Raw genomic sequence first — 57,156 nt, 5'->3', positions numbered from 1 at the left:
ATGAAGCTCTCGAAGAACTTGAAGGAGGAGGCCGCTTCCATCTGGGCCTTGCCCATGATCTCCGCCACTCCCAGGGTAAACGCCAGAGAGGTGCTCTTGATCATGTCGATGAAGTAGTTCATCAGCGATGGTGTCGCGATGCGGGCCGCCTGGGGCAGGATGATCCGCTGCATCGCCTGCAGCCGGCTCATGCCGATGCTGAGGGCGGCTTCCATCTGGCTCTTGTGGATGCCGAGAATGGCTGCCCGGATCGACTCGGCCATGTAGGCGGCAAAGTGCAGGGTCAGGCCGATGATGGCGGCGGTAAAGGCATCCATCCCCACGAAGATGGGGAAGAGCTGCGGCAGCCCGTAATAGAGCAGAAACAGCTGGACGAGCAGCGGTGTACCCCGGAAGAACGAGATATACAGCATCGCCAGCCAGTGAAGTGCGGGAACGCGAAACACCCGTACTATCGCCAGGATCAGCGACAGTACGAGTGCCAATACGAATCCCCACAGGGCCATTTCCATCGTGGTGCCCAGGTATTTGAGCAGGATGGGAAACAGCCCTAGCGTGTACTCGAGGTCAAATTCCATCATTTATTTGCTGGTGATGTCCGCTGCGAACCATTTTTCGGAGATTTTGGTCAGGGTGCCGTCTTTGCGCATGGCGGTGAGGGCATCGTCAACCTTTTTCAGCACTGCCTGCTTTTCCGGGGTCTTCAGGAAGGGCAGGGCGTTCTCGATGGTTTCGAACGGTGCACCGGCCTGTTGCAGCGGCAGCTTGGATTCCTTGATCAGCTGGGCGGTGGAGACGCGGTCCATCACGAAGGCGTCGATGCGGCCCAGGGCGACATCCTGCTCGAAGGCGGAGTCATAGGTACGGATATCGATCTTCTTGTTGGGGTCGTTCTTGCGCAGCAGCTCTTCGAAGTTGGAGCCCAGGTTGACGGCGACCTTCTTGCCTTCCAGGTCCTTGATGCCGTGGATGGTGTTGTTGCCCTTGCGGACCACGATCTGGGCACCGTCATAGACATAGGGCTGGGAGAAGGCGTACTTGGCCTTGCGCTCGTCGGTGATGGTGATCTGGTTGGAGATGGTGTCGACGCGGCCGGTTTCCAGCATGCCGAACAGGCCGGAGAAGCTGGCGGTCACGAACTCGACCTTGTAGCCGGTGCGCTCACCGATCTGGTTCCACATGTCCACCTCGAAGCCCTGCAGCTTGTCCTGCTTGACGAAGGTGAACGGGAAATATTTGCCGGACATGCCGACCTTGATGGTTTCCTGGGCGATGGCCTGGCCGGACAGGCTGGCCAGCAGAATGGCGGCGCCGGAAATCAGTTTGATGGTGGATTTCATGGGGATTCCTCTCTCTGTAGTGCTGTATTTTTAGTTGTATTCACGGGTTGGCGCTGATGTTATTGGAATAAAATATAAAAAAATAAATGATATTTGGTTATATAAAATAACTATGGTTGCAGCACGCCATTCTGTCCACATTGCCGATATCCGGCTGTGGGTAACTTTGGGGATGAAATGGGATCCTGGGGCGTTGGATCCTTGAAAGTCAAGGATCTTATTTGCTGGATCCGTGCGGCAGCAACTGGAGATCCGGCCACTAAAAACGTAGAATAGCCGGTCTTTACTTAATCAATTGACGGGAGTCTAGAGTGACTGCTTCGCTATGGCAGCAGTGCCTTAACCGGCTGCAAGATGAGTTGCCCTCGGCAGAATTCAGCATGTGGATCCGGCCGCTTCAAGCGGAGTTGAGTGACAATACTCTGACCCTGTATGCACCGAACCGCTTTGTTCTGGACTGGGTACGCGACAAGTACCTGCTCCGGGTCAACGGCATCATCAACGAGCTGTGCGGAGCCGACGCTCCCACCCTGCGTTTTGATATCGGCAATCGCCCTCATCCCGTCGCGGTCGCCAGGGTGCCGGCCCGTGGTGTCGATCCTGTGAATAACTCTCCCAAGAGCTGGGAGAACAAGGCCGAAGCCAAGCCCGAGCCGAATCACAAGAGCAACACCAACGTGAACTACACCTTCGAGAATTTCGTCGAGGGTAAGTCCAACCAGCTGGCCCGTGCGGCTGCCCGTCAGGTAGCAGACAATCCGGGTGGCGCCTACAACCCGCTGTTCCTCTACGGTGGCACCGGTCTGGGCAAGACCCACCTGCTGCACGCCGTTGGCAATGCCATCAAGGATCGCAAGAAAGACGCCAAGGTCATCTACATGCACTCCGAGCGGTTCGTGCAGGACATGGTGAAGGCGCTGCAGAATAACGCCATTGAAGAGTTCAAGCGTTATTACCGTAGCGTCGATGCCCTGCTCATCGATGACATCCAGTTCTTCGCGAACAAGGAGCGCTCCCAGGAGGAGTTCTTCCACACCTTCAACGCCCTGCTCGAAGGTAACCAGCAGATCATCCTGACCTCGGATCGCTATCCGAAGGAGATCAACGGGGTGGAGGATCGTCTCAAGTCCCGCTTCGGCTGGGGTCTGACGGTGGCGATCGAGCCGCCCGAGCTGGAGACCCGGGTTGCGATCCTGATGCGCAAGGCGGACGAGAACCAGATCCACCTGCCAGACGAAGTGGCCTTCTTCATCGCCAAGCGGCTTCGCTCCAACGTCCGTGAACTGGAAGGCGCCCTCAACCGGGTGATCGCCAACGCCAACTTCACCGGCCGCGCCATCAACATCGACTTCGTGCGCGAGGCGCTGCGCGATCTGCTGGCCTTGCAGGAGAAGCTGGTCACCATCGACAACATCCAGAAGACGGTGGCGGAGTACTACAAGATCAAGCTGGCGGATCTGCTCTCCAAGCGTCGCTCCCGTTCCGTTGCCCGCCCGCGCCAGCTGGCGATGGCGCTGGCCAAGGAGCTGACCAACCACAGCTTGCCTGAGATAGGGGATGCCTTTGGTGGCCGTGACCACACCACAGTTCTTCATGCCTGCCGCAAGATCGAGCAGCTGAAGGAAGAGAGTCACGACATCAAGGAAGACTATTCCAACCTGATCCGTACCCTTTCTTCCTGATAACGGAACGGAGTGCACAGATGCAGATTGCATGTTCCAGCCTGATCCGAACCCTTTCCTCCCAATAACAACGGAGAGCACAGATGCAGCTCGAAATTAGCCGTGAGGCCCTGTTACGTCCCCTGCAACTGGTGTCCGGTGCCCTGGGTGGCCGGCCGACCCTGCCCATCCTCGGCAACGTCCTGCTCGATGTCAGCAATGGCCTGCTGTCGCTGACCGGGACCGATCTCGAGGTGGAGATGATCGGACAGGTCTATCTCAACAGCGACAGCCAGGATGGCCGCACCACAGTGCCGGCGCGCAAGCTGCTGGACATCTGTCGCGGTCTGCCGGAGGGGGCGGAGATCCGCCTTAGCACTGAGGGAGAGCGCCTCATCATCCGTTCCGGCCGCTCCCGCTTCAACCTGTCGACCCTGCCGGCGACCGAATACCCGAACATCGAGGATTGGGAATCCGTGCTCGAGTTCGACATCAGCCAGCTGGAGCTGAAAAAACTCATCGACGCGACCCAGTTCTCCATGGCGAGCCAGGACGTGCGCTATTACCTGAACGGCATGCTGTTCGAGAGCGAAGGCCACGGCTTGCGTACCGTGGCGACGGACGGTCACCGGCTGGCCACCTGCCGCCGCGAGGTGGTGGAAGAATCGCTGCCCGATCATCAGGTCATCCTGCCCCGCAAGGGGGTGCTGGAGCTGGTGCGCCTGCTGGAAGCGGAAGACAAGCCGGTGCGGCTGCAAGTGGGCCGCAGCAACCTGCGCGCCGCCCTGGATGGCTTCATCTTCACCTCCAAGCTGGTGGATGGCCGTTTCCCGGACTGGCGCCGCGTCATCCCGAGAGGGAGCGACAAGGCCCTGATCGCCGGCCGCGAGGATCTGCGCCAGGCCTTTGCCCGTGCCGCCATCCTCTCCAACGAGAAATTCCGTGGGGTGCGTCTCAATCTGCAGGAAAACCTGCTGCGCATCACCGCCAACAACCCGGAACAGGAAGAAGCCGAAGAGCTGCTTGACGTACAATACGCCGCTGGCGAGATGGAGATCGGCTTCAACGTCTCCTATGTGCTGGACGTGTTGAATACGTTAAAATGTGACCAAATCCGGATCAGCCTGAGCGATTCCATCAGCAGCGCCATTATTGAGGATTTTGAGAACCAAGATGCCCAGTACGTGGTGATGCCGATGCGGATCTAGTCGTGTCCCTGGTCAAACTCCAGCTCAGCGACTTTCGCAACATCCAGCACGCCAGTCTCGCGCTGTCTCCCGGCCTCAATATCCTGGTCGGGAGCAACGGCAGCGGCAAGACCAGCGTGCTGGAAGCCATTCATTATCTTGGTCTCGGCCGCTCGTTTCGTACCCATTTGACCGGGCGGGTCATCCGCCAGGGCGAGCGGGCCTTTACCCTGTTTGCCCAGTGCGAGCTGGAGGGGCGTCAGGTGCCCATCGGGCTTGCCAAGGACAAGGGAGGCGAAACCCAGCTCAAGATCGCCGGTGCCCAGGCCCAGCGTCTGGCCGATCTGGCGGAGCTGTTGCCGGTACAGTTGATCCACCCCGATGGTTTCAGCCTGCTGACCGGTGGGCCCCAGGCTCGCCGGGCCTGGCTCGACTGGGGTGTTTTCCATCAGGAGCCGACCTTCTTCTCCCTCTGGGGGCGGGTGCGTCGGCTGTTGAAGCAGCGCAATGCCTTGCTGCGCCAGAGCACCCAGTATCGTCAACTGGCGTTCTGGGATCAGGAACTGGTGCGACTGGGTGGCGAGCTGGCGGGGTTTCGCGCCAGTTATTGTCAGGCCATTACGCCCCTGATCAAGGAGATGACGGCGGATTTTCTGCCGGAGTTCGACATCAGCCTTGGATTCTATCGAGGCTGGGAAAAAGACACCCCCCTCGATGTATTGCTGGAGGCGGGGTTCGAACGGGATCGTTCGCTGGGGTACACTGGGGTCGGTCCGCAGAAGGCGGACGTGCGGCTCAAGGCGAACGGCGTGCCCGCGCAGGATATTTTGTCCAGGGGTCAGCTGAAGTTGCTGGTCTGTGCCATGCGGCTGGCCCAAGGGCTCTATTTGAATCAACATAGCAGCCGTGGCTGTATTTTTTTAATTGATGATTTTGCCTCTGAACTGGATGTCGACAAACGTCGTCTGCTGGCCGCAAGGCTGAAGCAGTGCGCGTCCCAGGTGTTCATCACCGCCATCGATACCGGTCAGCTCGCAGACATGATGGATGCGAGTGACTGCAAGCTGTTCCACGTGGAACAAGGCAAGATCTCCGAAACGTTAGAGAAGGCAGAGAGTAAGCTATGAGTGAAAATACTTACGACTCCTCGAATATCAAGGTGCTGAAGGGCCTGGATGCGGTCCGCAAGCGCCCGGGGATGTATATCGGCGATACGGACGATGGATCGGGCCTGCACCACATGGTGTTCGAGGTCGTCGACAACTCCATCGACGAGGCTCTGGCTGGCTACTGCTCCGATATCCAGGTCAAGATCCACTCCGACGGCTCCGTCTCCGTGCGCGACAACGGTCGCGGCATTCCGGTGGACATCCACCCGGAAGAGGGCCGCTCCGCCGCCGAAGTCATCATGACTGTGCTGCACGCCGGCGGCAAATTCGATGACAACTCCTACAAGGTGTCCGGCGGTCTGCACGGTGTGGGCGTCTCCGTGGTAAACGCGCTTTCCGACAAGCTGCTGCTGACCATCCGCCGCAACGGTCATGTCTACGAGCAGACCTATCACCTGGGCGAGCCGCAGGCACCCCTCAAGCAGATTGGTGACAGCACCGGCACCGGGACCGAAGTCCGCTTCTGGCCGAGCCCGACCATCTTCAGCGACACCCTGTTCCACTACGAGATCCTGGCCAAGCGTCTGCGCGAGCTATCCTTCCTCAACTCCGGCGTCTCCATCCGTCTGATGGACGAGCGTGACGGCCGCGAGGCGCACTTCTGCTACGAAGGGGGCATCAAGGCCTTCGTCGAGTACCTGAACCAGAACAAGACCCCGATCCACCCCAAGGTGTTCCACTTCACCACTGAGCAGGACGGCATCGGTGTCGAAGTCGCCATGCAGTGGAACGACGCCTATCAGGAAGGGGTCTACTGCTTCACCAACAACATTCCGCAGCGGGATGGTGGTACCCACCTGGTGGGCTTCCGTACCGCGTTGACCCGGACGCTGAACAACTACATGGACAAGGAGGACTACAGCAAGAAGGCCAAGTCCGCCGCCAGTGGTGACGACGTCCGTGAAGGTCTGATTGCCGTTATCTCCGTCAAGGTGCCTGATCCCAAGTTCTCCTCCCAGACCAAGGACAAGCTGGTCTCGTCCGAGGTGAAGACCGCCGTGGAACAGGCGATGGGCGAGAAGCTGGCAGACTTCCTGCTGGAGAACCCGGGCGACGCCAAGATCGTGGTCAACAAGATCATCGATGCGGCCCGTGCCCGCGAAGCGGCCCGCAAGGCCCGCGAACTGACTCGCCGCAAGGGCGCGCTGGATATCGCCGGTCTGCCCGGCAAGCTGGCGGACTGTCAGGAGAAAGACCCGGCGCTCTCCGAACTCTACATCGTGGAAGGGGACTCTGCTGGCGGCTCCGCCAAGCAGGGTCGCAACCGGAAGAACCAGGCCATCCTGCCCCTCAAGGGTAAAATCCTGAACGTGGAGAAGGCCCGTTTCGACAAGATGATCTCCTCCCAGGAGGTGGGCACCCTGATCACCGCCCTGGGCTGCGGCATCGGTCGCGACGAGTACAACCCGGACAAGCTGCGCTATCACAACATCATCATCATGACGGATGCGGACGTCGATGGTGCGCACATCCGTACCCTGCTGCTGACCTTCTTCTATCGTCAGATGCCGGAAATCATCGAGCGTGGCTATGTCTTCATCGCCCAGCCGCCGCTCTACAAGGTGAAGAAGGGCAAGCAGGAGCAGTACCTGAAAGACGAAGACGCATTGTTGCAGTACCAGACCGCCATGGCGCTGGACGGTGCGACCCTGCACGTCAACGAGTCCGCCCCGGCCATCGGTGGCGAGGCACTGGAACGTCTGGTCAACCAGCATCGCGCCGTGACTCACCTCATCACCCGCATGTCCCGCCGCGCGCCGGAAGCCGTGCTGACCCAGCTGATCTATCAGCCTGAGTTGAACGAAACCCTGCTGGCCAGCGAGAGCGATCTGCAGACCTGGTGCCAGAGCATGGAAGCCGTGCTCAACGAGAGCAACCACGGTATCCAGTACCAGATGCAGGTACGCCGCGACGAGGAGCGCAGCCTGTTCGTGCCCCACGCCGTGGTACGCCAGCACGGGGTCGACCGTGAATATCCGCTGAGCTATGACTTCCTGCAATCCTCCGAGTACCGTCAGCTGGTCTCCCTGGGCAAGGAGATCGCCAACCTGATCGAGGAAGGCGGTTACATCAAGCGTGGCGAGAAGGTGAAGCCGGTCGCCAGCTTCGTTGAAGCGGTCGAGTGGCTGATGGGCGAAGGAAAGCGTGGCATCTACATCCAGCGCTATAAAGGGCTGGGGGAGATGAACCCGGAGCAGCTGTGGGAAACCACCATGGATCCGGAAGCCCGTCGCATGCTGCGTGTCACCATCGACGACGCGGTCGGTGCCGACCAGCTCTTCTCCACCCTGATGGGTGACGCCGTAGAGCCCCGTCGCGACTTCATCGAGACCAACGCCCTGCGGGTTGCCAACCTCGACGTCTAATAGACGGCCCGACAACCATCAAAAGCCGCTCCTCGTGAGCGGCTTTTTGTTTTCTGGGGCAAGGAAGAGGGCGCGTTCCACGTGAAACATGAGGGACCTAGACTCTGTCACCGCGAAAGGTGCGGCGCCACTCCCGCGGCGACACCCCGAAGCGGGCGCGAAAGTGCTTGCTCAATATGGTGGCAGACCCGAGCCCCACCAGTTCGGCGATGCGTTCCACGGTGTGGGAGCAGGACTCCAGCAGCGTCTGGCTGCGGCGCAGGCGCTCCGCCATCAGCCACTCCCCGAGGGAGAGACCGGTGGCGAGCTGGAAGCGGCGGCTAAAGGTGCGTCGGCTCATCATGCAATGTTCCGCCAGGCTATCCAGGGTGTGGGGCGCGGCCAGGTGCAGGCGCAGGTGATCGAACAGCTGGTTGATCCTGGCATCCCGGGTGGTGGCGGGCACCGGCTGCTCGATGAACTGGGCCTGGCCACCCTCCCGGTGGGGAGGCACCACCAGCCGCCTGGCCAGCTTGTTGGCAATCTGGCTGCCGTGATGCTGGCGAACCAGATAGAGGCAGCAGTCCAGGCTGGCGGCGGTGCCAGCCGAGGTGATGAGCCCTTCGTCGTCGACGTAGAGGGCATTGGTATCGAGCCGCACCCGGGGGAAGCGCTGGACGAACTCCTGTTCAAATTCCCAGTGGGTGGCGGCACCGCGCCCGTCCAGCAGGCCGGCATAGGCCAGCACATAGGTACCGAGACAGAGCCCCACGATCTGGGCTCCCCTGATCCGGGCGGCAACCAGGGCATCGAGCAAGGCTTGGGCGGGGCGCTCGGCCGGATCGCGCCAGAAGGGGATGATGATGATATCCGCCTCCAGCAGCCCCTCCAGGCCATAGTCGGCCTCCATGCGAAAGCCCTGGGAGGAGGCGGGTTGCCGCGTGTCATCCCCGGCGCAGAGTCTCAGCTCGAACAACGGCTGGCCCGGCATCATCTTGTCGCCAAAGATGAGGCAGGGCACCGAGCAGTGAAAGGGGCTGAAGCGATCGAAGGTTATGACGGCGACGATGAGAGGACGGGGCATGGTGGCAGACTCCTTTGCACTCGGATCCCCATCATACGGGGCAGCAACAGAAAGCCGAAGGGCCATGTGGTGCCCGGCCTCTCGCTCAGAGCACCATGGTGTCGCCATCCTCGGGCACCCGTACCCGGGCGGCCATCCCCTGGCTGTCCAGGTAGTCACGCAGCTCCCGCCGGGACAGCAGGGCATGATTGACCGCCTCCATGTGGCTGGCGATCAGGGTGGCCTGCGGGGCGGCCTGATAGACGGCGGCCACATCCTCCTTGCCCATGATGATGGCGCCCAGACCCGTCACCTGGGCATCGCCGCAGTTGAGGACAACGACCTCGGGTTGGTGCCGGTGCAGCGCTTGTTCAACCTGGGCATTCCAGACGGTGTCGCCGGCCAGATAGAGGGTCTTTTCGGCGGGATGGGAGAAGACCACTCCGCTGACCTCGCCAAGGCGATCCCCCAGCAGGGCCATGATGGTATCGCTGCCGTGTCGGCCTTCCGTCTGTTGCAGGCGGATGCCGGCGAACTCGCCGACCTCGCCCAGCAGGCGCACATCCTCGAAGCCGCATCCCCTCATGGTGTCGGCATCTTTCTGATGCTGCACGAACAGGGGAAGGTGCTTGGGGATCTTCGTTTTCGCGACATCGTCCCAGTGATCCAGATGGTCATGGGTGACGATCACCGCATCCACCTCCAGCAGGGTCGCCATGGGCAGCGGCAGCTCGACCAGGGGGTTGCGAAGATGGCTGTTGGCCATGCCTTCGAAGCCGGGGTAGCTCCCCTTGGGGGCCAGCATGGGGTCGATGAGGAAGCGGGTTCCTGCGTAGTGGATGAGCAGGGTGGCGTTGCGAACCTGGGTAATCTTCATGGCGTGCTCCGGTTTCTCGTTGGGGACACGGCCAGTATGGAGGGATGAGGGACGGATCATGAGTGGCCCGCAGGCCTATTATCGATCCAATCGGGCCATTCTTGATGGCCTGCATTTCTTTTGTTTTTACCCCTTGAAAGCCAAATGCTGGCCCCTATATAGATAACAAGGCCGGAACGCTCGACAGAGGTTTCGACCAGGCGCCCGTCCATCAGGAGGGCAAACAATCCGTTATCGCTCACAAGAGGGTAATACTATGCGTTCTATCGACTTTTCTCCGCTCTATCGTTCTGCCATCGGTTTCGATCGTCTGGCCACTCTCATCGAATCTGCCGCCAGCAATGGCAATGCCGGCTATCCCCCCTACAACATCGAGCAGCTGGGTGACAGCGACTACCGCATCAGCATGGCGGTGGCGGGCTTTACCCAGGAAGAGCTGGAGCTGAGCTTCCAGGAAAATCTGCTGACGGTGAAGGGCAGCAAGCAGGCCGACACCGAGCGCAACTACCTCTACCAAGGCATTGCCGAACGCGGCTTCGAACGTCGCTTCCAGCTGGCCGACTATGTGCGGGTGAAGGGGGCCGACCTGAAGAACGGTCTGCTGCACATCGACCTGGTGCGCGAAGTGCCCGAGGCGATGAAGCCCCGCAAGATCGAGATCAACGGCTGACAGCCTGACCTCGTCGCATTGCTGATGTTTCCCGGGTGCCGATGGCGGGCCCGTGGAGAGTAAACCCTGTTGCTTTATAGAAGGATAGGATCATGCGTAACCTCGATTTTTCTCATCTCTATTCCAATGCCGTCGGCTTCGAGCGGATGGCCCGCGAGCTGGAAGGCCTGTTCGATCAGAAGACCTCGGCCTACCCCCCGTACAACATCGAGAAGCGGGATCACGACAGCTACCTCATCACGGTTGCCGTGGCCGGTTTCGATCGCAATGAGCTGGAGCTGGAGACCGAAAACGGTACCCTCAAGGTGAAGGGGCGCAAGGTCGCCACCATGGGCGAGCGCCAGTTCCTCCATCAGGGGATCGCCGAGCGGGACTTCGAGCTCGCCTTCAAGCTGAGCCAGCACGTGGAAGTGCAGGGGGCCAGGCTGGAGCACGGCCTGCTGACCATAGAGCTGGCCCGGGAGCTGCCGGAAGCGCTCAAGCCCCGCGCCATCCCCATCGGCAAACCCGATCAGCTGGCACTGCCCGGTTAAACAACATCGCTGACCACCTGATAGAAAAGAGGCCTGCATCTGCAGGCCTCTTTTTTCATGCCGAAGGGGGAATCAACCGGCGTAGAGGGCGTTGATCTCGTCGGCCAGGATGGCGATGCCACGACGCACCAGATCTTCGCTCTGGGCATAGTTGAGGCGGATGCACTCCTGGCTGTGGCGCCACTCGGGGTCGTCGATGCCGGGGAAGAAGTAGTGGCCGGGCACGATCAGCAGGTTCTTCGCCTTCAGTCGCTCATACAGCTCCTGGCAGTGGATCGGCAGGTCTTCGAACCAGAGCCAGAGGAAGAGGGCACCCTCCGGCTTGTGGATGTGGAAGCGCGGATCCGGAATGGCCTCGCGCAGCAGCTGGACCGCGAAGGTGGCTTTGTGCTGGTAGAAGGGTTTCACCACCTGTTCGCTCAGGGTGATGATGTCTCCGCTCTCGATCATCGGAATGGTGATGGCCGGACCCAGGCTGCCCGGTGCCAGATTGATGATGCCGCTCAGGTTGGTGATGGCCCGGATGATCTTCTCGTCGGCGATGACGATGCCGCAACGGGTGCCAGGCAGGCCGAGCTTGGAGAGGCTCATGCAGAGGATGGTGTTGGCGTTCCAGAACGGCTTGGCGTCGCTGAAGATGATGCCGGGGAAGGGCACGCCGTAGGCATTGTCGATGAGCAGCGGGATCCCCTTGTCACGGGCGATCTGATCGAGGTGCTCGATCTCCTCGTCGGTGAGCACGTTGCCGGTGGGGTTGGTCGGCCGGGAGACACAGATCACCCCGATGTCGTCGCCCACCTGCAGGCTTTCGAAATCCACGTGGTATTTGAACTGGCCGTCGGGCAGCTTCTCGATGGTGGGCTTGTAGGCGACGAAATGATCGTCCGAGAGGGCCGAGTCGGCATAGCCGATGTATTCGGGGGCCAGGGGGAACAGCACCTTCTTCTTGCGACCGTCGGCGAACTCGCCGGCCAGCAGGTTGAACAGATAGAAGAAGGCGTTCTGGCTGCCGTTGGTCAGGGCGATGTTGCGGGCGGAGATCTCCCAGCCCAGCTCCTTGCTGAGCAGGGCGGCCAGCGCCCTGGTGAACCTGTCCTTGCCCTGGGGGCCATCGTAGTTGGCCATGGCCTTGATCAGTTCGCCGTTGTCGAGCAGGGTATTGGCCTCGGCCTGAAAGCGTTCCAGCATGGCGGGGATGGGGGCCGGATTGCCGCCTCCCAGCATGATGGCGTCGGGATTCAGCAGCCCTTGATTGAGGTCGTCCATGAGTTGGGTAATACCGGCGTGGCGAGTGAACTTCTCGCCGAACAAGGAGAATTCCATTCGGTGGCAAATCCAGAGTCAGTTAAGGGGGGAGCTAGCACCATAGCTCACTTCAAAAGCGGGTGTCGATCAAAAAAACGGGGCGTTTCACGTGGAACAGGGTTGCCATGATGGAGGTGGTAAAAAAAACCATTTATAGGTTTTAAAATAACCAATATTCGATTCAGGAAGGGGGGTGGCAGCATCAAAAAATTATTTATATCAATAAAATCATGCTGTTATAAATCTGGCACAACTATTGGAATAGCTATCTGGTCATCTCAACCACACCGGAGCACGCCAGATGAAGATCCTGATCGCTACCCTGATTGCCAGCAGCCTGAGCCTGAATGCCATGGCCGCCGAGAACCCCAGACCCGAGCTGGACAGCGCTGCCCTGCAACAGGAGATGCTGGCCTTGCAGCAGCAGGCTTCCCATGACGTGGTGGCAGAGGCCATTCAAAACCTCAAGCCGCTGGCCCTGGAGACCCTGGTGGTGGAGGCGAGCTCGGCCGATGCGACTCATCCTGAGAGCTGAGGTAGCGCAAGGGGGTCTGCCCCGTGTGCTGCCTGAAGAAGGCGATGAAGGCGCTGTCGCTGGCGAACTCCAGGGCAGCGGCCACCCGGCTGATGGGCTCGGCTTCGGCCAGCAGTTCCATGGCCCGCAGCAGTCGCCACTGCTGGCGCCAGGCCTGGTAGCTCATGCCGGTCTCCCGCATGAAGATGCGGCCTATGGTCTTGTCACTGGCACCCACCCGCTCGGCCAGCCGGTTGAGCCGATCGGGCAGGGTGTCACCCCGCTTTATCTCCTGCAGCCAGCCGGTCAGACGTCCGTCTGACGGCAGCGGCAACTGCCAGGATTCCCGCGGCGCTTGCGCCAGCTCTTCTTTCAATAATGCCAGTGTGCAGGTTTGCTCTGCTTCCGGCTTGTCCCAGGGCCAGAGCGCCATCCGCTCGATGATCTCCCGCAGCAGCGGGTTGACCGACAGCACCGCCATCTCGTTTGGCAACGCGGGCTCCGGCTGGAAGTAGAGGGAGCGATAGGCCACTACCCCGCGCATCAATACCCGGTGGGGCAGGCCTGCTGGCAACCAGGCCGCTCGCGTCGGCGGCAGCAGGCAGACCTGATCGTCCAGCTCTATGGTCATGCAGCCTGCCTGGGCGAACAGCAGCTGGTGGCGCTGGTGCTGATGGCGGCCGGAGTCGTGCCAACCGAGGGCGGCGGCAATACCGATGGCGCTGCCATCGTGCTGGTCCGGATCAAAGGGGGTGATCGGGAAGAATAAAGGCCATGTGTCCGATTCTTGCTGTTTATAGTCCGCCTTATTGTAATCGGACATGTTATCCCTCTCTAGAATGGCGACCTCTTGTGAAGGAGGTGTGTCATGAACAACAGGTTGCCACCGCGCTGGCTGGTGGTCGGATTGATGATGTTTCCCCAGATGGTGGAGACCATCTACAGCCCGGTGCTGACCCATATCGCCACTGAGTTTCGGGTGAGCGAGGGGCAGGCGTCCCGGACGCTGTCGGTCTATTTTCTGGCGTTTGCGGCGGGCGTGGTCTGCTGGGGCCGACTGTGCGATCTCATCGGGCGGCGTCCCGCCATGCTGGCGGGGCTGCTGACCTATGGCGCCGGCACTCTGCTGGCGTTGCTGGCCGCTCAATTTGAAACCCTGCTGCTGGCCCGGGTCATCGCGGCCTTCGGTGCCGCCGTGGGTTCCGTGGTGACCCAGACCATGCTGCGCGACAGCTATCAGTACAGCGATCTGGCGCGGGTCTTTTCGGTGATGGGCATCGCGCTCTCCCTGAGTCCTGTGCTGGGGCTGGTGAGCGGTGGCCTGCTGGCTGATGGCTTGGGTTATCTCGGGGTATTCGGCGTCCTGCTGGCGCTGGCAATCGGCTTGTTGCTGATGGCTTGCTGGCAACTGCCGGAAACCCGCCCGGCCATCACCCAGAGGGTCGCACTCTGGCCGCTGGCCTGCCGGATGGTGCGTGATACCGGCTTGTGGCGCAGCGCCGCCCTGGTCGCCTTGTTCAACACCATGCTGTTCGGCTACTACAGCCTGGCGCCGTTTCTGTTTGCCAGTCTGGGGTTGAGCGCGGGCGAGTTTGGTTACTCCGGCATCGTGTTGGCGCTGGCGACCTTGGTGGGCAGCCTGCTCAACAAGCATCTGTTGGGCCGTGGCTGGACGCCTGCCTCGTTAATACGGCTCGCCGCCGTGCTGGCGTCGGGTTCGGGTTGGCTGGTGTGGGCCAGTCAGGCATCGCTCTGGTTTCTGCTGCCCATGACGGGAGTGGTGGTCGCGTTCGGGCTGGCTATCCCCAATGTGCTGAGCCAGGCACTGCTGGCCTATCGGGAGGTGGCGGGCAGTGCCGGGGCCCTGTTCGGGCTCGGTTACTACCTGTTGCTCAGCCTGGGATTGGCGGTTGCCGCCAGCTTGCAGGATCTCGGGCTGCTGCTCGGGGGATGCGGTCTGCTGGCATTTTGCTGCGGTTGGCGTCGTTCCACGTGAAACATCAGCTGCCGATAAAGCGGTAGCCGATGCCGGCTTCAGTTTCGATCAGGGTGGGTTGCTGGGGGTTATCTCCCAGCTTCTTGCGCAGGCTGGCGATGACGATGCGCAGGTAGTGGGTATCTTCCTTGTGGCTCGGTCCCCAGATGTCGATGAGCAGCTGGGTCTGTTGCACCAGCTTGCCGGGGTGGCACACCAGCGCCTGCAACAGGGCGAACTCCTTGCGGGAGAGGGGGATCTCCTCGCCCTGCAGGGTCACCTTGTGGCTGTTGCTATCCAGGGTCAGGCCACAGTGGGGGAAGTGTCGACACTCGCCGCTGGTGGCACCGACTCGCTGGCGCAGCAGCACCCGGATACGGGCCATCATCTCCCCGACGCCGAACGGCTTGCTCATGTAGTCGTTGGCCCCCGCATCCAGCAACCGCACCTTCTCCTGCTCCGAGTCCCGCGCCGAGAGCACCAGCACGGGATTGGCGTGATGTTCGCGGATGGCGTGCAGGATCTGCATGCCATCACCGTCCGGCAGGCCCAGATCCAGGATCACCAGGTCGGGGTTGAGGTGGCGATACTGCGCCATCCCCTCGGTGACGCCGACCGCCTCACTCACCTGATGTCCTTCGGCGATCAGGCTGATCCGCAAAAAACGGCGGATGGCCGCCTCGTCGTCGATGACCAGTATGTGAGCCATTCAGCCTCCCGTTTGCTGATTGAAAAGGGCGGCGACCATCAGGCCGCCGGTGCGTTGAGGGCCAGCGGCAGGGAGATGCGCATGCAGGTGCCGTTGCCGTTGGGGCCGGCGAATGCCCAGATGCGGCCGCCGTGGACCTCTATCATAGCGCGGGAAATGGCTAGGCCAAGCCCGGTGCCGCGGCTGCCGCAGTCGCCGACCGGCTGGGTGTAGAACAGATTGAAGATCTTGTCCCGATCCGACTCGGCGATGCCGACCCCGATATCGATGATGTCGATGATGAGGTCGGGGTCCGCAAGCATCACCTTGAACTCGATGGGGGTGCCGGCCGGCGAGTAGCGGGAGGCGTTGTCGAGGATGTTGACCAGCACCTGCTCGATCAGGGCACCGTGCACATAGAGCCGGGGGATCTGCTGATCGAAGTGCACCAGCAGCTTGTGCTGGCGCCAGGAGGAGTCGAGTCTGCGGCGGGCGCTCTCCACCAGGTCAGCCAGGTCAACCCAGTCCCGTTTCAACTGGAAGTCCGGTGAGCCGATGCGAGTCATGTCCAGCAGGTTCTGGACATAGCCGTGCAGGCGGCGCGCTTCGTCCTGCACCGAGTGCAGCAGTTCGATGCGGTCCTCCGCACTTATCCGGTCCCCGTATTCCAGCAGGGTGCTGCCGGCCCCCATGATGGTGGCCAGCGGCGTCTTCAGGTCGTGGGAGACCGAGGAGAGCAGGGCGGCGCGCATCCGGTCGGTCTCCGCCTGCAACTGGCTGTCCGCCAGCCGCTCGTTGAGATCGATCCGCGCCAGGGCGGCGCGGATATCGGTGAGCAGGGCCTGCAGCTGGTGCTCGGCGGCGGAGGTGAGCGGGCTGGCCAGCCGGATGCCCAGCACCAGGTCATCGCCGAGGTGATGATACTGAGCCTCGGCGGCGTTGAGGGTGGCGGTATGGGCACCGGCGCTCTGCTTCTGGGCCAGGCACCAGTCAATGGCGGCCTTGTCGGTCTGGCCCGGCCCGGTCTGGGTATCACCGGCCCGGTACTGGTAATCCCCATCGAGTGCGAACACGGGCTGCCCAAGGGCGAGGGCGATGGCCTGGGTTCCCTGTCTCAGCACGTCCACCGGGCTGCTGGCGGTGGCCAGTCCCTGGCTCAGGGAGAGCAGGGCGTTACCCAGCTGCTGGGTCTCGCGCAGACTGACCAGTTGCTGACGCTGGCGGGAGGCGAGGCGCCCGGCCGCGATGCCGACGATGAGCAGCACGAACAGGGTGAGCAGGTCGCTGTGGCTGGCCACGCTCAGGGAGAAGTAGGGGAAGGTGAACAGCAGATTGTGGCCGACGAAGCCCAGCACCGCAGCCAGGATGGCGGGGACCAGGCTGGTGGTGAGCGCGGTGGCCAGTACCCCCAGCACGAACAGCATGGGCAGGGAGGCGGGGGGCAGCCAGTGGGAGAGGGCCCAGACCGCGGCCGAGGTCCCCCCCATGATGGCCACCGCGAGCAGGCTCTGGCGAAGCTCACCCGGGCCTGCCGTTGGCAGGGTCAGGCCGGGCTTGCGCTTCTCGGTATCCACCAGCGTGATCTCGAATCCCTGCGCCTGTTTGAGCAGGTGCTGTACCAGGGATCGGCGCCAGGGCGGATTGCGGGATTTGCCGAGCAGCAATTGGGAGACCTGCTGCTGTTCGGCGGTCTCCAGCAGGGCATCGGCCACGGCCGGGCTGGAGAGGGTCAGCACTCTGGCCCCCAGCTGGGAGGCGAGGGCCAGCGCCTGCTCCAGCTCAGGGGAGCGCTGCCCCCTGCTGTCGATGTGCACCACCAGCCAGGGCAGTTGCCTGCGCTGGGCGAAACGGTGGCCGTAACGCACCAGGGCGGCGCCGTGCTCATCCCCGATGCAGACCATCAGCTTGCCCCGCAGCGGCAAGGTGGTCTTGCCGGCGGCCTGCCACTGCAACTGCAGGTCTCCCTCCACGTGGCTGGCGGCGGTCTGCATTGCCAGCTCCCGCAGAGCGGTCAGGTTGTTCAGAGAGAAAAAAGACTGCAGGGCGGCCTTGGCCTGGTGGGGCACATAGACCTTACCCTCCTTGAGGCGGCCGAGCAGCTCCTTGGGGGGGAGGTCGATCAGCACCAGGCTGTCGGCCTCCAGCAGCACCTGATCCGGCAGGGTCTCCTTGACCCTGACCCCGGTCAGCTGCCACACCAGATCGTTGAGGCTCTCCAGGTGCTGCACGTTGAGGGTGGTGTAGACGTCGATGCCGGCGCCCAGCAGCTCCTCTACATCCTGCCAGCGCTTCTCGTGGCGGCTGCCGGGGGCGTTGCTGTGGGCCAGCTCGTCCACCACGGCAATGGCGGGCTTGCGCGCCAGCAGACCGTCCAGATCCATCTCCTCCAGCCGCTGCTGGCGGTGCAGGTGCAGTGTGCGCGGCAGGATGGCGAGCTTGTCGAGCAGGGCCAGGGTCTCCTGGCGGCCGTGGGTCTCCACCACCCCGATCAGGATGTCGACTCCCTCCCTGGCCTGCTCCCGCACCGCCTGCAGCATGGCGTAGGTCTTGCCGACGCCGGGGGCCGCGCCGAGAAACACCTTCAGCTTGCCCCTGTGCTCCTGCTCCAGGCTCGCCAGCAGGGCGTCTGCCCTCACTTCATCACGCATCCCCGTGCTCCCGTTGCATCGGCCGAACTGCGGCCGTGACCTCATTGCTCATGCTTGTCCCCGTTGTCGAAAGGGAGCCTTCCCGAACGGCAAGGAGCGCCCTCAGGCGCCCTTTTGATGATCGAGTTGCAGGTTCAACTGGAGAATGTTGACCACCTGCGGGCCAAGGATACCAGCTTGTGCCGCCGACTTGACCTGCTCCGTCAACTGAACGGGATCCAGCCCCCGTTGCTCGGCGACCCTATCCACCTGGGCCAGCGCTGCATCGAGGGGCAGATGGGGATCGAGGCCGGAGGCGGAGCGGGTCAGCAGGGCGGGGACCCTGGCTTCCGGCTGCGCTCTGGCCGCAGCTGCGGCAAACTCGGCCCGTAGCGGCGAGCTCATCCCCAGGTTGCTTCCGCCGCCACCTATGGTGGCGAAATCGCTGGCGGAGGGGCGGGAGTGGAAGTAGTCGGCCCGCTCGAATTTCTGGGCCAGCAGGGCGCTGCCGACCACCTGCTGCTTGGCGTTGGTGAGCAGGCTGCCGTTGGCCTGCCAGGGGAAGAGCAGCTGGGCCAGCCCGGTGACGGCCAGCGGATATGCCACCCCCAGCAGCAGGGTCAGGGTCAGCAGGGTTCTGATTGCGATCATGATGTGTTTGCTCCAAATGTGTTGGGTGGATGCGGGCCTGCCCCGCATCCGGTGATGCCGTTACACCAGTCCCAGGCCGGTGATGACCAGGTCGATCAGCTTGATACCTATGAAAGGCACTATCAGGCCGCCGACGCCGTAGATCAGCAGGTTGCGGCGCAGCAGGCTGGCCGCCGTTCCCTTCAGGCTGACCCCGCGCAGGGCCAGCGGCACCAGCGCGACGATGATCAGGGCGTTGAAGATGATGGCCGACAGGATGGCGCTCTCCGGGCTGCCCAGCTGCATCAGGTTCAGCGCCCCCAGCTGCGGATAGGCGGCGATGAACAGGGCCGGCAGGATGGCGAAGTACTTGGCCACGTCGTTGGCGATGGAGAAGGTGGTCAGGGCGCCACGGGTCACCAGCAGCTGCTTGCCCACCAGCACCACGTCCAGCAGCTTGGTGGGGTTGGAGTCGAGATCCACCAGGTTGCCCGCCTCCTTGGCGGCCTGGGTCCCCTCGTTCATGGCCAGCCCCACGTCGGCCTGGGCCAGCGCCGGGGCGTCGTTGGCGCCGTCTCCGCACATGGCGACCAGCCGGCCGTCGGCCTGCTCCTGACGGATGTAGGCCAGCTTCTTCTCCGGCGTCGCCTCGGCGATGAAGTCGTCCACCCCGGCCTCGGCGGCGATGGCGGCGGCGGTCAGCGGGTTGTCACCGGTGATCATCACGGTGCGGATCCCCATGTGGCGCAGGATCTGGAAGCGTGCCTTGATGCCCGGCTTGATGATGTCCTTGAGGTACACCACCCCCAGCAGCTTCTCGTGGGTGCAGACCAGCAGCGGGGTACCGCCCTGGCGGGCAATGTTGTCCACCGATTTGAGAATGAGCTCGGGCACCGCCTTGCGATCGAGGGAGAGGTAGCGCAGCACAGCGTCCACCGCCCCCTTGCGATAGTGATGGCCGTTGCGATCCAGCCCGCTCAGCCGGGTCTCGGCGCTGAAGGGGATGATGATGTCGCTCTCCAGCTGGCTCGGTCTGGTGTGGCTCTTGCCCGCCAGGGTCAGGATGGATTTGCCTTCCGGCGTGTTGTCACCGAGCGAGGCCAGCATGGCGGCCTGAGCCAGCAGGGAGGGATCCACGCCGGGGGCCGGGATCAGCTCGTCCGCCATCCGGTTGCCGAAAGTGATGGTGCCGGTCTTGTCCAGCAGCAGGGTGCGCACGTCGCCGGCGGCCTCCACGGCGCGGCCCGACTTGGCGATGACGTTGAGCTTTACCAGACGATCCATGCCGGCGATGCCGATGGCGGAGAGCAGGCCGCCGATGGTGGTCGGGATCAGGGTGATGAACAGCGCCAGCAGATAGAGACGCGGGACCTGGGTGTCGTTGTAGTCGAGGAACCAGGGCAGGGTGGCCACCACCAGCAGGAAGATCAGGGTCAACCCCACCAGCAGGGCGTCCAGCGCCATCTCGTTCGGCGTCTTCTGGCGCTTGGCCCCTTCCACCAGGGCGATCATGCGATCCAGGGTGCTTTCACCCGGGTTGTTGCTGACCCGGATCCAGATTTCGTCGGAGACGACTGTGGTGTTGCCGGTCACGCCGCTGCGGTCGGTGCCCGACTCGCGGATCACGGGGGCGGATTCCCCGGTGATGGCCGCCTCGTTGACCGAGGCGATACCGGCGATGACCTCACCGTCTGCCGGGATCATCTCGCCGCTGCGTACCAGCACCAGATCGCCCTTGAGCAGGCTGGTGGCCGGCACCCATTCCCCTTGCCCATCCCTGGGGTCTGTGACACGACGAGCCTTGAGCTGGCTCATGCCCGCCTTCAGGCTGTCGGCCCGCGCCTTGCCGCGACCTTCGGCCAGGGTCTCGGCGAAGTTCGCAAACCAGAGGGTCAGCCAGAGCCAGGCGGTCAGCTGCCAGACCAGCGAAGGAGCGACGCCGGAGAGCGGCTGCCCCAGCAGCGACTCCAGGGTCGACATCACGGCCGCCAGCCAGAGAGTGAACAGGATGGGGCTGCCCAGCAGTGCCCTGGGGTTGAAGCGATAGAGGGCTTCCACCATGGCCTGCAGGATCTGTGATTTCTGTTTCTTGCCCTTCACCTTGAGGGTGTCGGTGCTCATTGAAGCGGACTTGCTCATTGGAAAGCTCCCAGCATCGAATAGTTGGTCACGCAGATCAGTCGGGTGTGCAGCATCAGAAGGCACCTCCCAGCAGGCTCAGGTGTTCCGCCACCGGGCCCAGCGCCAGCACCGGCAGGAAGGAGAGACCCCCCATCAGCAGCACTGTGACGATCAGCAGGGTGATGAAGAGCGGGCCGCTGACGGGGAAGTCCCCTTCACTTCGCTCCTGACGAGGGGCGCGGGCCAGCTGGCCGGCGATGGCCAGCACGGGGATGATGTAGCCGAAGCGACCGAGCAGCATGGCCAGCCCGATGGCGATGCACTGCCAGCTGTCGGCGGCGGCAAAGCCGGCGAAGGCGGAGCCGTTGTTGCCGGCGGCCGAGGCGTAGGCATAGATCAGCCGTGACAGACCGTGGGGGCCATCGTGACCGATGACGGTGGCGGAGTCTGGCATCAGCAGGGTAATGCCGCCGATCACCAATACCCCGACCGGCATCACCAGCATGCTGGCGACCACCCACTTCATCTCGGTGATGCCGAGCCGTTTGCCCAGATAGGTGGGGGTGCGCCCCACCATCAGGCCGCACAGGAACACGGTCAGCAGCACGAACAGCATCATGCCGTAGATGCCGGCACCGACGCCGCCGAACACCACTTCACCCAGCAGCATGTTGATCATGCCGACCATGCCGCCGAGGGGGGTGAAGCTGTCGTGCATGGCGTTGACCGAGCCGTTGGAGGCGGCGGTGGTCGCCACTTCCCAGATGCTGGACAGCACGGTGCCGAAGCGACTCTCCTTGCCTTCCCAGTTGCCGGCCAGAGTGCTTGCATCAGTGGTGAGCTGGGCGAGGGCGGGATCCGGCTGCAGCTCCTGGCCGATGGCGAGGCAGAGCCCCAGCACCAGCATGATGGTCATGGCGATGAGGATGGCGCGGCTGTGGGCCAGATCCTTCACGTAGCGCCCCAGGGTGCAGACCATGGCGGCGGCCAGCGTCAGCAGGGCGACCATCTCCAGCCAGTTGGAGAGGGCTGTGGGGTTTTCGAACGGATGGGCCGAGTTGACGCCGAAGAAGCCGCCGCCGTTGGAGCCGAGCTGCTTGATGGCGATCTGGGAGGCGGCCGGGCCGAGCGGCAGCAGCTGCTCCTGCCCTTCCAGAGCGTGGAACGGCAGGTAGGCCGACAGGCTCTGGGGCACCCCCTGCCATACCAGCAGCAGCGCCAGGATCAGCGCCATCGGCAGCAGCACGTAGAGGCAGAAGCGCACCAGATCCTGCCAGAAGTTGCCGAGGTGGGTGGTCTGCTGGCGGGCGATGCCGCGAAACAGGGCGATGGCGACGGCGGCGCCGGTGGCGGCGGAGACGAAGTTCTGGGTGGTGAGCCCCACCATCTGGCTGAAGTAGGAGAGGCTGGCTTCGCCGGAGTAGGCCTGCCAGTTGGTGTTGGTCATGAAGCTGACCGCGGTGTTGAAGGCGAGTTGCCAGTTCAGCCCGGGCAGTTGCTGCGGGTTGAGGGGCAGCAGCCCCTGCGCCATCAGGATCAGGAACAGCAGGCCGAAACCGGCGCCGTTGAAAGCCAGCAGGCTGAGGGCGTAGGACTTCCAGTCCTGCTCGCGCCCGTCCGTGCCGCAGCAGGCCAGGGTGGCGCGCTCAAGCGGGGCCAGCCAGCGACTCTTGCCTTCAAACACCCGATACAGGTAGTTGCCAAGCAGAGGCGCCGGCAGCAGCACCAGCAGCACGAACGCGACGGGATAGATGATCTCTTGCCACATATCCGGTTCCTCACTCATGAGTGCGCGCGAGGGCGCGCAGCAGATAGCCCGCGAGGGCGAGGACCAGCAGCAGATATAGCCAATTCATAACGACTCCGTTGAGGTAATTAGCGTCAGGGATCGATGCATATCCGTGTCGATCCCATAGGTCTCATTGACGCTCAAAGGGTATGTAAAACGGGCGTAAAGGCGCCATAAAGCCCAATTTGGCTGGCGTAAAATCGGCGTAAAGAAGGCGGGTTTTGTTGGCTGGTGGACGGGCAAGGCACAAAAAACCCGGCCTGGGCCGGGTTTGGTAGCAAGTGGTGGAAGCTGACCCGATGGTGATGAGGTCAGTTTCAACCCCGCTTATCGCATGGTCACAAACTCTTCCGCGCTGGTGGGATGGAGAGTGTAAACACAGTTGTAGAAGCTGGTCTGATAATGACAGGCCAGCTTCAACCCCGCTTATCGCATGGTCACAAACTCTTCCGCACTGGTCGGATGGATGGCGACACAGTTGTCGAAGTCCGCCTTGGTGGCGCCCATCTTCATGGCGACGCCGAAGCCTTGCAGGATTTCATCCATGGCGAAGCCGATGCCGTGCAGGCCGACCACCTTCTCTTCCGGCCCGACGCAGACCAGTTTCATCCGGGTGGGCTGGCGATGCTGGGTCAGGGCCGAATACATGGCGGTGAACTGGCTGCGGTAGACCTTCACCTGATCTTCACCGTATTCGGCGACGGCTTCCGGCTCGGTCAGGCCGATGGTGCCGATGGGCGGGTGGCTGAACACCACGGTCGGCACCAGATCGTAGTTGAGGTGCTCGCCCGGCTTGTTGTTGAACAGCCGCTCCGAGAGGCGGCGGCCTGCCGCGACAGCCACTGGGGTGAGCTGGATGCGGCCGGTGTTGTCACCGACGGCATAGAGGTTGGCGATGGCGGTATTCTGGAACTTGTCGGTGGGGATGAAGCCCTTCTCGTCCAGGGTGATGCCGGTGGCAGCCAGATTGAGGTTGTCGGTGGCCGGGACGCGGCCGATGGCCCAGATGAGGCAGTCCACGGTGAGGTGGCGACCATCTTCCAGTTGCAGGGTCAGGCTGTCGTCGGCGTTCTTGATGACGGCCTTGGGAATGGCGTGGGTGTGCAGCTTGGGCCCTTCCTGCGCCATGATCTCCACCAGGGTCTCGTGGATCATGGGGTCGAAGTTGCGCAGCGGCGCATGCTTGCGCACCACCAGATGGGTCTCGGAGCCAAGTGCCTGCATCACGCCTGCGATCTCCACGGCGATATAGCCGGCACCCACCACGGCAACCCGTTTGGGCTGGCTTTGCAGGTCGAAGAAACCGTCGGAGTCGATACCCAGTTCGGCGCCCGGAATGGTCGGGACCTCGGGGCGGCCGCCGGTGGCAATCAGGATGTGATCTGCGCTGTAGTGCTCGCCGTTCACCTCGACGGTATGGCTGTCGACGAAGCGGGCGAAGCCCTTGATGACAGTGATCTGGTTCTTGCCCAGCACGTTCTGGTAGGACTGGTGAATGCGCCCGATATAGGCCTGACGGGATTCGACCAGTCTGGCCCAGCTGAAGTGGTTGAGCGTGGTGTCGAAGCCGTAGTCGGCGCCATATTTCAGTGCATCGGCGATCTGGCCTGCATACCACATGGCCTTCTTCGGTACGCAGCCGACGTTGACGCAGGTGCCACCCAGCTCTTTGGCTTCGATCAGGGCGACTTTCTTGCCGTACATGGCTGCCCGGTTGGCCGAGGCGATGCCGCCGCTGCCGCCACCGATGGCGATGTAGTCAAAATGCTGTGCCATTGCGAGGTTCTCCGCTCGTTAAGAATGCAGTCACAGCATGATGGGGACAAAGCGGCCGGCCCACAAGAGCCGGTGCTCAGTTCTGCTGGATGGGCAAGCGAATGTGGAACTGGGCGCCCTGGCCCGGTTCGCTGGCGCAGTGGATGCGGCCGCGCAGCAGCTGGACCACCAGGTTGTAGATGATGTGAGTGCCGAGCCCGCTGCCACCCTGTCCCCGCTTGGAGGTGACGAAGGGATCGAAGATGCGCGGCAATATCTCCGGGGGGATGCCGCGGCCGTTGTCACTGTAGTCGATGACCAGCTCGTCTCCCTGCTGCGCCACCTGGATGGTGATCTTTCTGGGCCTGTCCCAGCCATCGAAACCGTGATGGATGGAGTTGAGGATCAGGTTGGAATAGATCTGGGTGAAGCTGCCCGGGAAGGAGTAGATGCTCAGCTTGGGATCGCACTGGATGTCCACCTCGCACTGGGCCTTCTTGAGCTTGTAGCCGAGGGAGACCACCACCTGATGCAGGTTGTCGGCGAGGCTGAAGTTGTAGCGGGCCTCGGAGGACTGATCCACTGCCACCTGCTTGAAGCTGGCGATGAGCTCGGAGGCGCGTCTCAGGTTGCCTTGCAGCAGTTGCATCGACTCGTCGAGATTCTGGGTGAATTCGTTGAGGTAGGAGCGGGAGAGCTGCTTGGCCTCGATATGCTGCTTGAAGTCGGCCACCCGCTCCTGCAGGTAGGAGGAGGCGGTGACGCTGATGCCGATGGGGGTGTTGATCTCGTGGGCCACGCCGGCAACCAGGGAACCGAGGGAGGCCATTTTCTCCGACTCCACCAGGGTCTGCTGGGCCTGCTTGAGATCGTCATAGGCCTTGCCCAGCTGGTCGTTGGCATCGCTCAGGCTGCGGGTGCGTTCCGCCACCTTGCCTTCCAGCTGCTCGTTGAACAGGGTGATCTCCCGCTCGACCTTTTTGAGGGGGGTGATGTCATAGCCAAAGCCAATCAGGTACTTGAGGTTAGGCCCCTCGTAGAAGGGAGCGAAGGTCCACTGCAGTACCAGCTCGTTGCCCTGCTGGTCGTGCATGGTGATCTCCCTGTCCTCCAGAGCGCCCTGCTCGGCCAGGGTGGCGGCCAGCTCGTCACGCTGCTCCTTGCTGACGAAGAGATCCAGCCAGTTGTGCTGCAACAGCTCCTGGTGGTGATAGCCGGTCAGCAGTATTGCAGCCGGGTTGATGCTGGCGATGTTGAGATCCGGCTCCATGCAGCAGATGACCATGTTGGCGGAGTTGATCAGGGTGGCGGAGAAGTCCCGCTCCTGTTGCAGCTGATCGGCGGCCTGGTGGCGGGCCGTGAATTCGTCGTTCAGCCGGGTGCGCATCTGGTTGAGGGTGGCGGCCAGCGCATCGAACTCGTCCGGATGCTTGCGGGGCAGGGGGCGCCCCTCCAGGATCAGCACGGACTTCTCGATGAGGCGCTGGTAGACCTGCTCCAGGGAGGCGGCGACGAACAGCTTGCCGACCACTTCCCCCTGATAGCTCAGGGTGAACTCGCGGGAGATGTCGTATTGGGGCTGCTCCACCCCCTGGGTGAGCAGGGGCACTTCCGAATTGCCCAGCATCTCCTTGACCATGACGAACTGCATGTTGGGCAGGTTCATGATGCCCTCGATCTGCACCTTCACCTGCTCTTCATCCAGGTTCCAGAGACTGGCCGAGATGGGTTGCAGGAAGGAGGCCTCGATCTGGCCGATGCTGGCCTCGATGACGGTCACATCCTTGTTGTAGTCCCAGGCGAGCTGAAGCACGGTGATGAGCAGTGCCAGCACCGTACTGCAGATCAGAATGTAGGAAAGCAGACGATAAGAGAGTCCGTTAAGGCCGACGGCCTTGGAGAAGATTCCTGACATGGCGTCCTTGCGGTCTGGATTGAGTGCGGTTTAGTTTAACTGCTTCATGGACTTATGTCGTGTGTCATCCAATGGATAAAAATAAGGCCCCTTTCGGGGCCTTTTTTGTGTGGGCTGGGATCAGTGACCGCCCTTGGCTTTTGCCGGGATGGATTCGTCGAATTCCGGCAGCGGCTTGTGTTCGGATGCCAGGAAGGTGTAGATGACCGGCAGCACGAACAGGGTGAACAGGGTGCCGATGGCCAGACCCGCTACGATGACGATGCCGATGCTGAAGCGCTGTGCCGCCCCCGCACCCGAGGCATAGAGCAGCGGGATAAGGCCTGCGATCATCGCCGCCGTGGTCATCAGGATGGGGCGCAGACGGACCTTGGCAGCTTGCATCACGGCTTGCATCCGGTTCAGACCATGGAGCAGCTGCTCCTCCTTCGCCACCTCGCAGATCAGAATACCGTGCTTGGTAATCAGACCGACGAGAGTGATGAGACCGACCTGGGAGTAGATGTTCATGGTGGCCATACCCCACGCCAGGGCGATCAGCGCGCCACTGATGGCCAGCGGCACCGACACCATGATGACCAGCGGGTCACGCACGGATTCGAACTGGATCGCCAGCACCAGGAAGATGATGGCCAGGGCCAGGGCGAAGGTGGCGTAGAGCGCATTCCCTTCGGTCACGAACTGGCGGGCTTCCCCCATGAAGTCGTAACGATAGCCTTGGGGCAGCTTCTCTTCCGCGGTCGCCTTGAACCAGTTGATCGCATCCCCCATGGCCACGCCCGGTGCCGGCACGGCGCCGATGGTGGCGGAGTTCAGCTGGTTGAAGTGGGGCAGGGCACGGGGCTCTCCCTTCACTTCAATCTTGATCAGGCTGCCCAGCGGGATCGACTTGCCGTCGGCGGCACGCACGTAGTAGCCCTTGATGGACTCGGGGTTGAGACGGAACTTGCGCTCCACCTGCGGGATCACCTCGTAGGAGCGGCCATCCAGGTCGATACGGTTGACGTAACCGTCCGCCATCATGGTGCCCATGGTGATGCCGATGTCCTGCATGGTGATGCCGTAGGCACCCGCCTTGTCCTTGTCGATGCTGATCTTCATGGTGGCCGAGTCGTAGTTCAGATCGAGATCCGAATAGACGAACTGGCCGTTGGCCTGGGTTGCCGCCAGCATCTCACCCGCGATCAGGAACAGGCTCTCGAAGCTGTTCGGGGTGGTGATAACGAACTGGATGGGCAGACCGCTCGACGCCCCCGGCAGTTCCGGGAACTGGAAGGTGGTGATGGCCATCCCGGGGATGTCCTTCACCAGACCGGCGACCCGATCCAGCACCTCTTTCTGGCTCGCTTCACGCTGGCTCCAGGGCACCATGGAGGCGATACCGAACGCCTGATTGGAGTTGAACAGCCCCGAGAAGACCTGGGAGTAAGCGATCTCCGGCTGGTCGTCCAGGACTTTGTTCACGTCCGCCATGGTGTTTTCGATGTAGTCCAGGTTGGCGTTGGAAGGGGCCGTCCCCAGCACCGCCATGACGCCTTTGTCCTCGGACGGGGCCAGCTCGCTCGGAATGAACTTGAACAGCAGCGGCAGGCTGGCGAACACGATGACGGCAAACAGGATGACCACGATGCGCTTTTGCATCACGGCATGGAGCATGGCGTCGTAGCGGGCCGTCATCCGGTCCAGCAGATCGTGCACGGTACGCTCGAACTTGCCGGGCTCCTCGTTGGCCCTGAGCATCTTGGCGCACATCATGGGCGACAGGGTCAGGGCGATGATGCCCGAGACGAACACGGCTCCTGCCAGGGTCAGCGCGAACTCCTTGAACAGGGAGCCGGTGATGCCCCCCATCAGGGCGATGGGCGCATACACCGCCGCCAGGGTGACCGTCATGGCGATGACGGGCACGGCGATCTCCCGGGTACCTATGATGGCGGCCCGGAACGGCTCTTCCCCTTCCTTGATGTGACGGTCGACGTTCTCCAGCACCACGATGGCGTCATCCACCACCAGACCGATGGCCAGCACCATCGCCAGCAGGGTCATGAGGTTTATGGAGAAGCCGAACATGTCCATCATCATCACCACGCCGATGAGGCTCAGGGGAATGGTGATGATGGGGATGATGACCGCCCGGAACGAACCGAGGAACAGGGTGATCACCACCAGTACGATGGCGGCCGCCTCCAGTATGGTCTTGATGACCTCGTGGATGGATTCGTTGATGGCGATGGTGGAGTCATACAGGATGTTCACCTGCATGGTGCTCGGCATGTTGCGCTTCAGGCTCGGCAGCAGCTCCAGCACATCGTGGGCGATGTTGATGGGGTTGGCTGTCGGGGCTGCGTTGATGGCCAGAACCACGGCTTCGCGGCCATTGGCGCTGGCGCGATAGATGTCGTGGCTCTTCTCCAGGGAGACCTTGGCGATGTCGGAGAGACGGATCACCTTGCTGTCGCGGGTGGCGACCACCAGGCGCTTGAGCTCTTCGATGTTGCCGACCTGGGTCTCGGCGTTGCCGTTGAACAGGGTGAAATAGCCGGTGGCCTGGCCGGTCGCGGACTGATAGTTGTTGCTGTTGAGCACCGTCATCACGTCGCTTGAGGTCAGGTCAAAGGCGGCCATCTTGGCCGGATCCAGCCACACCCGCAGGGCGAATTCGACCCCGCCATACAGATCCACCTTGGAGACCCCGCCCACGGTAAACAGCTGGGGCTTGATGACCCGCTCCAGGTAGTCGGTGATCTGGCTGGAGTTGAGCTCCGGGCTGGTGAAGCCCATGTAGAGCACCGCCGTGGTGGAGCCGGTGGAGGAGGTGACCGAAGGGTCTTCCGCCTCTTTGGGCAACTGGGAACGCACCGAGTTGACCTTGGCCAGGATGTCGGACAGCGCGGCGTTCGGATCGGTGTTGAGCTTCATGTACGCCGTCACCGTGGAACTGCCCAGCTGGCTCGAGGAGGTCATGAAGTCGATGTTGTCGGCCTGGGCGACCGCCTGCTCCAGGGGCTGGGTGATGAAGCCCTGGATCAGGTCCGCACTGGCGCCATAGTAGCTGGTGTTGACCGTGATGACGGTGTTGATCACCTCGGGGTATTCACGCACCTGCATCTTGAAGATGGCCTGGAAGCCCAGCAGGGCTATCAGGAAGCTGAGCGAGATCGCCAGCACAGGCCGTTTTATGAATATGTCAGTAAATCGCATCGCAGCTCTCCGCGCTTACAGCATCGGGGTTTGTGCCGGAACGGCAAGGGCATCGTTCTCGACCACGTGCACCTTGGTATCGTTGCTCAGGCGAACCTGACCCGACAGCACGATTTGATCGCCAGCCTTGATGCCGGACAGCACATGGACATCGTTGCCGCGACGCTCACCTGCCTTGACCACCACCTGCTTGGCACGTTTCACGCCGTCAGCCTCGTGAATGACATAGACGTTCTCGCCATAGAGGGTGAAGGAGATGGCGGACTGCGGGATCACTATCTGGTCTTTCACCGTGGGCAGTATGATGCTGGCGCGGGCGAACATGCCGGAACGGAGCTGGCCGTCGTTGTTCGGAATGTCTGCCTGCACCTGGATCAGGCCGCTCTGATAGTTGACAGCGGGCTCGATGGCTGTGATTTGGCCGTCAAACTGGGTCTGGGGATAGGCATCCACGTTGATCTTGATGGTCTGTCCCAGGGTGATTTTGGAGATGTCGGTCTGGGGCACGGTGAAGCGCAAGCGCATCACGCTGGTGTCTTCCAGGCGCACAATCTGGGTACCCGGTTCCAGATACTGGCCGAGGAAGACGTTGCGCAGGCCCACGGCACCGCTGAAGGGGGCACGCACCTCACGACGGGCGATGGTGGCCTTCAGACTGTCGATGTCCGCCTCCAGGGAGCGGTAGCTTGCCTCGGCATCATCCAGCTGGTCACGGGAGATGGAGTTCTTCTGATAGAGGTTCTTGTAGCGCTCGAACTTGGCCCTGGCTGCCGGCAGTCTGGCCTGGGAAGAGTTCAGGTTGGCTTTTTCCACACTGGAGTCCAGGCTCAGCAGCAGTTGATCCGCTTTGACATGTGCCCCGGATTCGAACCGGATGCTGTCGATGGTGCCTGACAGCTCGCTGGAGAGGGTGACCCCCTGGTTCGGCTCGATGAAGCCGATGGCTTCAATGGTGGGGACCCAGTCCTGCGCCTTGGTGACCATGGCGGTGACCGGGAACTCGGGCTCGGGCCGATTGGCCATGAACTCTGCAATCTTCTTCTGCTTGAACATATTGAAGCCGATGACACTGCCAAACAGGGCGAGTGCTATCAGCAACATGATGGCCATCCACTTTTTCATGAACAGGCTCCTGTGATGGAAACATTAGGGTTTAAAATGGCATTCCAGCTGGCCCGGATGACCGTCTCCAGCTGTTCCTGCGTCAATTCGAAATCGTGAACCCGGCGCTGCTGTGCCAGGTTGGCCACGCAATCCAGACTCAATGCTTGCAACACCAGAATGGGGAGATCGATGAAGAGTCCCTGTTGGCGTCCTTGCTCAAAGAAGCGCTCAAGTGGCGCCCACGTCGCCATTATGACCGGATCCCGCTCCAATTCAGCCCCCAATTGAGAACTTTCGTACTGCAATTTGCACTTGAGTGCATTGGGGTAGCTGGTGAAGATGGCATCGATGTTGAGCCAGAGGCGCCGATACTGCTCATAGGACACCTCTTCTATCTGCACACCTTCCATGACCAGGGGATGACACTTGAGGATAGTGTGCTGATAGAGCTGGCGGATCAGGTCATCCTTGTCGCTGAAATAGCGATAGATGGTGCCTGCCGCCACCTTGGCTTTCTTGGCGACCACGGCAATGGAAAGGCCGTAGAAGCCCTGCTCGCCGAGGATCTCGTGAGCTGCTTCGAAAATGCGTTCTTTCTTATCCATGGTTATCAGAGGTCAACGACTGAATGAACGTTCATTCATTCTAGGTGGGCGCAAAGGCAAGTCAAGCATTGCCCATCATCTCTGACCCTATGGGGTGAGGGATTCAAAAAGTAGTGGGGAATTGCTGGATCCAGCCTGAACAAAACAAAAATAGTTGAAAAGGGTCGGAAGTGATTGAAAAACAGGCACTTGATTCTTTATGTCAAAAAAAGAGTAGACAAGGTCGGCATCATCATCAATAATGCGCCCCGTTCGACAGCGTAGCGCCCGTAGCTCAGCTGGATAGAGCGCTGCCCTCCGGAGGCAGAGGTCACAGGTTCGAATCCTGTCGGGCGCACCATCAAAAGTGCGCCGGTTAAACGGGCGTGTTGAAGAACGAAAACAGCTGTGGTGGCTGTAGCTCAGTTGGTAGAGTCCCGGATTGTGATTCCGGTTGTCGTGGGTTCGAGCCCCATCAGCCACCCCATTTTACAGCTTGTCAGGTACGCGAAGGTGGCGGAATTGGTAGACGCGCTAGCTTCAGGTGTTAGTGCCCCCCGGGTGTGAGGGTTCGAGTCCCTCTCTTCGCACCATACTTGCTGTATGACGAGGATGACCAGATGGTCATCTTTGTGTTTTTAGAATACCCCTCGGTGATTAGCGCAGCCCGGTAGCGCATCTGGTTTGGGACCAGAGGGTCAAAGGTTCGAATCCTTTATCACCGACCACATTTGAAAACCCCGCTCAGGCGGGGTTTTTGCTTTTTGGCGTTTCTCTTCCGCTTTTTCCTGTCACGTCTTTTTACACTTCTTCAGGCGCCTGTTCGCCACGAGTTCGGTATGCTGGGCCCGGAGCCGCGAGACAGGGGACGCTCGGGCACGGACCAGATACAAGGCCTATGCATCACCATATCACTTCTCTTCAACTCTCCGTGCTGGCCATGGCCGCACTGCTGCTGGGTGGTTGCGCCCTGCAGCCGAAACCGGAAGATCTTCTGATGGGCGCCGCCCCCAAGCCAAAGGCCGAACTCGAGGCCACCTTGGTAACCAGTGGTGGCTTCTGCGTGACCCTGAGCGAGCAGGGCCGTCTGCTGACCCAGCCCTGCGATCAGCAACCGAACCAGTCATTCAGCTGGGATGTCGGCGCCCTGCAACTGGCCGGGGATTGCCTGGTCGCCAGAGGGGAAGATGGTCTGGGGATGGAGGTGTGCCGGGAGGAGAGCCATCAATGGCAGTGGCAGGGGGATCGTCTGTTTAATCGGCAGGTGTCGCTGTGCCTGGATGTGGCGGGTCGCCGTCATAAGCCGGCCGTCCCCCTGCGCCTCGCCGAATGCTATGGCGGCGCCAACCAGAGCTTTGAGTGGACGCCATCCGGCACGCTGTTGAACCGTCTGATGCACCCGGCACTGGCGTGGTGACAAGAGAGCGAGAAACAAAAAGGGTGGCCACATGGGCCACCCTTTTTCGATCCGCGATGGGGATGCCTAATCAGCGGGTCTGGGAGGCGAACAGTTTCTCCAGATAGACGGCAACGCCATCTTCATCGGAAGTGAGGGTCTGTTCGTGCTCTGGCAGGGCCAGTTTGAGGCGATCGTGGGCGTTGCCCATGACCACACCACGGCCCACCATGCTCAGCATCTCGAAGTCGTTCATGCCATCGCCGAAGGCCACGGCCTGTGACATCTCCAGGCCGTGCTGCTCCAGCACGGCGCGCACGGCATTACCCTTGTGCACACCGGCATGCATCACCTCGAGGCAGTCAGGCAGGGAGAAGGTGACGTTGAGTCGATCACCATATTGCTGGTTGAGGTGCGCCTCTATCTTCAGCAGCTTGTCGTGGTCGCCGATGTAGAACACCTTGTTGACCCTGTCCTTCGGGTGGCTGGCGAGATCAGCCAGGCGGTAGCTGAAGCCGGAGTCGTGATGGAACTTCAGCAACCAGGGCAGCTCCTCTTCCACCAGCCACTCGTCGCCGTAGTAGACGTTGATGTGGATGGATGGGTCGCGCTCCATGGCGATCAGCTCGGCCGCCACCGTGCTCGGCAGCGCCTGGTTGTAGACCAGCTGATCCTGCTTGTCGTGTACCACGGCGCCGTTGGAGGTAATGAGGTAGATATCCAGCCCCAGTGCATCGCGGATGCTGCGTACATCCACATGGTGACGGCCGGTGGCGACCACGAACTTGACGCCCTGATCGACCAGACGGTGCAGGGTATCCCGGGTGCGGGAGGAGATCTGGTGCTGCCCGTTGAGCAGGGTACCATCGAGATCGGACACAACTACCTTGAACATCATTACCTCGACTTCAATTGAACGCCGGGGGAGTGTACCCCAGCGTCTGCCGTCACCCCATTTATTTAGGGATCCAAAAAATAACCAGCCCCTTCTGGTCGCGTCAGTAGCGCGCGAAGAAGGCCAGGGTTGCATTGAGCGCGGCGTGGCGCTGGGGATCCGCCTCGATGAAGAGCTCGTGCCAGGCCCCTTCGATACGCAGCGGCTTGCTCCCTTCACATTGGGCCTTGGCGCAGAAGGCCTCCTGGGCGGCGTTGTCCACCACGCTGTCCTCGCCGGCCTGCAGCAGCAGCAGCGGCGTCTTGATGGCGCCGGCGTCGGCCACGGCCGCGTCCGATCCTGTGATGGCCTGATGGATCCAGTGGGCGGTGGCGCCCCCCAGCCTGACCTGGGGATGCTGTTCGTAGATCTGGCGGAAGGCCTGATAACGCGCCGTGCTGTGGGTCAGCTCGTTGTCGGCAAAGCCGTGATCCTCATAGGATCCCTGACCCGGGCCGTAGGGGGGCTCGCCCACCCAGCCGCCGACCGTGCCGATGGTGGCCGCCAACCCCTTGGCCAGCCACTTGGGCAGGCCGCCGAGGTTGATGCCCATCATGGGGGAGGAGAGCACCGCCGCCTGGATGTCGTTCGGCCAGCGTTCCAGATAGCGGGCCGAGATGGCCCCCCCCATGGAGTGGGCCAGCAGGAACAGCTTGGCAGGCTTGTCCGGTACAATCACTTCGTCATGAAACTGTTTGAGATCGGCGACATAGTCGTCGAACTGGTCGACATACCCCTTCTCTTTGTCGGCCAGCATGCGGTCTGACATTCCCTGGCCGCGATGATCGATGAGGTAGAGGCTGTAACCCTGGCGCCAGAGATCCCAGGCCAGCTCCTGATACTTGAGGTAGCTCTCGACCCGGCCGTTGACGATGAGGATGGCGCGATCGATCTTGGGTTGGCGCAGGGCGGCATAGCGGAGGGTGACCCCGTCCTTGCCCTTGAACTCCCCCTCGACGGCATGCTGGCGCCAGAAGTCGGGCAGGGTCTGCTGATAGAGGGCGGGGACGTCGGCTTCAGTGGTCAGCTGGTAAGGATTGCTCACGGCAAGGGCTCCGGCAGAAAACAGGGTCAGGGCCAGCAGGGGCAGGTGGTTAAGCTTCATCAGTGTACTCTTCCGAAGGATCATCCGATTGTTGGGCGGCCCATCCTTTGCGGGTCAGCTGCATCTGCTGCCACCAGCGTTCGTCCGCCAGGATCTCGCCGGCCGGACCGAGCTGGGGGTAGTGCATCTCTTTCTCCTTGCAGAGCTGGGCATAGACGGGATAGCCCCCCTCGAACAAGATGGTGTTCTGCTCTTCCAGGCTGAGTGGACAGCCGCGCTGATAACAGCCGGCCAGTTCGCGCTGGCGCTGGGCCTCGTAAAGGATGGCGGCGGCGGCCACCGAGACGTTGAGGGACTGCACCATGCCTACCATGGGGATGACGATATGGTGATCGGCCAGGGCCAGCGCCTCTTCGCCGATGCCGTGCTTCTCCTGGCCCACCAGGATGGCGGTGGGTCTGGTGTAGTCGATGGCACGAAAGTCCACGGAGCTGTCGGAGAGGTGGGTCGCCAGGATCTGCATGCCGGAGGCCTTGAGTTCGGCCACCGCGCTGCCGATGTCCGGGTGCAGCTTCACGTCCACCCAGTTCTGGCTGCCGCGGGCAGTGCCCTTGCGCTTGTGGATCCAGCTCTTGGGCCAGACCGCGTGCACCCGGTGGATGCCGATGGCATCGGCGGTGCGCACGATGGCGGCCAGGTTGTGAGGTTTATGAACCTCTTCCATGCAGACGGTCAGGTCGAGCTGGCGCATGGCCAGCATGTCGGAAATGCGTTTGAAGCGTTCAGGAGTCATGTCGGTTTCTATGTCGTGAGGCCGGTGCATGCAACAAGGCTGGTGGCCTGCGGCATGGGGCCCTGGGTATCTCTTGAAAAGCAGCAGGCGGCTTGCGCCGCCTGTGTTCAGTTTTTCTGTCGGCTCACCCTGAGCACGTTGGGCATGACCCGGATCTTGCGCATGATGTTGGCGAGGTGGATCCGGCTCTTGGTGGTGATGAGCAGGGTGACCACATAGACCCGGCCATCCTTCTCCTCGGTGCTGATGGCGTGGATGTTGGCGCCGGTGGCGGCAATCACGTTGGCCAGCTCCGCCAGGGCGCCCTGGTGGTTGACGATCTCGATGCTGATGCCGGTGCGGAATTCCTGCTCCTGCTCCTTGTCCACCTCCCACTGCACCGGCAGGTATTTGTCCGGTTCGCGGCTGTAGCCCTTGATGTTGCGGCAGGACTCCTGGTGGATCACCAGTCCCTTGCCCGGGCTGATGTGGGCAATGATGGCGTCCCCCGGGATGGGGCGGCAGCAGTTGGCGAAGGTGACCAGCATGCCGTCGGCCCCCTTGATCGGCATCTTCTTGCTGGTGGATTTGGGCTGCTCTTCCAGCGGCAGTTCATCTCCCAGCATGCGGCGTGCCACCATGACGCTCATGGCGTTGCCAAGGCCCACGTCGGCCAGCAGCCCCTGCAGGTTCTCGTGTTTGGTATCGGCCAGCACCTGCTTGACGCGGGCTTCCGGGATGTCTTCGATGTTCTTGGCGCCGAGGGCATGGTTGAGCAGGCGGCGGCCCAGCACCACGGACTCTTCGGTGCGCAGGTTCTTGAGGAACTGACGTATCTTGGAGCGCGCCTTGGTGGTCACCACGAAGTTGAGCCAGGCCGCGTTCGGGCGGGCGCCGGGGGCCGTGATGATCTCCACCGTCTGACCGGAGTGCAGCGGGCTGCTCAGCGGATAGGGGTGGCGGTCGACCCGGGAACCGACGCAGGCATGACCGATGTCTGTGTGCACCGTGTAGGCGAAGTCCACCGGGGTGGCGCCGGCGGGCAGCTCCATGATGCGGCCCTCCGGTGTGAAGACATAGATCTCGTCGGGGAAGAGGTCGGTCTTGACTCCCTCGATGAACTCGAAGGAGCTGCCGGCGCTCTGTTGCAGCTCCAGCAGGCTCTGCATCCAGCGCTGGGCGCGGATCTGGGCCGTGGTGCCCGAGCTGTCCCCATCCTGCTTGTAGGCCCAGTGGGCGGCGACGCCCTTGTCGGCCATCTGGTCCATGAACTCGGTGCGGATCTGCACCTCCACCGGTACCCCGTGGGGCCCCACCAGGGAGGTGTGCAGGGACTGGTAGCCGTTGGTCTTGGGGATGGCGATGTAATCCTTGAAGCGACCGGGGCGCGGCTTGTAGAGGCTGTGCATCTGCCCAAGCACCCGGTAGCAGGTGTCTATGTCTTTCACTCTCACTCTGAAAGCATAGATATCCATCACTTCGTGGAATTGCAGTTCTTTCTTCTCCATCTTGTTGTAGATGGAGAACAGGTTCTTCTCGCGTCCGCTCACCTGGGCATCGATACCGGCTTCCCGCAGACGCCCCTCAATCTCGCTCTGGATGGAGTCGATGATCTCGCGCCGGTTGCCACGGGCGCGGCGCACCGATTCCCGCAGTACCCGGGAGCGCATGGGGTAGAGCGCCTCGAAACCGAGCTCTTCCAGCTCGTTCTTCATGGTGTGAATACCGAGGCGGTTGGCGATGGGGGCGAAAATCTCGAGGGTTTCCCGGGCGATGCGGCGGCGCTTGTCCGGTCGCAAGGAGCCGAGGGTACGCATGTTGTGAGTGCGGTCGGCCAGCTTGATCAGGATGACCCGGATGTCCTGGGTCATGGCCATCATCATCTTGCGGAAGTTCTCGACCTGGGCTTCCTTGCGATCGCGGAATTTGAGCTTGTCGAGCTTGGAGACGCCGGACACCAGTTCGGCGACGGCGTTGCCAAACAGCTCGGCCAGGTCGTCCTTGGTGACCGGGGTATCTTCGATGACGTCGTGCAGCACGGCAGCCATCAGAGTCTCATGATCGAGGCGCATGTCGCCCAGGATGCGGGCCACGGCAACGGGGTGGGTGATGTAGGGTTCACCACTGGAACGCATCTGTCCCTGGTGAGCATCACGGGCTACCACATAGGCTTGCCTGAGCTTCTCAACCTGCTCGGGTGGCAGGTAGGAACTGGCTATTTCTTTAAGATTTTCAAATAAATACAAGACAGTCCCCGCAGCGGTTAAACGGCAATCCGTGAAATTGAGGGTATGCCCTCGAGTTTGCGAGGTTTTCGAGCGGTTGTAAATGGGGAGAACAGCCGGCACCCGGGCGGGCGCCGACTATGGGAAGCGACTGACTTAGCCGCGACCTTCTGCGATGGCAGCAACGGCAGCCAGCTCGGCGGCTTCCTGCTCTTGCTGCTCGTAGCGGTCCTGAGTATCCATCACCTGGTTGTTGACCAGACCCAGTTCGATCTCGCGCAGGGCGATCACGGTCGGCTTGTCGTTCTCTTCGTCGACCAGGGGATCCTTGCCTTGTACCGCGATTTGACGAGCGCGGCGCGCGGCGACCAGCACCAGGTCAAAACGGTTACCTACCTGTTTTACAGCATCTTCTACAGTAACGCGGGCCATGCGGGACTCCAGTGTTTGGGCTTTCTGTGATTGAAAAAGCGGTGTTTAAAAATGACGCAAAAGTTTACTTGTTTTTGGCTTACTCTGCCAGTAGCTGTTTCAGCAAGTTTTGCTGGGCCTGCTGTTGCTGACGCATTTCCAGGCGCTGGCACTCTATGACGGCCCTGAGCTGGAACAGTGCCTGATCAAAGTCTTCATTGATGATGACATAGTCATACTCGTCGTAGTGCACCATTTCGGCAATGGCTTTCTCCATCCGGCCCTTGATCACCTCGGCGCTGTCCTGGCCGCGGCCGATCAGGCGGCGCTCCAGCTCCTCGCGGCTGGGGGGCAGGATGAAGATGGACTTGGTCGGCATCAGTTCGCGGATCTGGCGGGCACCCTGCCAGTCGATGTCGAGGAAGACGTCGATGCCCTGCGCCAGACAGGCCTCGATGGCGGCGCGGGAAGTGCCGTAGTAGTTGCCGAAGACTTCTGCCCACTCCAGAAAGTCACCGCGCTCGATCAGCGCCTTGAACTCTTCCACCTTGACGAAGTGGTAGTGCACCCCGTGCTCTTCACCGGGACGGGTGGCGCGGGTGGTGTGGGAAACCGATAGCTGCATCTTGCCGGCGGCGTTGTGCTGGGTCAGCAAGGCATTGAGCAGGCTGGACTTACCGGCCCCGCTCGGGGAAGAGATGATATAGAGAGTGCCTTGTTGCGCCATGTCTGTACCTTTAAGCGATGATCCGCGCTTTGGTTGTAGCAGAGGCCGCCGTCTTGTGCCCGATAAGGGAGACGGTTGCTCGCAATGCGCGGAGGAATCAGAGTCAGGAGGATGTAAAGGCGGCGAATGTTAGCAGATGGGGGCGGATAAAAAAACGGCCGGAATCATATTCCAGCCGATCAAAATATCCGTAGCTTGCTGTGCGGGCGTTACCCGCATAGAGGGCCATTCTGCCCACGGAGCCGGGGCCGGGCCATCAGATTATCCCTGCGCCAGGGCTCGGAATTTCCGAGTTGCCCTGGGTCGGTAGAAGATGCTTGTCGGTACAGAGGCGGTCGAAGGCGGCGATGACCCGCTCGCGGCTTATCTTGGCCATGGCGTCCGGATCCTTGAGGCGGGTGCGCCAGCCGAGCTCGGCCAGCGGCTTGCCGGTCTCCTGCTCAATCAGTTCCTGATAGACGCTGACCAGATAATCCCGGCACAGATAGGGGCCGGTACGGGCGGGGTTGTGGTGGGCGTAGAGGCCGATCACGGGTGTCCCCACCAGGGTGGCCATGTGGGCCGGGCCGGTATCCGGGGCCAGCACCAGGCTCGCGTCGCCAATCAGCGCCAGCAATTGCTTGAGGCTGGTCTGCCCCACCAAATCTTCCGGCTTGCTCTGGCTGAGGCGCTGGATCTCGGCGGCGAGATCCCGCTCCAGCCTGGCCGGTCCGCCGCACAGATAGACCTGAAAGCCCTTGTCTGCGGCGTGATCCGCCAGCGCGGCGTAGCCGGCGGCAGTCCAATTCTTGAATGCCTTGCTGGCAGCGGCGCAGATGAGCAGGGTCGGCTTACCACCCACCTTCTCCCGGGCCCAGGTCTGGTGCTCGGCGCTGATGGGCAGTTGCCAGTCCGGGGTCAGATCTTTTATCCCGAGCTCTTTGGCGAAGGCGAGAAAGCCGTCCAGCACGTGGGGGGAGGCGGGTGAGGGGACCCGATGGTTGGTGAACAACCACTGACCGTCGCTGGCGCGCTCCCGATCAAACCCGAGTTTGACCTTGGCCTTGATGCCGAGGGTGGCGATGCTGGCGCGCATGGCGGCCTGCAGGTGGAGCAGGGCATCGAACCTGCGCCCCTTGAGGGTCTGCCAGAGATCGCGATAGCCGCGCCACCCCTTGCTCTTGTCGAAGGGAATGACCTCGACCCCCGGCAGATCGGCGAACAGGGTCGCCTCAATCTTGCCGGTGATCCAGGTGATGCGGGTCTGGGGCCACTCCCGCTGGATGACGCGCACCAGCGCCAGCGCGTGGCAGCAATCTCCGATGGCGGAGAGCCGCAGGATGCAGATGGAGGAGGGCGGCGTTTGGAACAGCGGCATGATGTGGCGCAACGATGGCAAAATGGATGGATGGCATTATGCAAACTCCCCTGTGGATTGTAAAATTGCGCCGGTTGCCCGACCGGCACGGCTTTCTGAATGGATGCCCTGCACCCACTATCGACCGGAATTCTCATCATGCTGACACACACCACCCACAACCAGGTCTGCTGGTATGCCGACGGAGTCTTCCGCGATCCTTCCCCTGCCTTGTTCGATCCTGTCTGGTGGCAGACCCATCGCCAGGTGGTGGGCTCTTCCATCGGCCGCGGGGTGACCTGGTTCGTGAAGGATGAGTCCCGTCACTTGGTGCTGCGTCACTACTACCGTGGCGGCATGGTGGGCAAGCTGGTGCGTGACCGGTTCTGGTTTGAAGGGGTGGAGAGCAGCCGGGCCATGGCTGAATATCGTCTGCTGGCGACCCTGAGTGAACAGGGGCTGCCGGTGCCGCGCCCCTTTGCGGCCCGCATGGTCAAGCAGGGGCCCTTCTATCGGGCCGACATCCTGATCGAGCGTATTCGCGGCGCCAAGGATCTGGTGGCCCTGCTCAAGCAGGGGCCGATCGCCGGTGAGGTGTGGCACAAGATAGGCAAAACGGTGCGCCAGTTGCACGATGCAGGGGTCTATCATGCGGATCTCAACAGCCACAACCTGCTGCTCGACAAGGAGGGCAAGGTGTGGGTGATCGACTTCGACAAAGGAGCCATCCGCTCCCCCGGCAACTGGCAGCAGGCCAACCTGGAGCGGTTGCTGCGCTCCTTCAACAAGGAGTCGCAACTGCACACCAGCTTCCACTTCGTGCCGGAGAACTGGCAAGCCCTGATGGCAGGCTATCAGGGCAAGGTGGCGTGACGTCGGGTTCCACTTCGTAGCTGGAGGCTGGCAGGCCGCTGATGGCGGACCACCGGGGGCGAGGGGTGCGAGGCCAGCGATGCTGGCGCGGTTGCTCGGCGCCAGCACCAATGTTACTTATTGAGTGTGATTGCTTGGACAGATATTCAGATCCGGTTTCGAGGCGCGTGATGGAAAGGTATGAGACTCCCGGGGTTGAGGTCACCACTCCCCTTGAGGTGACGCTGATGGCACAGGCCATGGCGATGTTGGAGGCCGGGATCTGGACCTGGTCGGCCGGGCAGGGTCTGAAGCGGGACCCTTCCTGTCTGCAACTGCTAGGTCTGGAGGGGGGCGAGCTGGGAGATCTCGGCTGGCTGGATCGGGTACATCCGGATGATGCTCCCCGTCTGGCAGAGGCCCTGGAGGCCTGTCAGCAAGGGCGCAGCAACGGGCTTCGACTCGAGTACCGCATCCTGCACCATCAGGGCCATTACATCCGGCTGGAGGAGCGGGTCCGTCGCGACGAAGGGGGTCAACTGCTGGGGGTTGTTCGCCATCTGGATGCTGCCATGGCGCCCCTGGAGGATCGCCATGACACGGATCCCCTCACCGGCCTCGAGAGCCGCAGCCACTTCGAGCTGTTGCTGGATGAACGGCTGGCCAGCGAGAGCGGCAGTTTCTGTCTGCTGCAGTTCAGCGTGGATCACCGCAGCAAGATCCTGCAGTTGTTCGGGGAGGCGGCCTGCGACGCCATGCTGGCCAAGCTGGCCCGCATCGTGCGCCGCGAGCTGCGCCGGGAAGATCCCTTCGCCCGTTGGGACGAAGACGGCTTCATCCTGATGCTCTCCCAGACCGATCGGTTGAGCGGCCTGGAGATTGCCGAGCGGCTGCGTCTCGAGATCGCCGACGCCAGCCTGCTGCCCCAGCGCCCGGTGACCGTGAGCATCGGCCTGGTGCAGAGCCAGAGTGCCGAGCAGCTCGATCACCTGCTGGCCCGGTTGGCCTCCTGCCACGGTCAGGCGAAGCGGGAACACAACGCCGTGGTCGGCTGACGGCCAGTCAGTGTCCGCGTACCCATTGACGCCGATGGACCCATCAGCGTCAATGGTTTTCAGTCAGCGCTCACTGACCTGCTGACGCTGGCAGACCCAGAGAGAAGCCAGCATCAGCAGGGCGCCCAGACCGAGCCTGAGCAGGTCGGTATCCTTTCCCCAGAGCACCAGATTGACCAGCAGACCCGCGGGGATCAAGGCGTTGTTCATGATGGCCAGCACGCCGCTGCTGACCAGGGTCGCCCCCTTGTTCCACAGGAAGTAGCCGAGCCCGGATGCCCCGACCCCCAGCCAGAAGAGGATGCCCCATTGCAGGGGGCTGGCGGGATATTGAGGTTTGCCCAGCAGCCACCAGGCGGGCAGGGCGATCACCAGGGCGCCCAGATAGAAGCAGCCGAACACCGCCAGCTGGGGCGGCTGCTCAGCCTCCCGGGCCAGCAGCACCTTGTAGCCTACCTGGCCCAGGGCGAAGCAGACGTTGGCGCCCTGCACCACCAGGAATCCCAGTACATAGTTTTCGGTCAGGCCGTCGAAACGGATGACGGCCGCCCCCAGCACCGCCAGCAGGGCCCCCCACAGATAGACAGGCTTGAAGCGCCCTTCCAGCAGGTCGTGGATCAGGGTGACATAGATGGGGGTGAAGATGGTGAACACCAGCACTTCCGGTACCGTCAAGAGCAGGAAGGAGTGGTAGTAGAAGAGATACATGATGCCGAGCTGGATGGCACCGAGGGCCATCAGCTTGGCCACCAGATCGGGGCGCAGCCAGCGACGGCGCAGGAAGGGCAGAAACACCAGGCTGGCGAGCACGATGCGGGTCAGTACCGAGAAGTAGGCATCCACCTGACCGGCAAGGTAGACCCCGATCAGGCTGAAGGAGAAGGACCAGAGCAGGGTAACCCCTATCAAGTAGTTCATGTGATTGAATTGTCGTCAGTTGTCAATTTGGAGGGCGCTATGATGGCCGAGTTGGAAGGCGCGATCCAGCGTTTATGGGAAGGGTTGTCACAGATCGGAGCATTTGCCTTCGAGGCGAGCAACGGGGCCGGATCCGCCACCGACTGGTGCGGTCGCGGGGAGGGGGCCGTGGTGGTGACCGATCACCATGGGGGGTGGCTGTATGCCGAGACGGGTCGCTACACCACGCCCCATGGCCGGGAGCTGACCATGCACAACCGCTTCTGGTGGCAGCGCACCGCACGGGGGATCATGCTCTCCCACCTGCGCTACGAGCAGCCGGTGATGCTGTTCGAGCTGTTGCCCCGGGGGGACGGGCACTGGGTCACGGCCGAGCCTCATCGGTGCGGGCAGGATCACTACAGCGCCGAGCTGACCGAAACCGGCGAGGGTTTCCTGCTCACCTGGCAGATAACGGGGCCGCGCAAGAACGAGCGGTTGAGTTATCGCTACGGACCAGAGGCGCAGAGATAAAAAAACCGGCGCAGGGCGCCGGTAGAGGGGACAAATCGGAGGTTTTGTTAAAACGGTCCCAAAAACAGGAGAGATACACTCTCGTCACACACGCAGAGAGAGTCTTCAGGCATTCAGTGCATAGTTCAGCATGGCTTGCAGCTTGCTGTCGAAGAACCAGGGCAGCAGCACCATCAGCAGACCCAGCACCCCGGCCAGCCGGTGGCGATACTGCCAGCCGGCTATCAGTACCAGACCGCCGCAGAGGGTGGTCAGGATGCCTGACATAGGGCAGCCTCCCGCTGTTGGCGGCGCTGCTGTGCCCACTGGTTGAGGGCGACCGAACCCAGGATCAGGGCCAGCGCCACGCCCGTGGTGGACTGGATCTGCTCGCCGAGGAACAGGGCACCCAGCATGACGCCGAACAGCGGCACCAGGTAGTTGCTGAAGGAGGCGAAGGTCGGGCCCGCCTTCTGGATCAGCGCCATGTAGAGGAAGTAGACCAGGCCGGTACAGAAGATCCCCAGCATGGCGACGGCGCCCATGGCCTGCTGGCTCGGCAGGATGAGGGTGCTCAGGTCGGCCACGAAGGGCGCGGCCAGCAGCAGCTGGATGGCTGAGGAGATCAGGATGTTGCGGGCCACGACCACAGGATGGTCCTTGGCGAAGCGCTTGATCATCAGCAGGCCGATGGCGAAGCAGCTGGCACCAAACAGGATGGCCATGGCACCGAGCAGGCCGGCATTCATGCCGCTGGTCAGCTTGGGCCAGAACAGTACCAGTACGCCGACGAAGCCGATGATCACGGAGACGAGGCCGCCCTTGGTGATTCTTTCACCAGAAATAAACAAGGGAGCCGCCAGAATGGTCACAAAGGGGATACAACCCATGACCACGGCCGCGATGGCGCTGTCCACGTACTGTTGTCCCCAGGCCACCATGATGAAGGGGATGGTGGCGTCGAGCAGGGCGATCAGCATATAGGTTCGCCAGGGCGTGTGTTCACTCTTGAGGCGCATGAACAGGCAGAGCAGACCCAGGGTCAGGCTGCCGCACAGGGCGCGTCCGGCGGCCACCATGATGGGGGGCAGTTCAGCCACGGCCTGGTGCATGAAAATGAACTGGGAGCCCCACAACAGGCCGATCGCCAGCAACAACAGATAGCTACGCATTTGAATCTCCGATGTAATTCGCCTGCGCATTCTATGCAATCTGCTACTATGCCAAAAATGAATTGTCGTCATTCAACTATGGCCAATATCGATGGAACTGCCCCTCTCCCGCCTCGACCTCAACCTGCTCACCGTGTTCGACATGCTGATGCAGGAGCGCAACGTCACCCGTGCCGCCGAACGGCTGCACCTCTCCCAGTCCACCGTCAGCCATGCGCTGGGGCGCTTGCGCCAGGCGCTGGATGACCCGCTGTTCGTGATGAGTCGGCGCGAGATGATGCCGACCGAACGGGCCAAGGCGCTGGCGAGCCCGGTGCGCCAGGCGCTGGCCATGCTGGAGCAGGGGCTGCGTCAGGCCAAGGGATTCGACCCGGCAAGTGCGCGGCGGATCTTTCGCATCGCCACCCCGGGCTCGGTGGAGCACGGCCTGGTGCCGGTGCTGGTGGAGTGGATGGTGCAGCAGGCTCCCCACTGCCGACTGGAAGTGTGCGAGCTGGCGGACAGCGACTACGAGCGGGAGTTGGAGAAGGGGGAACTGGATCTGGTGATCGGGTTTGCCGGTGCCAACCACCTCTCGCCCCGGTTGTGGCGCGAGGAGTGGTTCAGCAATCCGCTGGTCTGTTTGTCGCCCCTCGGCAGCGCCCTGCCCGACATGCTGGGGCCGGGAGAACTGGTCAGCCGCCCCCATATCCACACCTCCAGCTGGGGCCACAGCCAGGCCATGGTGGATCTCTGGCTGGCCCGTTTCGGGGTGGAGCGGGAGCTGGGGGTCAGGCTGCCGAGCTTTATGGCGGTACCGCCGCTGATGGCGACCGGCCGCTACCTGGTGGTGGTGCCCGAGATGATCGGGCGCCACTTCTGTCGCCACTATCCGTTGCGCTTGCACCAGCTGGAACCCGCCATCCCCATCGTCTACCTGATGGCGGGCCACCCGCTCAGTGCCCATGACGAGGCGATCGGTTGGTTCAAGGGGTTGTTGCACCGGCTGGCGAGGGAGCGCTACGGCGCGGATGCGCTCGGCCATCCCGCGCCGCAGGGGGCAGATCACGCCAATCCGGAGAAGTAGTCCAGCCCCATCGCCCCCTTCACCTCGGCCAGCACCTCGTCGGTGAGGGCCCGGGCCTGCTCGGTACCCTGCTGCAACAGGCGCAGCAGCTGGCGCCTGTCGGCGATGGCTGCCTCGCGCCGCTCCCGCATCGGAGCGAGCAGGGTCTGCAGGCAGTCGTTGAGTACCTGCTTGCAGCGCATGTCCCCCAGACCACCGCGCTGGTAGTGGGCCTTCATCTTGGCCACCAGGGCCTTGTCGGGGTGGAAGGCATCCAGATAGGCGAACACCGTATTGCCCTCCACCTGACCCGGATCGCTCACCTTGAGGTGATTGGGGTCGGTATACATGGCGAACACCGCCTGCCTGATCTCGCCGCTCGACATGCCGAGTTCGATGGTGTTGCCAAGGGACTTGGACATCTTGGCCTTGCCGTCGATGCCGGGCAGGCGGCCAGTGTCGCTCAGGATGGGCTGGCACTCGGTCAGCACCTCTTTGCCAACCAGGGTGTTGAAGCGGCGCACTATCTCGTTGGTCTGCTCCAGCATGGGCAGCTGATCCTCGCCCACCGGCACGTGAGTGGCACGAAAGGCGGTGATGTCGGCGGCCTGGCTGACCGGATAGACGAGGAAGCCGGCGGGCAGGCTGCGCTCGAACCCTTTCTGCTGGATCTCCGCCTTGACGGTGGGGTTGCGCTCCAGCCGGGCGACACTGACCAGGTTGAGGTAGTAGGTCGTGAGTTCGGCGAGGGCGGGCAGGGCGCTCTGCAGGCAGAAGGTGGTCTTGGCGGGGTCGAGGCCAGCGGCCAGGTAGTCGGCCATCACCTCCAGCACGTGATCGGTCACCTTGGCCGGGTTGTGGCCGTTGTCGGTCAGCGCCTGCAGATCGGCGATCATGACGAACTGGCGGTAATGGTGCTGGGCGGCCACGCGCTGGCGCAGGGAGCCGACGTAGTGGCCGATGTGCAGTTTGCCGGTGGGGCGGTCGCCGGTCAGGATCACGGGGTTGTGCATGTCACTCTCTCCAGTTGGGTGAGCCGGGAGGGGACATAGGGATGAAAACAATGACCGCCTCTCGGCGGTCACGGTGTTTTCTTTGGGAAATTTTACATAGAAAAGCAGTGCCGCCTGTTTAGAAGCAGCACCACCAGTAGTTGTGATTGAATGAGGTCATATTCATGGCAAATCACACTACGCCTGTTCGATCACTTCTGCAAGGGCACGACCAGCATGTCGCAGGGCACGGTATTCATCAGCTGGCGTGCGCTCGAGGTGAGCAGGCTCCAGAAGCTCTGGCGATGGCCGCACACCAGCAGGTCGATCTGGTAGTCCTTGACCGCCTGGTTGACCCGCTCGCTCAGATCGCCGCAGATCACCAATTTCTTCTCGATGGGGTAGTCCACCGAGGCGAGGAAGGCTTCCAGCTTCTCCTTCGCTTCGGCGATCACCTGGTCCTGCACGTTGTCGATGTCGATGTCGATCATCTCGGTGTAGAGATCCTTGAGGTCCACATCCACATGGATCACCGACAGCTTGGCGCCGTTGGAGCGGGCCCGGTCGACCGCCTTCTCGATCACCTTGCGGTTGTCTTCCGACAGGTCGATCGCGGCCAGTACGTGTTTGTAATAGGTTCCATTCATGGGAGTTCTCCTCACTGATCCTGGGTCCACTATACCAATGTCTGCTGAAACTAAAACGGCATCGTCGCCACAGTTTCAGGATTTGCCTGACCCCGAACCGGAAGGCGTAGAGGTGCAGGTGGCCGGGGAGTGCATATTTTGAACAGGAGTTTGACGCCGGTCACAGGCGTGCTATTGCCCTCGGGAAGGTGGGGGAATAGGATGTGCCCGTGCTTCGCAATGAACACAAAACAACAAAAAGCATCTGAATACCGCTTTGGGGAGCCTCGCGCTCCCTTTTGTTTTTCTGCCCTCTTCCAGTCCATATCCCGTCCGACATCAAGGTAATCCCGCTCCCCTTGGTTATGCTGTAGCCAGTTCCCTTGGCAAAACGGCCAGGGCCCCTCACCTGCAACCGGGTGACGCTGTCATGGCCGTTTCTCATGTCCCACCGATGCACCGGAGAGTCCTTCATGATCATTCATCCCCAGATCCAGGGTTGTGTTGCCCGCAATTGCCACCCCATGGGTTGTCGCGCCGCCGTGCTGCAACAGATCGAACAGGTGCGGGCGGCGGGGCCGTTCAACGGGCCGAAACGGGTGCTGGTGCTGGGGGCATCGTCCGGTTTCGGGCTGGCGTCCCGGATCGCGCTCACCTTCGGCGCCGGGGCCGATACCCTGGGCGTCTCGTTCGAACGGGGTCCCTCCGACAAGGGGCTCGGCAGTGCTGGCTGGTACAACAACATCTGGTTTCGTCAGGCGGCGGAGCAAGCCGGTCGCATCGCCGTCAACCTGATCGGGGATGCCTTCTCCGATACCCTGCGCCAGCAGGCCATCGACGTCATCCGCCAGCAGATCGGGCAGGTGGATCTGGTGGTCTATTCGCTGGCGAGCGGAGTCAGGGTGATGCCGAATGGCACACAGGTACGCTCGGTGCTCAAGACCACAGGCCAGCCGCTGCAAGGCTGGGGGCTGGATCTGGAGCACGATGCGCTGGTGCAGCAGTCGCTGGCGCCAGCCACTCCGGAGGAGATCCGCGACACCGTCACAGTGATGGGGGGAGAGGACTGGCAGCGCTGGATGCAGGCATTGCAGCAGGCGGATTGCCTGGCCCCCGGTGCCCGGACCGTTGCCTACTCCTACATTGGCCCCGAGTCCACCTATCCCCTCTATCGGGACGGCACCATCGGCTATGCCAAGGAGCACCTGCACGCCACCGCCGAGACCATCAACCTGCAACTTGCCGGGATTGGCGGTCATGCCTGGGTGTCGGTCTGCAAGGCGCTGGTGACCAAGGCGAGCGTGTTTATTCCGGTGCTGCCTGTCTATCTGGGCCTGTTGATGGGGGTGATGAAGGAGCGTGGTGTCCACGAGGGCTGCATCGAGCAGATGCAGCGGCTGTTTGCCGACAAGATGTACGGGCCCAGAGGGGTCGTCGCCGATGGCAACCGGCTGATCCGGATGGATGACCACGAGCTTGAGCCAGCGGTGCAGGCCGCCGTCTCGGCACTCTGGCCCAAGGTGACGCCGGAGAACTTCCGCACCCTGGGGGATTTTGCCGGGTTGCGCCAGGAGTTCATGCAGCTCAACGGCTTCGAGCTGCCGGGGGTGGATTACGGTGCGCCGGTGAACGTGGCGTCACTCACTGAGCTGACGCCCTGACACCCGCACGAGGGGCATCAGGCGACGTTGCAGGCCAGTTCAGGGGAAAGGTGGGGAGACTGGGCCAGCACGGTCTGGTTGCGCCCCTGGCGCTTCGCCTGATACATGGCCATGTCGGCCCGATGAATGAGCTGGCTCAGGCTGTCATCCTGCGTCGAGCGTTCCGCCACTCCGATGCTGATGGTCATGTGGGGGGCGGCCAGGTAGGCGATCCGGCTTCTCAGCTGCTCCGCCAGCCGCCAGCAGGTGGCCCCGTCCTGGGTCATGGCCACCAGAAATTCTTCCCCGCCCCAGCGCCCGATCAATTGCTGGTCCGGCGCCCAGCTCTTGAGCTCCCTGGCCAACTGCCGGATAGCCTGATCCCCCGCCTGGTGACCATGCTTGTCGTTGATCTGCTTGAAGTGATCGATGTCGATGATGAGCAGGGTCAGGGGCGTTTCGTGCAGCCATTGCTGACCCAGTCTCTCCAGCAGGGCGCGCCGGTTGGGCAGCCCGGTCAGCTGATCGAAGGTGGCGAGCTTGTAGAGGTGGCGCGAGCTGCGGTGGAGCCTGCGGGTGGTGAGCCCGAGCAGGATCAGGGCGACGGCCAGCAGCACCAGCAGCAGCAATTGGTAGTAGCGGGCACTCTGCTGGTAGAGCAGTTGCTGGCGCTTGCTCTCGTTCTCCTGCTGCAACGCGCGATTGCTGGCCTCGCTGCGAGCCAGATCCATCTCGACCTGGAAGGCAGCCGCGTGCTGGCTCAGGGTCTGGTTGAAGTGCTGCTTGTAGTACTGCATGTAGCGGGTCATGGCCCCGTAGGCCTCGGGGTAGCGGCCCAGATCGGCCAGCAACCTGGCCTGCATCGCCCGACCATCCATGGAGAGAGGGGCGGTGTGCTCCATCAGCAGTTGCAGGGCCAGCTGCTTCTCGCCACGACCCAGCAGGGTTCTTGCCCGGATCTCGGTCAGACGGGAGGCCACCTGCGGGCTATCCAGCCTGTCATAGATGGCTTGTGCCTCCTCCAGGCTGCGCCAGGCTGAGTGCCAGTCCGCCCGTGCGTTGAACACCATGGCCTGGTAGCCGAGGACGATGGCGCGATAGTGGGGTGACAGGCTCGGCGTGGCCAGCAGGGTATCGAGCAACTGGCTGGCTCTGGCAGGCTGGCCCATGTCGATGTAGAGCCTGGCCATGTTGGCCCGGATGATGGCCTGGCTGTTGGGTTCGTTGAGCTGCACCATCTGGCCGAGGGCATCCTGATAATAGGTCTCGGCCTCACGGTAGAGATTGAGGTCCGCATAGAGGTTGCCGAGGGTCATCAGCAGACGGCCGCACTGCAAGGTGGAGAGGATGGAACCCGGCTCTTTCTGCTTGAGGTGATAGGCGGTCTTGAGCTCGAGGATCGCCTCTTTCATCTGCTGGGTACGGTAGAGGGCGAGCCCGTTGAGGGCATGCCACTCCGAGACTTGCCTGGGGTGATGCCTGACCGCTGGCCAGAGCTGGGTGAGGAGCTCGAGCGCCTGATCCGGCGTATCGGCATCCAGGGTCAGGGCAATCTGCTGCAACCGGAAGTCGAGCAGGCGAAGGGTCTCCTGCTGGGCATTGGCCAGACCGCGGGCGCGGGCATTGTCGCGCTGTGCCTGGGGATAGCGGCCAAGGGCTGCCTGGGCCAGGGACCTGGCGTAGAACAGTTCCATATCCTGCTGGGGACTGGCGTCGAGGCGCTGCAGATAGCCGACGGGATCGCGCGCCGCCTGCAATTCAGCCTCTTTCAGCAAGGAGGGAGCTGCCTGCAACTGGGTCATCCAGAGCAGCGCCAGTGCCATTATGAATCTCATTGAATCCTTTCCCCGACCAATGGCGCCATCATAATGGCTGATGTCACCTACACCATGTTTCTTTGCTTCTCTATAACCGTATGGGGGAGAGGATGAGGTGAAAAGTCGTCGCAACTGCGGGGTGCGTCGGTTGTCTCTGGTTGCGTCAGGATGAAACAGTGGCGACAATCGTGGGCAAATCACAGTGGAGAATCATCATGTTGGCCAAAGCCATGATCGAGAAGTTGAACGAGCAGATTAATCTTGAATTCTATTCCTCCAACCTCTACCTGCAGATGAGCGCCTGGTGCGAGGACAAGGGCTTCGAGGGGGCCGCCACCTTCCTGCGCCAGCATGCGGTCGAGGAGCGCCAGCACATGGAGCGCCTGTTCACCTACGTGAGCGAGACCGGCGCCATGCCGGTGTTGGGGGCCATCGAAGCGCCTCCCCATGAATTCAAGTCCCTGGGTGACATCTTCCGCACCACCCTGGAGCACGAGTATCACATCACCAAGTGCATCAACGGTCTGGCCCACGTCGCCTTCACCACCCAGGATTACTCCACCTTCAACTTCCTGCAGTGGTACGTGGCCGAGCAGCACGAAGAAGAGAAGCTGTTCAAGAGCATCGTCGACCGTCTGAGCCTGGTGGGCGAGGATGGCAAGGGCCTCTATTTCATCGACAAGGAGCTGGCCGAGCTGGCCAAGGGCGCCCCGGCCAGCATCATGGACGGCAACGCCTGATAGTCGTGGACACTTAGTGTTCAGTCAGTACAATGACGGCCCCTTGTAAAGGGGCCGTTTTCTATTTGCAGGTGTCCTTGTACCGCTGTGCTGGTGTCTGCCGGGTACAATGACGGTCCTTTAAGGTAAAGGGGCCGTTTTTCTTTTGATGGGTGAGTGACGATGAAACAGGTGGATGTGGTGGTGATCGGTGCCGGGGCGGCCGGATTGATGTGTGCGGCCCAGGCTGGCTACCGGGGTCGCTCCGTGCTGGTGCTCGACAACGCCAAGAAGCCGGGCCGCAAGATCCTCATCAGCGGCGGCGGTCGCTGCAACTTCACCAATCATCAGGCGGGTCCCCATGCCTTCCTTTCGGCCAACCCCCACTTCTGCAAATCGGCGCTGGCGCGCTATACCCAGCAGGATTTCATCGATCTGGTGGACAGGCATGGCCTGAACTACCACGAGAAGACGCTGGGCCAGCTCTTCTGCGACGACAGCGCCAAGGATATCGTCGACATCCTGCTGACCGAGTGCGACTGGGCTGGCGTGACCCTGCAGTTCCAGACCGAGATCCTCACCGTCAGCAAGACAGATGAAGGCTTCGTGCTCGACACCAGCAAGGGGGAGATCGCCTGCTCGTCGCTGGTGGTCGCCACCGGCGGCCTCTCCATGCCGAAACTCGGTGCTACCCCTTATGGCTTCAAGCTGGCGGAGCAGTTCGGCCTCACCGTGCTGCCGACTCGCGCCGGGCTGGTGCCCTTTACCCTGCATCAGGCCGACAAGGAGGCCTTCGTCGATCTGGCGGGGGTCAGCCTGCCGGTGGCGGTGACCGCCGAGGATGGCACCCGCTTCAAGGAGGCCATGCTGTTCACCCATCGCGGCCTCTCCGGCCCCGCCATCCTGCAGATCTCCTCTTTTTGGCTGGCGGGGGAGAAGATCCACATCAACCTGCTGCCGGATCTCGACATTCCAGAGACCCTCAAGACCTGGGCCCAGGCCCATCCTGCCCAGGAGCTGAAAACCGTGCTGGGGCGCGAGCTGCCCAAGCGCTTCGTCGACAAGCTGGTGGAGCTGGGATGGCTGGTGAGCAAGCCGATGCGCCAGTACAACGAACGGGAGCTGGAGGCGGTGGCCACCCTGCTGGGGGATTGGCAGATCCTGCCCAACGGCACCGAAGGGTATCGCACCGCCGAAGTGACCTTAGGGGGAGTGGATACCAACGCGCTCTCCTCCAAGACCATGGAGGCGCGCACCGTGCCCGGCCTCTACTTCATCGGCGAAGTGGTCGATGTGACCGGCTGGCTCGGTGGTTACAACTTCCAGTGGGCCTGGTCGTCGGGCTGGGTGGCAGGCCAGTACTGCTGAGGGATGCCGCATCCTTGCTGTGAATGGTCCCGTCAGCGGCCTCTCGGGTGACAACTTCCAGTGGGCCCGGTCGTCGGGCTGGGGGAGAGGCCGTACTGCTGACAAAGAGGCTCAGCGGATGAGTCCGAGCGGATCGGGCCGTGTCAGGCGGCCCGAGTGATGGAACCAGACGCGGCCTGCTCAGGCCGCGTTTTTTATGGTCGGTCGCTGGCTGCCGCTTGGCCTCTAGCCTCTCCTGATATTGGGCAGGAAGGCGGTCAGCAGACCGATAAGGGGCAGATAGGCGCAGACCTGATAGACGGTTTCGATGCTGGTGGCATCGGCCAATTTGCCCAGCAGGGCGGCCCCTATCCCTCCCATGCCGAAGGCGAAGCCGAAGAAGAGGCCGGAAATGGTGCCGACCTTGCCGGGTACCAGATCCTGGGCGTAGACCAGGATGGCGGAGAACGCCGACGCCAGGATGAGGCCGATGACGATCGACAGCACCGAGGTCCAGAACAGGTCGACGTGGGGCAGCAGCAGGGTGAAGGGAGCGACGCCGAGGATGGAGATCCAGATCACCCGCTTGCGACCGATGCGATCGCCGAGCGGCCCGCCGAGCACTGTCCCCGCCGCGACAGCAAACAGGAAGGCGAACAGATAGAGCTGGGCGCTCTCCAGCGACAGGTGGAACTTGTCCATCAGGTAGAAGGTGTAATAGCTGCTCAGGCTGGCCATGTAGAAGAACTTGGAGAACATCAGCAGACCGAGGATGGCCAGTGACCAGCCAATCTGGCGGCGGCTCAGGCCGGTGCCGGCATGGGCCTTCATCCGCCGATGGAAGCTGGCGGCATGGTGGCTGGACCAGCGGCCGACGAAGCTGAGCACGATGACCCCGATGAGTGCGAACAACGAGAACCAGGCCGCACTGCCCTGTCCCTTCGGCACGATGATGAGCGCCGCGAGCAGGGGGCCGATGGCCGATCCCAGATTGCCGCCGATCTGGAACAGAGACTGAGCCAGACCGGGCTGGTTGCCGGCCGCCATGCGGGCGACCCGGGAGGATTCCGGGTGGAAGACGGAGGAGCCCATGCCGATCAGCATGGCCGACAACAGCACGGCGCCAAAGCTGCCTGCCTGCGACAGGTAGAGCAGCCCCACCAGAGTGAAGCCCATGCCCAGAGGCAGGGAGTAGGGCATGGGTCTGCGGTCGGTATAGAGGCCGATCAGGGGTTGCAGCAGCGAGGCCGTGAACTGGTAGGTGAGGGTGATGAGACCTATCTGGGTGAACGACAGATCGAGCCCCAGCTTCAGGAGGGGATAGATGGCCAGCAGTACCGACTGCATCATGTCGTTCAACAGGTGCGAGAAGCTGATGGCGGCGATCACCGGATAAGCGGTGGTAGTCGGGTTGTCCACCGCGGGCGGGGCGGTGATCGGGGTGTCGGTACTCAAGGTCTTGTCCATGGCTGGGGTATCACTCCCTCTACCATGCCCTATCCCGGCGCATCTGGACATAACCAAAGTGGGCGAACGCCCGGATTGCGTTCGCGTGGCGCGCAGGCCGTTCATGCTGACGGCGTGTGGATGGCTGGTCAGATCTTGTGCTTGGCGCGGGGCGGATTAGTATAGAAGGCCTGCCGCCGTTATCCGGCTCATCACCCGCCATGGAGGGAACATGTTCGAAAGCCTGGGTGTCATCAACGTCTGGACCTATCTGGTCGGTCTCTTCTTCATCATCATCGCCCCGGGCCCGAACTCCCTCTACGTGCTGCGAACCGGTGCCGTGCGCGGCATAGGCCCGGGTTATCGCGCCGCCCTCGGCGTCTTCGTCGGCGATGCCATCCTCATTTTCTGCGCCTATCTGGGGATCGCGTCCCTCATTCGCACCACCCCATTGCTGTTTACCCTGGTGCGCTATCTGGGCGCCATCTATCTGCTTTATCTGGGGGGGAAGATCCTGCACGCGAACTTCATCGCCAAAAAGGCGGGACCGGCGTCCGAGATGGATCCCGGTGAGCGCTATTTTACCAAGGCCCTCACCCTGAGCCTCACCAATCCCAAGGCGATCCTGTTCTACGTCTCTTTCTTCGTGCAGTTCATCGACTTCAGCTATGCCCACACCTGGATCTCCTACCTGGTGCTGGCTGGCATGCTGGAAGCGATGAGCTTCGTCTACCTGACCCTGCTGATCTTCGGCGGTACCCTGATGGCCCGCTTTTTCCGTCAGCGCCAGACGGCGGCCCGTCTCGGCAACGGCCTTATCGGCCTCTTCTTCATGGGGTTTGCGGCCAGGCTGGCGACGCTCTCCTCCTGACCCCGGGGATTGCTGACCGTCCGGTGTCGGGCACCTAGTCTGGCCAGCAATCCTTGCCCACCGGGATGAAGCGGGACTGGTAGACGATGAGCTTCTGGTTGCCCGGCTGATTGATCCCGGGATTGTGGTAGGTCTCCCCGGGCAGCAGGTACTTGGGAAGGTGCGAATAAGCGGGGAAATTCTTCTCGGCTGACTCAGTCATTTCATTTTTTCAGTTTGAGCCGATCTTTTCTCCCGTAAATGCCTTGAATCAGCCTATTTAGACCGTTTCTTCGCCATTTAAGGCGTTATTCCCAGTTTTTAGTGAGATCTCTCCCACTGACGTATCATTTGGTCCGCCCGAAACAGGTTGGCCAGCGTGAATAACATCGCCAGTTGGTTATCGTTTTTCAGCAACCCCTTGTATCTGGCTTTCACGAAGCCGAACTGTCGCTTGATGATGCGAAATGGGTGGTCCACCTTGGCCCGGATGCTGGCTTTCATGTATTCGATGTTGATGGCCGTTTTGTTCTTGCGTGGATGCTGTTTCAAGGTTCTTACCTTGCCGGGGCGCTCGGCGATCAGCCAGTCCACATCCACCTCGGCCAGCTCCTCGCGCTGTGGCGCCCCTTGGTAGCCGGCATCGGCTGAGACAAATTGCTCCTCTCCATGCAGCAGATTACCCAGCTGATTGAGGTCATGCTCGTTGGCCGCGGTGGTGACTAGGCTGTGGGTCAGGCCACTCTTGGCATCGACACCAATGTGGGCCTTCATGCCAAAGTGCCACTGATTGCCTTTCTTGGTCTGTAGATTGGCCCCTTGAAGATCCAGACACTTCGCCCCTCTTAACTTAAGAGGTAGTCTTGGAACTATGTTCAGTACTAGTCGCAACGAGAAGATGGTCGAAGTGTTAACAGGGGCTGAGCGCCGTCGACGCCGGACTCCGCAGGAAAAGATCTCCATCGTGCAGCAGACCTTTGAGCCCGGAATGACCGTCTCTCATGTCGCTCGCTTGCACGACGTCAACGCCAACCAGCTTTTCAAATGGCGTAAGCAATTCCAGGAAGGGTCTCTCACGGCGATCACCGCCGGTGAGGATGTTGTTCCAGCCTCCGAGTTGGCTGCTGCCATCAAGCAGATCCGAGAGCTCCAGCGTCTGCTCGGGAAGAAGACCATGGAGAACGAGATCCTCAAAGAAGCCGTGGAGGTTGGTCGAGCAAAAAAATGGATTGTGCATGCGCCCTTGTTGCCGGGGGACGACGATTAAGTGCTGTGAGCCAGGCCCTTAATGTATCGCGTGCGCAGCTATCCGTTCGTGTTCATCGAAAACCAGGTTGGCAAGATGGTCGTCATCATCGCCAGCATGATGATGCTGCCTTACTTGGCCGGATCATGGAGGCGATGGCTGAGCTTCCCTCCTATGGCTATCGCCGAGTCTGGGCGCTGTTACGGCGTCAGTCAGAGGCAACACGACAGCCTGTGGTAAACGCCAAACGGGTATATCGCGTCATGCGCGATCATGGCCTGCTGCTGGAAAGAAAACCGGCTGCACCATTGACCCAGCGGGCACATAAGGGGCGTGTTGCCGTCAAAGAGAGCAATCGACGTTGGTGCTCAGATGGCTTCGAGTTTCGCTGCGATAACGGTGAAAAACTACGAGTCACGTTCGCCATGGACTGCTGTGACAGGGAAACCTTGGATTGGGCTGCCAGTACCGGGGGTTACGACAGTGACACGGTGCAAGATGTCATGCTGAGGTCTGTCGAACGTCGCTTCGGGGATTCGTTGCCGGCATCACCGGTAGAGTGGCTGACTGATAATGGCTCGGCGTATCGAGCCCATGAGACCCGCGCGTTTGCACGAGAAATCGGGTTGGAGCCCAGAACTACTGCGGTGAGAAGCCCACAGAGCAACGGTATAGCTGAGAGCTTCGTCAAGACGATGAAGCGAGACTATATCGAGATGATGCCGAAAACAGATAGCCGAACAGCGGTAGGCAATTTGGCCATCGCGTTTGAGCATTATAACGAGCATCACCCGCACAGCGCCTTGGGATACCGTTCACCCCGGGAATTTCTGCGCAGTCGGGTATCACAACCCTAAGCGGGAAAAAGTGTCTGGACCTATGGGGTCAAATCCAGTCTGATGCATCTGCGGATCGCGTTGCTGCTCTTTGTTCTTGGTCGAGCTGGGTGCCTCAATGATGGTGGCATCGACCAAGGTGCCTTGAGTCATCATGACGCCTGCTTCGGCCAGCCAGCGATTGATGGTCTTGAACAATTGGCG

47 protein-coding genes, 4 tRNA genes and 4 pseudogenes (1 of these 55 only partly in view) are annotated in these 57,156 nt (G+C 61.9%); 22 read left to right on the top strand and 33 right to left on the bottom strand.

Going from position 1 to position 57,156, the window contains the following annotated elements:
* On the bottom strand, positions 1–581 hold the 5' portion of the coding sequence (locus tag J9892_RS08655) for an amino acid ABC transporter permease (RefSeq protein WP_010672283.1). Its footprint begins 88 nt before the window's first position; only the first 581 of its 669 coding nucleotides appear in the window; its start codon is at positions 579–581; its stop codon lies off the left edge, out of view.
* Entirely contained in the window at positions 582–1,340 is a 759-nt protein-coding gene (locus J9892_RS08650) for an amino acid ABC transporter substrate-binding protein (protein ID WP_039040644.1), read from the bottom strand. It abuts the gene before it with no gap.
* A gap of 311 nt (positions 1,341–1,651) precedes the next feature.
* Here J9892_RS08650 and dnaA point away from each other — a divergent pair, with 311 nt between their 5' ends.
* From dnaA to gyrB, 4 genes are all read left to right on the top strand, one after another.
* Positions 1,652–3,022, top strand: coding sequence for a chromosomal replication initiator protein DnaA (gene dnaA, locus J9892_RS08645; protein ID WP_210538210.1), 1,371 nt, complete (start codon positions 1,652–1,654; stop codon positions 3,020–3,022).
* Positions 3,023–3,105: 83 nt separating this feature from the next.
* Positions 3,106–4,209, top strand: coding sequence for a DNA polymerase III subunit beta (gene dnaN / locus J9892_RS08640; RefSeq protein WP_043153671.1), 1,104 nt, complete (start codon positions 3,106–3,108; stop codon positions 4,207–4,209).
* A 2-nt stretch (positions 4,210–4,211) separates the two neighbouring features.
* The gene (gene recF, locus J9892_RS08635) at positions 4,212–5,315 is read left to right on the top strand and encodes a DNA replication/repair protein RecF (protein ID WP_043153674.1); all 1,104 of its coding nucleotides are present in this window, start codon (positions 4,212–4,214) and stop codon (positions 5,313–5,315) included.
* The gene (gene gyrB / locus J9892_RS08630; protein WP_042879717.1) at positions 5,312–7,723 is read left to right on the top strand and encodes a DNA topoisomerase (ATP-hydrolyzing) subunit B; all 2,412 of its coding nucleotides are present in this window, start codon (positions 5,312–5,314) and stop codon (positions 7,721–7,723) included. The genes recF and gyrB overlap by 4 nt, the downstream gene beginning before the upstream one ends.
* A 97-nt stretch (positions 7,724–7,820) precedes the next feature.
* On the opposite strand, the gene J9892_RS08625 is transcribed toward gyrB, so the two are convergent.
* Both J9892_RS08625 and J9892_RS08620 read right to left on the bottom strand, forming a co-directional pair.
* Positions 7,821–8,786, bottom strand: coding sequence for a helix-turn-helix domain-containing protein (locus tag J9892_RS08625; protein WP_210538209.1), 966 nt, complete (start codon positions 8,784–8,786; stop codon positions 7,821–7,823).
* 85 nt (positions 8,787–8,871) lie between these two features.
* Entirely contained in the window at positions 8,872–9,642 is a 771-nt protein-coding gene (locus tag J9892_RS08620) for an MBL fold metallo-hydrolase (RefSeq protein ID WP_124812910.1), read from the bottom strand.
* A gap of 256 nt (positions 9,643–9,898) precedes the next feature.
* On the opposite strand from J9892_RS08620, the gene J9892_RS08615 reads away from it, so the two are divergent.
* Both J9892_RS08615 and J9892_RS08610 read left to right on the top strand, forming a co-directional pair.
* Positions 9,899–10,312 (top strand): Hsp20 family protein, encoded by a 414-nt coding sequence (locus J9892_RS08615; protein WP_010672291.1) that lies wholly within the window; start codon positions 9,899–9,901, stop codon positions 10,310–10,312.
* Positions 10,313–10,404: 92 nt separating this feature from the next.
* On the top strand, positions 10,405–10,845 hold the full coding sequence (locus tag J9892_RS08610) for an Hsp20 family protein (RefSeq protein ID WP_010672292.1): 441 nt from the start codon (positions 10,405–10,407) through the stop codon (positions 10,843–10,845).
* A 72-nt stretch (positions 10,846–10,917) separates the two neighbouring features.
* Here the strand turns inward: J9892_RS08610 and J9892_RS08605 are convergent, their stop codons facing one another.
* On the bottom strand, positions 10,918–12,168 hold the full coding sequence (locus J9892_RS08605; protein ID WP_109113150.1) for a valine--pyruvate transaminase: 1,251 nt from the start codon (positions 12,166–12,168) through the stop codon (positions 10,918–10,920).
* A gap of 283 nt (positions 12,169–12,451) precedes the next feature.
* Here J9892_RS08605 and J9892_RS08600 point away from each other — a divergent pair, with 283 nt between their 5' ends.
* Complete coding sequence (locus tag J9892_RS08600; RefSeq protein ID WP_041212072.1) at positions 12,452–12,685, top strand: hypothetical protein; 234 nt, start codon at positions 12,452–12,454, stop codon at positions 12,683–12,685.
* On the opposite strand, the pseudogene J9892_RS08595 reads toward J9892_RS08600, so the two are convergent.
* Positions 12,615–13,440: pseudogene (locus J9892_RS08595) on the bottom strand (helix-turn-helix transcriptional regulator). The gene J9892_RS08600 and the pseudogene J9892_RS08595 overlap by 71 nt on opposite strands.
* Positions 13,441–13,532: 92 nt before the next feature.
* Here J9892_RS08595 and J9892_RS08590 point away from each other — a divergent pair.
* Positions 13,533–14,660 carry an MFS transporter gene (locus J9892_RS08590; protein ID WP_210538208.1) on the top strand — a complete coding sequence of 376 codons (1,128 nt, stop codon included), beginning with the start codon at positions 13,533–13,535 and terminating at the stop codon, positions 14,658–14,660.
* A gap of 4 nt (positions 14,661–14,664) precedes the next feature.
* On the opposite strand, the gene J9892_RS08585 is transcribed toward J9892_RS08590, so the two are convergent.
* The 10 genes from J9892_RS08585 to J9892_RS08540 all read right to left on the bottom strand — a co-directional run bounded on the left by J9892_RS08585 (position 14,665) and on the right by J9892_RS08540 (position 31,074).
* On the bottom strand, positions 14,665–15,348 hold the full coding sequence (locus J9892_RS08585) for a response regulator (protein ID WP_128313067.1): 684 nt from the start codon (positions 15,346–15,348) through the stop codon (positions 14,665–14,667).
* 38 nt (positions 15,349–15,386) lie between these two features.
* Complete coding sequence (locus J9892_RS08580; protein ID WP_010672298.1) at positions 15,387–17,975, bottom strand: sensor histidine kinase KdpD; 2,589 nt, start codon at positions 17,973–17,975, stop codon at positions 15,387–15,389.
* Positions 17,976–18,077: 102 nt separating this feature from the next.
* On the bottom strand, positions 18,078–18,605 hold the full coding sequence (gene kdpC / locus J9892_RS08575) for a K(+)-transporting ATPase subunit C (RefSeq protein ID WP_053287959.1): 528 nt from the start codon (positions 18,603–18,605) through the stop codon (positions 18,078–18,080).
* A 60-nt stretch (positions 18,606–18,665) separates the two neighbouring features.
* Entirely contained in the window at positions 18,666–20,723 is a 2,058-nt protein-coding gene (kdpB, locus tag J9892_RS08570) for a potassium-transporting ATPase subunit KdpB (protein ID WP_053287960.1), read from the bottom strand.
* 55 nt (positions 20,724–20,778) lie between these two features.
* Positions 20,779–22,473: a potassium-transporting ATPase subunit KdpA gene (kdpA, locus tag J9892_RS08565; RefSeq protein ID WP_053287961.1), complete on the bottom strand. Its 1,695-nt coding sequence runs from the start codon at positions 22,471–22,473 to the stop codon at positions 20,779–20,781.
* Between the two features lie 447 nt (positions 22,474–22,920).
* Positions 22,921–24,270, bottom strand: coding sequence for a glutathione-disulfide reductase (gene gorA, locus J9892_RS08560; RefSeq protein WP_210538207.1), 1,350 nt, complete (start codon positions 24,268–24,270; stop codon positions 22,921–22,923).
* A 76-nt stretch (positions 24,271–24,346) separates the two neighbouring features.
* Positions 24,347–26,164, bottom strand: coding sequence for an ATP-binding protein (locus J9892_RS08555; RefSeq protein ID WP_210538206.1), 1,818 nt, complete (start codon positions 26,162–26,164; stop codon positions 24,347–24,349).
* 120 nt (positions 26,165–26,284) lie between these two features.
* Complete coding sequence (locus J9892_RS08550) at positions 26,285–29,365, bottom strand: multidrug efflux RND transporter permease subunit (protein ID WP_201871709.1); 3,081 nt, start codon at positions 29,363–29,365, stop codon at positions 26,285–26,287.
* 15 nt (positions 29,366–29,380) lie between these two features.
* Positions 29,381–30,487, bottom strand: a complete 1,107-nt coding sequence (locus J9892_RS08545) for an efflux RND transporter periplasmic adaptor subunit (protein WP_039040661.1) — start codon at positions 30,485–30,487, stop codon at positions 29,381–29,383.
* Positions 30,484–31,074 (bottom strand): TetR/AcrR family transcriptional regulator, encoded by a 591-nt coding sequence (locus J9892_RS08540; protein ID WP_161470540.1) that lies wholly within the window; start codon positions 31,072–31,074, stop codon positions 30,484–30,486. Before J9892_RS08540 ends, J9892_RS08545 begins: the two co-directional genes overlap by 4 nt.
* 263 nt (positions 31,075–31,337) lie before the next feature.
* Between J9892_RS08540 and J9892_RS08535 the strand changes: the two genes are divergently transcribed.
* The 5 genes from J9892_RS08535 (at position 31,338) to J9892_RS08515 (ending at position 32,470) form a co-directional block, all read left to right on the top strand.
* Positions 31,338–31,414 (top strand) — tRNA-Arg (locus J9892_RS08535).
* A gap of 50 nt (positions 31,415–31,464) precedes the next feature.
* A tRNA-His gene (locus J9892_RS08530) sits at positions 31,465–31,540 on the top strand.
* Between the two features lie 20 nt (positions 31,541–31,560).
* Positions 31,561–31,646, top strand: a tRNA-Leu gene (locus J9892_RS08525).
* A 58-nt stretch (positions 31,647–31,704) separates the two neighbouring features.
* Positions 31,705–31,781, top strand: a tRNA-Pro gene (locus tag J9892_RS08520).
* A 170-nt stretch (positions 31,782–31,951) separates the two neighbouring features.
* Positions 31,952–32,470: a ricin-type beta-trefoil lectin domain protein gene (locus J9892_RS08515; RefSeq protein ID WP_043153707.1), complete on the top strand. Its 519-nt coding sequence runs from the start codon at positions 31,952–31,954 to the stop codon at positions 32,468–32,470.
* A gap of 70 nt (positions 32,471–32,540) precedes the next feature.
* Here the strand turns inward: J9892_RS08515 and J9892_RS08510 are convergent, their stop codons facing one another.
* The 7 genes from J9892_RS08510 to J9892_RS08480 form a co-directional block, all read right to left on the bottom strand.
* Positions 32,541–33,344, bottom strand: coding sequence for a Cof-type HAD-IIB family hydrolase (locus J9892_RS08510; RefSeq protein ID WP_049637091.1), 804 nt, complete (start codon positions 33,342–33,344; stop codon positions 32,541–32,543).
* Between the two features lie 103 nt (positions 33,345–33,447).
* Positions 33,448–34,488 carry an alpha/beta fold hydrolase gene (locus J9892_RS08505; RefSeq protein WP_053287966.1) on the bottom strand — a complete coding sequence of 347 codons (1,041 nt, stop codon included), beginning with the start codon at positions 34,486–34,488 and terminating at the stop codon, positions 33,448–33,450.
* Positions 34,478–35,221, bottom strand: coding sequence for a tRNA (guanosine(18)-2'-O)-methyltransferase TrmH (gene trmH / locus J9892_RS08500; RefSeq protein WP_053287967.1), 744 nt, complete (start codon positions 35,219–35,221; stop codon positions 34,478–34,480). The genes J9892_RS08505 and trmH overlap by 11 nt, the downstream gene beginning before the upstream one ends.
* Positions 35,222–35,328: 107 nt before the next feature.
* Complete coding sequence (spoT, locus tag J9892_RS08495) at positions 35,329–37,446, bottom strand: bifunctional GTP diphosphokinase/guanosine-3',5'-bis pyrophosphate 3'-pyrophosphohydrolase (protein ID WP_210538205.1); 2,118 nt, start codon at positions 37,444–37,446, stop codon at positions 35,329–35,331.
* 135 nt (positions 37,447–37,581) lie between these two features.
* Positions 37,582–37,857, bottom strand: a complete 276-nt coding sequence (gene rpoZ, locus J9892_RS08490) for a DNA-directed RNA polymerase subunit omega (protein ID WP_005307060.1) — start codon at positions 37,855–37,857, stop codon at positions 37,582–37,584.
* A gap of 79 nt (positions 37,858–37,936) precedes the next feature.
* Positions 37,937–38,563, bottom strand: coding sequence for a guanylate kinase (gene gmk, locus J9892_RS08485; RefSeq protein WP_139700782.1), 627 nt, complete (start codon positions 38,561–38,563; stop codon positions 37,937–37,939).
* 256 nt (positions 38,564–38,819) lie between these two features.
* Positions 38,820–39,920: a glycosyltransferase family 9 protein gene (locus tag J9892_RS08480; protein WP_210538204.1), complete on the bottom strand. Its 1,101-nt coding sequence runs from the start codon at positions 39,918–39,920 to the stop codon at positions 38,820–38,822.
* A 138-nt stretch (positions 39,921–40,058) separates the two neighbouring features.
* Between J9892_RS08480 and J9892_RS08475 the strand changes: the two genes are divergently transcribed.
* Positions 40,059–40,772, top strand: coding sequence for a 3-deoxy-D-manno-octulosonic acid kinase (locus J9892_RS08475; RefSeq protein ID WP_010672321.1), 714 nt, complete (start codon positions 40,059–40,061; stop codon positions 40,770–40,772).
* Between the two features lie 170 nt (positions 40,773–40,942).
* Entirely contained in the window at positions 40,943–41,806 is an 864-nt protein-coding gene (locus J9892_RS08470; protein WP_045522664.1) for a sensor domain-containing diguanylate cyclase, read from the top strand.
* Between the two features lie 63 nt (positions 41,807–41,869).
* On the opposite strand, the gene J9892_RS08465 is transcribed toward J9892_RS08470, so the two are convergent.
* Positions 41,870–42,724: a carboxylate/amino acid/amine transporter gene (locus J9892_RS08465; RefSeq protein ID WP_049637081.1), complete on the bottom strand. Its 855-nt coding sequence runs from the start codon at positions 42,722–42,724 to the stop codon at positions 41,870–41,872.
* 42 nt (positions 42,725–42,766) lie between these two features.
* On the opposite strand from J9892_RS08465, the gene J9892_RS08460 reads away from it, so the two are divergent.
* Positions 42,767–43,237: a DUF6314 family protein gene (locus J9892_RS08460; RefSeq protein ID WP_043153785.1), complete on the top strand. Its 471-nt coding sequence runs from the start codon at positions 42,767–42,769 to the stop codon at positions 43,235–43,237.
* Between the two features lie 105 nt (positions 43,238–43,342).
* On the opposite strand, the gene J9892_RS08455 is transcribed toward J9892_RS08460, so the two are convergent.
* Positions 43,343–43,504: a hypothetical protein gene (locus J9892_RS08455; RefSeq protein ID WP_010672325.1), complete on the bottom strand. Its 162-nt coding sequence runs from the start codon at positions 43,502–43,504 to the stop codon at positions 43,343–43,345.
* Entirely contained in the window at positions 43,489–44,388 is a 900-nt protein-coding gene (locus tag J9892_RS08450; RefSeq protein ID WP_161648090.1) for an EamA family transporter, read from the bottom strand. The genes J9892_RS08455 and J9892_RS08450 overlap by 16 nt, the downstream gene beginning before the upstream one ends.
* Positions 44,389–44,479: 91 nt before the next feature.
* Here J9892_RS08450 and J9892_RS08445 point away from each other — a divergent pair, with 91 nt between their 5' ends.
* Positions 44,480–45,454, top strand: coding sequence for a LysR family transcriptional regulator (locus J9892_RS08445; protein ID WP_041212089.1), 975 nt, complete (start codon positions 44,480–44,482; stop codon positions 45,452–45,454).
* Here the strand turns inward: J9892_RS08445 and trpS are convergent.
* Positions 45,433–46,446, bottom strand: a complete 1,014-nt coding sequence (gene trpS / locus J9892_RS08440; protein WP_161648091.1) for a tryptophan--tRNA ligase — start codon at positions 46,444–46,446, stop codon at positions 45,433–45,435. The genes J9892_RS08445 and trpS overlap by 22 nt on opposite strands.
* Before the next feature lie 191 nt (positions 46,447–46,637).
* Positions 46,638–47,072: a universal stress protein gene (locus J9892_RS08435; RefSeq protein WP_010672329.1), complete on the bottom strand. Its 435-nt coding sequence runs from the start codon at positions 47,070–47,072 to the stop codon at positions 46,638–46,640.
* 452 nt (positions 47,073–47,524) lie between these two features.
* Between J9892_RS08435 and fabV the strand changes: the two genes are divergently transcribed.
* Entirely contained in the window at positions 47,525–48,712 is a 1,188-nt protein-coding gene (fabV, locus tag J9892_RS08430; RefSeq protein ID WP_161648092.1) for an enoyl-ACP reductase FabV, read from the top strand.
* A gap of 17 nt (positions 48,713–48,729) precedes the next feature.
* Here fabV and J9892_RS08425 read toward each other — a convergent pair whose 3' ends face one another.
* On the bottom strand, positions 48,730–50,514 hold the full coding sequence (locus J9892_RS08425) for a GGDEF domain-containing protein (protein ID WP_210538212.1): 1,785 nt from the start codon (positions 50,512–50,514) through the stop codon (positions 48,730–48,732).
* Between the two features lie 209 nt (positions 50,515–50,723).
* Between J9892_RS08425 and ftnA the strand changes: the two genes are divergently transcribed.
* Together ftnA and J9892_RS08415 are read left to right on the top strand one after the other, a co-directional pair.
* Positions 50,724–51,248 (top strand): non-heme ferritin, encoded by a 525-nt coding sequence (gene ftnA, locus J9892_RS08420; protein WP_010672333.1) that lies wholly within the window; start codon positions 50,724–50,726, stop codon positions 51,246–51,248.
* A 162-nt stretch (positions 51,249–51,410) separates the two neighbouring features.
* A complete protein-coding gene (locus tag J9892_RS08415; protein ID WP_210538203.1) occupies positions 51,411–52,595 on the top strand; it encodes an NAD(P)/FAD-dependent oxidoreductase in 1,185 nt (394 codons plus the stop codon).
* A 225-nt stretch (positions 52,596–52,820) separates the two neighbouring features.
* On the opposite strand, the gene J9892_RS08410 is transcribed toward J9892_RS08415, so the two are convergent.
* Positions 52,821–54,041 (bottom strand): MFS transporter, encoded by a 1,221-nt coding sequence (locus J9892_RS08410; RefSeq protein WP_045522680.1) that lies wholly within the window; start codon positions 54,039–54,041, stop codon positions 52,821–52,823.
* A 211-nt stretch (positions 54,042–54,252) separates the two neighbouring features.
* Here J9892_RS08410 and leuE point away from each other — a divergent pair, with 211 nt between their 5' ends.
* Positions 54,253–54,891: a leucine efflux protein LeuE gene (leuE, locus tag J9892_RS08405; RefSeq protein ID WP_210538202.1), complete on the top strand. Its 639-nt coding sequence runs from the start codon at positions 54,253–54,255 to the stop codon at positions 54,889–54,891.
* Between the two features lie 34 nt (positions 54,892–54,925).
* Here leuE and J9892_RS08400 read toward each other — a convergent pair.
* Positions 54,926–55,045 (bottom strand): annotated as a pseudogene (locus J9892_RS08400) (molecular chaperone); the annotation flags it as partial.
* 146 nt (positions 55,046–55,191) lie between these two features.
* Positions 55,192–55,677, bottom strand: a pseudogene (locus tag J9892_RS08395) (IS5-like element IS5 family transposase); the annotation flags it as partial.
* A 91-nt stretch (positions 55,678–55,768) separates the two neighbouring features.
* On the opposite strand from J9892_RS08395, the gene J9892_RS08390 reads away from it, so the two are divergent.
* A protein-coding gene (locus tag J9892_RS08390; RefSeq protein ID WP_171865901.1) for an IS3 family transposase occupies positions 55,769–56,973 on the top strand; the annotation gives its coding sequence in 2 pieces (ribosomal slippage) (positions 55,769–56,087 and positions 56,087–56,973; 1,206 coding nt in all).
* Between the two features lie 36 nt (positions 56,974–57,009).
* Here J9892_RS08390 and J9892_RS08385 read toward each other — a convergent pair.
* Positions 57,010–57,156: pseudogene (locus J9892_RS08385) on the bottom strand (IS5/IS1182 family transposase); the annotation flags it as partial.

This window comes from Aeromonas sp. Prich7-2, assembly GCF_017939255.1.
GTDB classification, from domain to species: domain Bacteria; phylum Pseudomonadota; class Gammaproteobacteria; order Enterobacterales; family Aeromonadaceae; genus Aeromonas; species Aeromonas caviae.
The sequence above is the reverse complement of the archived record's forward strand: the minus strand, read 5'-3'. Positions and strand labels throughout refer to the sequence as shown.

Bases quoted from the DNA above. Each gene is read 5' to 3' on its own strand.
- J9892_RS08650 (WP_039040644.1), bottom strand. From the start codon at position 1,340: ATGAAATCCACCATCAAACTGATTTCCGGCGCCGCCATTCTGCTGGCC.
- dnaN (WP_043153671.1), top strand. From the start codon at position 3,106: ATGCAGCTCGAAATTAGCCGTGAGGCCCTGTTACGTCCCCTGCAACTG.
- gyrB (WP_042879717.1), top strand. From the start codon at position 5,312: ATGAGTGAAAATACTTACGACTCCTCGAATATCAAGGTGCTGAAGGGC.
- J9892_RS08625 (WP_210538209.1), bottom strand. From the start codon at position 8,786: ATGCCCCGTCCTCTCATCGTCGCCGTCATAACCTTCGATCGCTTCAGC.
- J9892_RS08620 (WP_124812910.1), bottom strand. From the start codon at position 9,642: ATGAAGATTACCCAGGTTCGCAACGCCACCCTGCTCATCCACTACGCA.
- J9892_RS08615 (WP_010672291.1), top strand. From the start codon at position 9,899: ATGCGTTCTATCGACTTTTCTCCGCTCTATCGTTCTGCCATCGGTTTC.
- J9892_RS08610 (WP_010672292.1), top strand. From the start codon at position 10,405: ATGCGTAACCTCGATTTTTCTCATCTCTATTCCAATGCCGTCGGCTTC.
- J9892_RS08605 (WP_109113150.1), bottom strand. From the start codon at position 12,168: ATGGAATTCTCCTTGTTCGGCGAGAAGTTCACTCGCCACGCCGGTATT.
- J9892_RS08600 (WP_041212072.1), top strand. From the start codon at position 12,452: ATGAAGATCCTGATCGCTACCCTGATTGCCAGCAGCCTGAGCCTGAAT.
- J9892_RS08590 (WP_210538208.1), top strand. From the start codon at position 13,533: ATGAACAACAGGTTGCCACCGCGCTGGCTGGTGGTCGGATTGATGATG.
- J9892_RS08585 (WP_128313067.1), bottom strand. From the start codon at position 15,348: ATGGCTCACATACTGGTCATCGACGACGAGGCGGCCATCCGCCGTTTT.
- J9892_RS08580 (WP_010672298.1), bottom strand. From the start codon at position 17,975: ATGCGTGATGAAGTGAGGGCAGACGCCCTGCTGGCGAGCCTGGAGCAG.
- kdpC (WP_053287959.1), bottom strand. From the start codon at position 18,605: ATGATCGCAATCAGAACCCTGCTGACCCTGACCCTGCTGCTGGGGGTG.
- kdpB (WP_053287960.1), bottom strand. From the start codon at position 20,723: ATGAGCAAGTCCGCTTCAATGAGCACCGACACCCTCAAGGTGAAGGGC.
- kdpA (WP_053287961.1), bottom strand. From the start codon at position 22,473: ATGTGGCAAGAGATCATCTATCCCGTCGCGTTCGTGCTGCTGGTGCTG.
- gorA (WP_210538207.1), bottom strand. From the start codon at position 24,270: ATGGCACAGCATTTTGACTACATCGCCATCGGTGGCGGCAGCGGCGGC.
- J9892_RS08555 (WP_210538206.1), bottom strand. From the start codon at position 26,164: ATGTCAGGAATCTTCTCCAAGGCCGTCGGCCTTAACGGACTCTCTTAT.
- J9892_RS08550 (WP_201871709.1), bottom strand. From the start codon at position 29,365: ATGCGATTTACTGACATATTCATAAAACGGCCTGTGCTGGCGATCTCG.
- J9892_RS08545 (WP_039040661.1), bottom strand. From the start codon at position 30,487: ATGAAAAAGTGGATGGCCATCATGTTGCTGATAGCACTCGCCCTGTTT.
- J9892_RS08540 (WP_161470540.1), bottom strand. From the start codon at position 31,074: ATGGATAAGAAAGAACGCATTTTCGAAGCAGCTCACGAGATCCTCGGC.
- J9892_RS08515 (WP_043153707.1), top strand. From the start codon at position 31,952: ATGCATCACCATATCACTTCTCTTCAACTCTCCGTGCTGGCCATGGCC.
- J9892_RS08510 (WP_049637091.1), bottom strand. From the start codon at position 33,344: ATGTTCAAGGTAGTTGTGTCCGATCTCGATGGTACCCTGCTCAACGGG.
- J9892_RS08505 (WP_053287966.1), bottom strand. From the start codon at position 34,488: ATGAAGCTTAACCACCTGCCCCTGCTGGCCCTGACCCTGTTTTCTGCC.
- trmH (WP_053287967.1), bottom strand. From the start codon at position 35,221: ATGACTCCTGAACGCTTCAAACGCATTTCCGACATGCTGGCCATGCGC.
- rpoZ (WP_005307060.1), bottom strand. From the start codon at position 37,857: ATGGCCCGCGTTACTGTAGAAGATGCTGTAAAACAGGTAGGTAACCGT.
- gmk (WP_139700782.1), bottom strand. From the start codon at position 38,563: ATGGCGCAACAAGGCACTCTCTATATCATCTCTTCCCCGAGCGGGGCC.
- J9892_RS08480 (WP_210538204.1), bottom strand. From the start codon at position 39,920: ATGCCGCTGTTCCAAACGCCGCCCTCCTCCATCTGCATCCTGCGGCTC.
- J9892_RS08475 (WP_010672321.1), top strand. From the start codon at position 40,059: ATGCTGACACACACCACCCACAACCAGGTCTGCTGGTATGCCGACGGA.
- J9892_RS08470 (WP_045522664.1), top strand. From the start codon at position 40,943: ATGGAAAGGTATGAGACTCCCGGGGTTGAGGTCACCACTCCCCTTGAG.
- J9892_RS08465 (WP_049637081.1), bottom strand. From the start codon at position 42,724: ATGAACTACTTGATAGGGGTTACCCTGCTCTGGTCCTTCTCCTTCAGC.
- J9892_RS08460 (WP_043153785.1), top strand. From the start codon at position 42,767: ATGGCCGAGTTGGAAGGCGCGATCCAGCGTTTATGGGAAGGGTTGTCA.
- J9892_RS08455 (WP_010672325.1), bottom strand. From the start codon at position 43,504: ATGTCAGGCATCCTGACCACCCTCTGCGGCGGTCTGGTACTGATAGCC.
- J9892_RS08450 (WP_161648090.1), bottom strand. From the start codon at position 44,388: ATGCGTAGCTATCTGTTGTTGCTGGCGATCGGCCTGTTGTGGGGCTCC.
- J9892_RS08445 (WP_041212089.1), top strand. From the start codon at position 44,480: ATGGAACTGCCCCTCTCCCGCCTCGACCTCAACCTGCTCACCGTGTTC.
- trpS (WP_161648091.1), bottom strand. From the start codon at position 46,446: ATGCACAACCCCGTGATCCTGACCGGCGACCGCCCCACCGGCAAACTG.
- J9892_RS08435 (WP_010672329.1), bottom strand. From the start codon at position 47,072: ATGAATGGAACCTATTACAAACACGTACTGGCCGCGATCGACCTGTCG.
- fabV (WP_161648092.1), top strand. From the start codon at position 47,525: ATGATCATTCATCCCCAGATCCAGGGTTGTGTTGCCCGCAATTGCCAC.
- J9892_RS08425 (WP_210538212.1), bottom strand. From the start codon at position 50,514: ATGGCACTGGCGCTGCTCTGGATGACCCAGTTGCAGGCAGCTCCCTCC.
- ftnA (WP_010672333.1), top strand. From the start codon at position 50,724: ATGTTGGCCAAAGCCATGATCGAGAAGTTGAACGAGCAGATTAATCTT.
- J9892_RS08415 (WP_210538203.1), top strand. From the start codon at position 51,411: ATGAAACAGGTGGATGTGGTGGTGATCGGTGCCGGGGCGGCCGGATTG.
- J9892_RS08410 (WP_045522680.1), bottom strand. From the start codon at position 54,041: ATGGACAAGACCTTGAGTACCGACACCCCGATCACCGCCCCGCCCGCG.
- leuE (WP_210538202.1), top strand. From the start codon at position 54,253: ATGTTCGAAAGCCTGGGTGTCATCAACGTCTGGACCTATCTGGTCGGT.